The organism is Pedobacter rhizosphaerae, assembly GCF_900111155.1.
Classification (GTDB): domain Bacteria; phylum Bacteroidota; class Bacteroidia; order Sphingobacteriales; family Sphingobacteriaceae; genus Pedobacter; species Pedobacter rhizosphaerae.
In genome coordinates this window covers 1-57,671 of sequence record NZ_FOGG01000013.1, presented here as the reverse complement: position 1 = coordinate 57,671, position 57,671 = coordinate 1, and the positions used below count along the sequence as shown (strand labels likewise).

The window sequence follows — 57,671 nt, the reverse complement described above, 5'->3', positions numbered from 1 at the left end:
AACCGGCCCCAGTTTCATTTTACTTCCAGGAGAGGGTGGATAAATGATCCGAACGGATTGATCTTTTACGAAGGAGAGTATCACCTCTTTTATCAACATAACCCTTACGAACGGGAGTGGGAAAATATGTCATGGGGGCATGCAGTAAGCAAAGATATGATCCATTGGCAGGAGCTGCCTGTGGCACTTCTTCCGGATGAACTGGGAACCATGTTTTCCGGATCAGCGGTGATCGATTACACCAACACAGCGGGTTTTAATAAAGGAAGTACACCAGCCATGGTTGCCGCTTACACGGCTAATACAGCCGATAAACAAACACAATGTATCGCTTATAGTTTGGATAAGGGACGTACCTGGGCTAAATACAGCAAGAACCCGGTAATTGATTCGAAAGCAAAATGGAATAGTGTAGATACCAGAGATCCAAGGGTGTTTTGGTACAAGCCAGGAAATCATTGGGTTATGGTGCTCAATGAAAGGGATGGGCATTCTATTTATACTTCTAAAAATTTACTCGACTGGACTTACGAAAGCCATACTACAGGTTTTTGGGAGTGCCCGGATTTATTCGAATTACCCATTGATGGCGATAAAACTAAAACCAAGTGGGTAATGTACGGCGCATCCAATACCTATATGCTGGGTTCGTTTGATGGGAAGAAATTTATGCCCGAAACCGGCAAATATTACTATGTAACAGGGACCATTTATGCCGCACAAACTTTCAGTAATATTCCAGAATCGGATGGAAGAAGAATTCAATTGGGTTGGGGTAGAATTAGCCATGAAGGCATGCCTTTCAACGGGATGATGTTATTGCCAACAGAACTTAAGCTTAAAACGACAAAAGATGGTGTAAGACTGTTTAGCGAACCAATCAAAGAAGCTGAACAGTTATTTAGTACCGAAAACAAATGGGAGAATTTAACTGAAGCAGCTGCAAATGAAAAGCTGAAAACATACCAGGGAAGCGATAAACTGCGCATCAAAACCAGGATTAAATTATCTCATGCCACCAGTGCAGGGCTGAGTCTTAACGGCCAGCGGATATTGGATTATGATATGAACTTTAACCTGGTAAACGGTGTGTTTTATTCCCCTCAGGATATGGCGAGCATGGAAATTTCTGCTGATATTTATATAGACAGAACTTCTGTAGAAGTGTTTATTGATGGCGGCGCTTATTCTTATTCTATCCAGCGAAAATTAGATGCCAATAACAAGGAAGGACTTCGTTTTTGGGGAACCAACATAACAGTGAAGGATTTAGAGGTGTTTTCGGTGAAATCAATCTGGTAAATTATTTAAAGTATGTAAGATGTGTTGATGTAAGATGGACTTCGTGGCATCTTGGCAAATCCATCTTCCATTTTTCCCTCTTACATTAATTGAGATAGATGTGATGTGAGATGGACTTCATGGCATTTTGGCTAATCCATCTTCCATTTTTCCCTTTTACATTAATTGAGATAGATGTAGAGATGTAAGATGTACTTGGTGGCACTATCATTAGCCCCTCTTCCATTATCTTTTATTCTCATATGGGTTTGGTGGTATCTAAGTCTTTTTAATTAATTTTGAATTTCCCAATCATCCATCAAATTCAATATTTTGTATTCTCAGATTAACCATAGTGTTTTAAGTAAGATCTCGTTTAAAGAGGACGAGTTACTGGTTTTTAATCAACTGCTCAAGTTTAAAACTGTGCCAAAGAAAACCTATATGCTCAGGGCAGGGGAAATCTGTCATTTTGAAGCCTTTGTAAATAAGGGTTGCTTAAGGAAATATTACATTAATGAGCAGGGGCAGGAAGTAATTATTCAGTTTGCGATCGAAAATAACTGGATCAGTGACATACCCAGTTTCTCTACACAACAACCAGGAAATATTTTCATTGAAACGCTTGAGGATTGTGAGCTGCTTTACCTCAGTCCCCAAAGTAAAGAGGAGCTTCTAAATGCAGTGCCCAGATTTGAACGTTTTTATCGCATTTTGGTCGAACGTTATCTTAATGTATTGCAAAACAGGTTGTACTTCAGTATTTCGAAAACGGCACACGAAAAGTATCTCGATTTCTTAGCCCATTATCCTACTATCCCTCAGCGCGTACCTCAGCATTATATCGCATCCTATCTGGGCATGTCAGCCGAGTTTTTGAGCAAAGTACGTACACGAATGGCCAAAGAAAAATAACAGGACTCCGAATATGTTAGAGCCCTGTTGATCAAAACGAAAAATTATAAGGTAATGAAAATGCTGGATCTCAGACTGGACTGAATATTTTTTGTTCTATGACCCTTTCCCCAGGTATCTTCTACCAGCAGGATTTGTCCTCCGGTAAAGCTTCTTTTTTCTCCGGCAGAGGTTTCAATCTCGATTATTCCATCCAGTAAAACGATGTATTGTTTCTGCGGCGCATGATGGAAATCAAAATCATAATCAGGTTTTACCTTCCTGAAGATAATACTCTTGGTATTTTCTGCCTCAGAAAGGAATCCGATTTCCCCATTGGGCAATAAAGGGATGGTCAGGTCTTCAAAATGACTTTCGCCATTTTCATCCGCATAGATTCGGGTCAATTGAAAAGTTTCCATTATTTAAAATTTTGGTTGAACCACCCCACTGCAAGCTCTATATCTTCTTGTGTAAGGCCATGGCTGGTATTGATTTGGTGCAATGTGGCGTTAAAACCTCCATTATTCAATGCCTCCTGATAACCTTTTACTGATGCAATGGCTACTGTATGATCTGATTTTCCCGAGCTCATAAAAACCGGTATACCTTTCTCATTCTTAACTGCAGGCATTACCTGGTAGGGTTGCATCGGTCTGAACAGTATGGCTCCACTCCATAAATCAGGATGGGTAACCAATACAGAACCGGCAATATTTGCTCCGTTAGAATAGCCTAAGGCAATAATTTTGTTAGGGTCGAAACCTTCTTTGGTTGCCAGCACTCCCAGGAAGTGAATTAGCTCTTCTGTACGGAATTGCAAATCTTTTTCATCAAATACGCCCATGCCCAAGCGCTTGAAAAATCTGGGCATACCATGCTCGCTTACATTTCCCCTTACCGAAAGTACATTGAACCGATTGCCGAAATAATCGGCAATCGGTAAGAGGTCTTGTTCATTGCCACCCGTTCCATGCAAAAGGAGTAGGGTATTTGCACCTTCAATTCCTGAAGGTTTATAGATGTATTTTAAGGGTTGATATTCCATGGTATTAGTTGTCTAAATCAACAAGTGTTTCAACTATTTCTGCTCTTCTGCTTTCGTATTGAGCAGGTAGTTTAAGGTTTTTGCCTAATTCTGCTAATGGCTCATCTACAGTAAAGCCAGGATTTTCGGTAGCAATTTCAAATAATACACCTCCTGGTTCTCTGAAGTAAAGTGAATGGAAATAATTCCTGTCGATTTGTGGGGTAATGTTAAGTCCTAGTTTTACAATTTTATCTCTATACTCCATTAAAGCTTCGTCATCTTTTACCCTAAAAGCTACGTGATGCACTGTTCCATTGGCATTGAAGCCTCTTTTTTCGCTTTCGATCTCTACTAAGTCAACAATTGCAGCTTCATTAACCGCGTCAGTAATATAGCGTGATCTGTTGGCTTCTTTTGTTAGTAACCTGTATCCAAATACTTCAGTTAGTATAAAAGCTGTAGCTTCAATATTTTTTAAGGTCAGGGTAATATGGTGAAAACCCCTTGTAGCAACCGCTGTATTTACTTCTGCAGTTTCCCAGGGTTTACGGGTATCATTCTTAACTTCTGTTAATTCTAGTTTCAAACCATCTGGGTCAAGAAATGTTAAGTATTTTTCGCCAAATTTAACCGCAGGCTTATTATAAGTAACATTGTATTTCTCGAAACGTTCTATCCAAAAATCTAAACTGTTTTCCGGAACGCTGTAGCCGATTTCTGTAGCCATTCCAGAACCTTTACGTCCTTGTTGGATTTCATCTCCCCATGGGAAAAAAGTTAAAATGGTTCCGGCACTTCCTTGTTCATCACCAAAGTAAAAATGATAAGTGTGTGGATCATCAAAATTGACTGTTTTTTTGATGAATCTTAAACCTAAAACTTTGGTATAAAAGTCGAAGTTACGTTTTGCGTTTCCTGCTATGGCAGTGATGTGGTGGATACCTAAAATTTGATTTTTCATTTTCTTTTTCGTTTTTGATAATTCAAAGTTATGGCGAACAAAATCCCTGGACATTGAACTAGTTCAAGAAATGAAAAACATTGATAGAGGATGTTAAACTTAACTGCCCTTACACCATTTTAAAGTTAATTTGGTTTTTGTTGATGAATACCTTTACTTTATACCTATAAATCAACTCATTCCTGTAGTTATAGTATAAATACAGACTTTTTTTGCCCCATCCCATTTAACAGTTTAGTTTACGTTGTGCCATAAAGGCGATGGCTTTTCTTGCTGTGCATACAACGTTTTGACCATTTCGGATGGCCTGAACAGCGTGTGCTTTAATGCGTTTGTTTTTGTCCGTTCGGCAGAACGATGAAACATGACTAAAAACCAAACGCTCTTTTTCTCCCTTCCACTCAAGTTTTTCCTATTTCTTTTTTGTTTGTTCTCTGCAGCGCAGGCACAGATTTATCCCGTCCAGGTAACACCGGTACTGGTTCCGCCGTACCCTTTGCATATCAACGAATACTATGGGGGTGCAACCGAGCGGCTTGCGGTAATACTAACCAATACCGACCTGCAAAAGCCGGTGCTGAACGTGCGGCTGCGGATGTACATTGAGGGCCAGAGCCTAAAGCTTAAGAGCCGTGAGGGAGGTTACTATCCCAGCATCAGCCTTGATGCCGGGATTGCCCAAAGGATTTCACTGGCTGATCTTAGCCCTTATTTTCAGGCCGGTAACCTTGATTTTTCAGGTCTTTCGCGCACAGCTTATGAACGGGAGGGGCGGTTACCCGAAGGGATGTATACTTTCTGCTTCGAGGTTGTTGAGGCCAATACCGGGCAGCTGCTTAGCCGCAAGAGCTGTGCGATGGCTTACCTGGCCCTGAATGATCCGCCGCTGCTCAACCTGCCGGCTAAAGGCGAGCGGATAGCAGCGCGGGAAGTGCAGAATGTTGTTTTCCAGTGGACACCCCGGAACATGGGAAGCCCTGCCGCGGCATTCCATACCCGGTATGAGTTTACGCTCAAAGAGCTTTGGGACAGGGGGATGGCCCCTTAAGCGGGGTTTGAGAGCAGTAAGGCGTTATACCAGGGTACTGTAAACAGCACCACACTCTTGTTAGGCCCTGCAGAACCCCAGCTGATCCCCGGGAAGCGTTATGCCTGGCGGGTGCGGGCCATCTCAACTTCGTCAACAGGGGATCAAACCGATAACTATCGCAACCATGGGTGGAGCGAAATCTATTGGTTCGATTACCAGGACGACTGCCAACCACCTTCTGCTATCCAGGCGAGTATTACCGGTACACAGGCAACCGTGAAATGGGAATCTCCCCCGGGTACCAGACCTGCCGGTGGCTATACGCTGCAATACCGGGAGCAGGCTTTAAGCGGGGGCAACTGGTACAGTATCAACACGCTGGAAACGGGTACAACCCTGAATGGCCTAAAACCGGGGCTGGTTTACGAATACCGTATCGGATCGGTTTGTACAACAGGGGGCTTTAGCGCAGGGACCGACAATGGCACTTACTCGCCTGTTCTTACGCTGGAAACGGCTGCAAATGCTACAGATGCGGTAACCACAAACTGTGGGATGATTGCTGCAGAGATCAGCATCAGCAATAAAAACCCCATTTCCTCCCTCGCAGCCGGCGAACTGTTTACCGCGGGGAAATTCCCGGTGCGGATAACCAGGGTATCGGGTAGCAGGAGCTTTAGCGGAGAAGGCTATTTGACCATCCCGATGCTGGGGCAGGTTAATGTAAAGGTGCGGTTTAAGGGGATTGGGATCAACACCGACAGGCAGCTTTATGATGGGGTAGTTGAAACGAGCTATGAAGAGGGAGAGCTGCAGGTTGCAGATGTGGCGGGGGTTTATGAAGACCTGAAGGAACTGGTGGGGAGTATTGTTGACCTGGTTAAAAAACGTACAGATTACCTGGAACATTATTCGGGCAGTGCCAGCGATAAAAAAGCGGCATTGGAACGGGAGCAGGAAGAGAACAAAGCCTACGATGCACTGGCCGAAAGTCCATACCTCAGCGAGGAAGAAAAAAAGGAACTCAGAGCTGAACAGTCGGAGAAATCGGCAGGTTATAATGGCCTTGCGGGCGATAAGGATTGTAACGGGAATACGGTAACGCCGAAGAAGGGGCCGGATGGAGGCTTTGGGGATATGGACTGCTATACCCAAAAGGTAGCGGGGGCTACGAAGCTAAAAAGCTATGCCGAAAAGGCACAGGCACGGGAGCGGCAGGCGAATGAAAAAGAACAACGCGAGCTGGCCAGTTCCTGGGTCATTAATATTGACCGCAAGCCAACAGAAAAAGAAAATATTGCGGCCTTTGCCACGCCAAATGGTGTGGCCATCTACCTCGACCGGGAGCAGGTAAGCCGGTATACCGCCCACAGGGTAACGGGAGCACTGCTAGGCTTTCAACTTCGGAGCGGGGAGGCCTACGCTTATGACGGAGCTTCAAAAACTTACAAAAGCCTTAGCGGGGAAGCATTTAAAGCTGTTCGGGAGCCTGAAAAGGGCGAAGTTGAGGTGCTGTTGTTTGAGAAGCTGGGCTGTGAAGTAAAGTTATACGCGGTTAATATAGGCAACACCAATAGCCAGCTAGGCCTACCCGATCGTTCGGGGGGAAAGCTGAAAGAATATTTCAGTGTAGGCTGTCTGGAAGGTTTTTTTAAAGAACAGGGTGCCGCATATGTTTCCCGGCTGGAGAAGCTGCTTAAAGTAATCGAATTCTTTAAGAAATGTGCGGCGGAGGATTGGGCACCTTACGAAGAGGGGATTGTTCCTTACTGCTTCTGGAAGAACTCCAATACCGACCCAACCTTTTACTACAGTACAGTGGATGTGCCTTTTAGGGCAGGGATGATCGATGGTGCCTATGGCCAGGTAAAGGGGCTGATGGATCTGAGTGAAAAGCTATCTGAGATTACCTATGCCTATACCATCGGTTTACTAGACTGTGATGGCCTGCTGGATAATGTGAAGGAGTATGGCGAGCTAATGGCAGAGATCAGAGAGCTGAGCAAGGAAGCCGCGATTGAAAAGCAGGTGCAAAAAGCCTTTGCCGAATTCAAGGCTCGTCGTTTGGAAAGCCATACCCGCGATTGCCTCAAAAACAAGAAGATCATTCAAGAGACCGAGGAAACGGTAAAGGTACTCTGGGAGATCATCGAAAACGAAGGAAAACTGAAAAAGGCCATCGCTTCTATCGGAGAAAGATTAAAGGAATATTTCAGCAAACTGGCCGATACCAATGAGCTGGCCCGGTACAAACAGGGCAAACTGGTAATAGATGTGGCCGCAATGTTCATTGGGGCAGGGGAGGCCAACGGGGCAAGGAAAATTGTTACTTTTGAGGAGTATCTGGTAAAGGCTGGAAAGGCTGATGTAGAGGAAGTTGTAGCGGAGCTAGGGGAGAGGACGAAGAAGGTTGAGGGAAAAGGGGTGATAATCGAAGCTCTTAAGACTGAGATATTCAAAACACTTCCTAAATCTTATGCAGATGAATTAATAACAGAATTAGGTACAAATTTTAGACTAAAGGTTGCGCTAGAATCTAATGAAGTAACTATAGATGCATGGAAACGAATAGCTGAAAGTATTCCTGATTTCAAAAGCCAAAATAGCTATGTTGATGCATTGAAAAAACTGACTCAATATCAAGCAGGACTAGGAGGAAGTGGAACTGTAAAATATTATAGGGTGCAAGGAGGGCAAGGAGCAACAGCAGGACAAATTAGTAAGGAATTATTAACTCTTGAATCTAATGGTAATTTGACGTTCAATAACACCGCATCGGATTTAAATATTAGTACAAATAATAAATATCATGCTGATTATTTTGTAAGAAACAAAAGATCAGGCGGTGAAATTATTGAATTCGAGGTGCCGAAATGGTTAGATGATCAAATTAAAGTTTCAGCTGTTACTCAATACAAAGCACCAAGTAATTTAAAGAATTTGACTGGTGATGCGCCTAAAATAGTGGATTTTATGCAGCCTGGAAATCCATTTGAACTGCCATCAAAATGGCATAAGCTTATTGAACAGAATTACATTAAAGGCACTGCTAAAATTGTTAAATAATGATGTTAAGTTTAGAAAATAATAATTGGGTAACTAAAATTATTGCTTTTGGAAAAAGAGGAAATGATACAGGATATTATTTCAGCGATAAGGAATATTGGATAGTTGAGTGGTGGGATAGTTATGGCGAGATCAAAGACGTGTCACAAGTAAGTTTAGAGGAACAGTATTATAACTTTATTCAAAGGTTTAGAATAGACATTAACGAATTGAAAAGAGCGTATAAATTGCTTGAAGAAAAAGGTTTAATTTATGATATTAAATGCAATATTCCTTGTGTATATGTAGATTTTGATAATGAGTTATTCCTTTCTACTTATTATGAACAAGCGTTAGAAGATAAAATGATAGGAAACTGGCGAGGAAAATATGAACCGTTTTTACATTTGATTCCTGAAGAATCTCATTATTGGGTTATTGATGGTATCGACTATTCTAAAGAAAGCAATGAATAACTTTACTTACCTCTTCAAGTAGTGAGTATAAATTTTCAAGATAGAATTTTGATTACACGAATAATCAAAACAAGAGAGCATAATACTCTAAAAAAGAAAGCCAGCGGGATATTATCCTGCTAGCTTTCTTTAAGTATTAAAATGCCAGTAATTTCTATCAAATGCTGATATTATGCCGTTTGTTTCAGGGGAAGGCTCTCTTGGGCAACAATTACCTCAAAGCCGCCATACATGGCCATTTCTGCCGTATGGTTTACCGTTAACTGCAACTTCATTTTTTCAATTAATTCTTTAGCAAAATTAATGCTGCGGTACAGATCCCGGCTTCCTCTGATCTCTATTCCTTTGGCTAACAACTTAAACTTATTAGGTTCGAACTTCTCTATGAATTGCTGAAGATCTGTGCTGATTTTAGTCTCTGTTTTATGCATAATCTAAATTTTTAGTTCAAGCATAAAAACCTGAGACCTTTAAAATGTTTGAAATAAAATATTAACAAATACGTCCTTTTAAACATTGTTGTGGGTAAATGACTGTTTATGAGGTGAGAACGCTTTTGTTTTTTATTACTCCAATTTCATCCGTCAACCAGACTGAAGACTAAAGACTGTCGACTCAGGACTAACCAACGGTCTTCATTATAACTTCATAAAACTGTATTTATTTCGTGTCAGTATTGAATCAATGGGTAACCTTAATTTATTGAAACTAGGAGTTTAGATATTAATCAAACACCGAAATCGGTAATTGGTTGCCCACAACCAGGAAAATTAGTAAGAAAATAAATCAGATTAAACTATTCAAAAAAAGATGAAGAGAAATGTCATATGCTTAGGCTTGTGTGCTTTGCTTTACGTAACAGGTTGTACCGCTAAAAAAGAAGAAAAAGAAGAGGTTGTAACCTATGCCGTTACCAGTCCATTAAAAATCGATACCTCCTTTACCAAAGAGTATGTTTCGCAAATTCGGTCAGTAAGAAACATTGAAGTTCGCGCTCAGGAAAAGGGTTATCTCCAAAACATTTATGTAGATGAGGGCCAGCATGTGCATGCGGGTCAATTGTTATTTCGCATTATGCCTACCATGTTACAGGCAGAATTGTTAAAAGCACAGGCAGAAACCAAAGCCGCAGAAATAGAACTTCAGAATACGAAGTTGTTAACCGATAAAAATGTAGTTTCTAAAAATGAACTGGCAATGGCGAAGGCAAAATTGCAACAGGCCAATGCAGAAACATCCTTAGCAAAACTTCACTTATCATTTACTGAAATCAGGGCACCATTTGATGGTACAATTGATCGGATCCCGCTCAAGTTAGGAAGTTTAGTTGATGAGGGCGCTTTATTAACCAGTCTATCTGATAACAGTCAGGTGTTTGCTTACTTCAATGTGTCTGAACCTGAATACCTAAATTATCAAAGTTCTGCTAAAATTAAAGGACAGCAAGAAGTTGGCTTATTATTGGCGAATAATGAATTGCTGAAATCGAAAGGTAAAGTGGAAGTAATTGAAAGTGAGTTTGATAATGAAACCGGAAACATTGCATTCCGGGCAAGATTTACCAATCCAAATAACCTGCTAAGAAATGGTGAAACGGGAAAAATACAGATGGTTGTTCCACTTAAGCAAGCTTTAGTTATTCCACAAAAAGCCACTTATGATATCCAGGATAAAACCTATGTTTTTGTGGTAGATAAAAACAATGTTGTCCATTCTAAAGCCATTAACATTGCCGGTGAGTTGCCTGATCTTTATGTGCTGGGTGATGGCTTGGATACCAGAGATAAAATCTTGCTGGAAGGTGTTCAGAAAGTTAAAGATGATGATAAGATCACTTTTAAATTCCAACAGCCTCAGGAAGTAATCAAACAATTAGGACTAAAAACCGAATAACCTAACCCCCATACTTATTTTATGTTTGGCAAGTTCATACAAAGGCCCGTCCTTTCTATAGTCATATCACTTATTATTGTGTTTCTGGGTGCGCTGGCCATCACCTATCTGCCCGTAACACAATTCCCTTCCATTTCTCCGCCAAAGGTTAATATCACGGCAGAGTATCCGGGAGCAAATAACGAATTATTAATTAAATCAGTAGTAATCCCATTAGAACGGGCACTTAACGGTGTTCCGGGGATGAAATACATTGCTTCAGACGCAGGTAATGATGGTGAAGCCACTATTCAGGTGGTATTTAATTTGGGTACCGACCCCAACCAGGCTTCCCTGAACGTACAGAACCGCGTAGCTGCGGTGACCAACAAACTCCCGCCTTTAGTGGTGCGTGAAGGGGTGAAAATCAGTCGTGAGGAATCCAACATGCTGATGTACATTAACTTGTATAGCAAGGATCCGAAGATGAATGAAAATTTCCTGTACAATTATGCCGATATCAATTTACTTTCAGAATTGAAAAGGATTGATGGAGTAGGTTTTGCAGATATTTTGGGTAACCGGGAGTATGCCATGCGTATTTGGTTAAAGCCCGATCGTATGCAGGCCTATAAAATCTCTGCCGATGAAGTGATGAAAGCGCTTGACGAGCAAAGTTTAGAAGCCTCTCCAGGTAAAACAGGAGAAAGTTCTGGTAAACGTTCGCAAGCTTTTGAGTATGTGTTAAAATATCCCGGCAGGTACAGCACTAAGGAAGGGTATCAAAATATTGTATTGAGAGCCAGTAAAGATGGCGAGTTGTTGCGTTTGAAGGATGTTGCCGATATTGAATTTGGAAGTTCGATGTACGATTTGTACTCGAATTTGAACGGACGTTCTTCTGCGGCTATCGTGTTAAAGCAATCTTATGGTAGTAATGCCAGTCAGGTAATTAAGGATGTAAAGGCGAAAATGGCTGAGATTAAAGAAAATTCTTTCCCTAAAGGATTGGATTATGAAATCAGTTATGATGTTTCTAAATTCTTAGATGCTTCGATCGAAAAAGTGGTTCACACATTAGTGGAGGCCTTTATTTTAGTAGGTTTAGTGGTGTTTTTATTCCTGGGCGATTGGCGATCAACGCTAATTCCCGCCATTGCGGTACCCGTATCGCTTATCGGAACTTTTGTATTTATGCAGTTCTTCGGGATAACGCTCAACTTAATCACACTATTTGCATTGGTGCTGGCCATTGGGGTAGTAGTGGATGATGCGATTGTGGTAATTGAGGCGGTTCATGCCAAAATGGAGCATAACAGCAAGCTATCTCCATTAAAGGCCACACAAGAAGCGATGAAGGAAATTAGCGGGGCTATTATCGCCATTACTTTCTTAATGGCTTCGGTATTTATCCCGGTAACTTTTATGTCGGGGCCGGTAGGGATTTTCTACAGACAGTTTTCCATTACTATGGCCACAGCCATTATCCTTTCGGGTATTGTAGCGCTTACGCTTACGCCAGCCCTGTGTGCCATTATGCTTAAAAACCATCATGGTAAGCCTAAAAAGAAAACTATCATCGATAAATTCTTAGATGGCTTTAATAACTGGTTTGGCCGGCTTACTGGTCGTTACATGAAGGTGTTAGATAAAGTGGTGAGCCGCAGGTTACTTACTTTCGGGGTATTAGCTGGATTTTGTTTTGGTGTTTACCTATTAAATGGCAGTGTACCTTCGGGTTTTATCCCCAATGAGGATCAGGGAATGGTGTATGCCATTATTCAAACCCCTCCGGGATCTACCTTAGAGCGTACCAATCAGGTAGCAGAGAAACTTCAAAAAATATCAGAAGATATTGAAGGTGTAAAATCAGTTTCTTCTTTAGCAGGATACGAGATCCTGACGGAAGGAACGGGTGCCAACTCCGGAACTTGTTTAATCAACCTGAAGGAGTGGCATGAGCGTAAAAATTCAGCTCAGGATGTGATCAGAGAGCTGGAAGAGAAATCGAAATCCATACCAGGTGCAACTATTGAGTTTTTTGGTCCACCGGCAGTACCCGGATACGGTGCCGCAGGCGGTTTCGAATTGCGTTTGCTGGATAAAGCGGGTAGCGGCGATTATAAAAAGATGGAAACAGTAAGTAAGGATTTTGTTCGCGAGTTGAACAAAAGACCAGAGCTGGCTTCTGTTTTCACCTTCTATAGTGCCAGTTTCCCTCAGTATATGTTGCGTATAGATAACGACATTGCGCAACAAAAGGGCGTAACCATTGATAATGCGATGAATACGCTTTCCACCTTTGTAGGAAGTAATTATGAAACGAGTTTCATCAAGTACGATCGCCAGTATAAGGTTATGGTGCAGGCTTTGCCACAATACAGGGCATTACCACAAGATATATTGAAGCTTTCGGTAAAGAACGATCGCGATGAAATGGTGCCATTTTCGGCCTTTATGCGCATGGAAAAAGTATATGGTCTATCAGAGATTACCAGACATAATATGTACAATGCATCCGAAATTAGCGGACAATCTGCACCAGGTTACAGTTCTGGCGAAGCCATCAAGGCGATTAATGAAGTGGCTAAGAAAACCCTTCCAAGAGGATTTGGGATCGACTGGGCGGGTATTTCTAAGGATGAGGTATCGAGAGGAAATGAAGCCATTTATATCTTCTTAATTTGTTTGGGATTCGTTTATCTGGTACTTGCAGCACAATACGAGAGCTTTATTTTGCCTTTGGCAGTTATCCTTTCTTTACCCGCAGGTATTTTCGGGGCCTTTTTGTTCTTAAAATTACTGGGCTTAGAAAATAACATTTATGCACAGGTAGCGATGGTGATGTTGATTGGTTTGCTGGGTAAAAATGCGGTATTAATTGTAGAATTTGCCGTGCAGCGCCATAGTCAGGGAATTTCAGTGCTTAAATCGGCATTGGAAGGTGCTTCAGTGCGTTTTCGTCCAATTTTAATGACCTCTTTTGCCTTTATTGCAGGTTTAATTCCATTAATGATTGCAACAGGACCGGGTAAAATTGGTAACAGAACTATTGGTTCTGCCGCTGCGGGCGGGATGCTTTTTGGTACTTTATTCGGGGTGGTTATCATTCCTGGGTTATACTACATCTTCGGTAGAATTGCCGAAAAGCACAAACTGATTAAGATTGAAGAAGAGCATCCATTAACTGAAGAAATAGAACACAATGTTTAAAAATAGCATCTATAAAAGCGTTGGCCTGGTTTTAATATGCGCTGCATATACGGCTTGTAAACTGCCGGAGGTTGCACAACGGAATGAAAATAAAAATGTACCTGCGAGTTTTAGTCATTCACAGGACAGCTTGAACAGTGCCAGTATTCAATGGCGCAAGTTCTTTACCGATCCACATTTGATTGATCTGATTGATACTGCACTGAAAAATAACCAGGAGCTTAATATTACTTTACAGGATATAGAAATTGCAAAAAGTGAGATCAGGGCTAAAAAAGGCGAACTGTTGCCGAGCGTAAACTACCGTGTAGGAGCGGGGATAGAGAAAGTAGGGCGCTATACCAGTCAGGGTGCCGGTGATGCCTCTACCGATATTGAACCAGGCAGAGAAGTGCCAGATCCGCTACCGGATTATGCTTTTGGGTTACAGGCGAATTGGGAGGCCGATATCTGGCATAAACTCCGCAATGCAAAAAAAGCTGCAGTAAGCCATTATCTTTCTACTGTTGAAGGTAAAAACTTTGTAGTGACCAATTTGGTTGCCGAAGTGGCTAATTCTTATTATGAATTGCTGGCGCTGGATAACCAGCTGGATATTGTAAAAAAGAATATTGCCTTACAGAGCAATGCCCTTGAGTTAATGAAGATTCAGAAAGAGGCTACACGGGTTACTGAGTTAGCTGTTCGTAAATTTCAGGCAGAGGTTTTAAGTTCTAAGAGCCTGGAGTTCGATATTGAACAGAAAATAACTGAGTCGGAGAATAAGATTAACTTTTTATTAGGCCGGTATCCGCAGGCAATTGTAAGAGATAAAGGCAGTTTCACCGATCTTGTTCCTCCAACAATACAGGAAGGGATTCCTTCGCAACTATTGGCTAATCGCCCGGATATTAAACAAGCTGAATTTGAGCTGGCCGCTGCCAAGTTGGATGTGAAAGTGGCGAAGGCTCAATTTTATCCATCATTGGGCATCTCTGCAGGAATAGGTTATCAGGCATTTAATCCGAGCTATTTGCTTCGTACTCCAGAATCTTTATTGTACTCTTTAGCAGGGGATTTGGCTGGACCGCTGATTAATAAAAATGCCATTAAAGCAGAATACATCTCGGCCAATGCCAAACAATTACAGGCTGTTTACGAATATGAAAAGAGCATTTTGAATGGCTATATAGAAGTAGCCAATCAACTTTCCAGTATTGGTAACCTGCAGAAAAGTTATGATCTTAAAGCTAAACAGGTGAAAGCTTTAACCGAGTCAATTGATATTTCCAATGATTTGTTTAAATCTGCCAGGGCCGATTACTTTGAAGTGCTGATGACCCAGCGTGATGCTTTACAATCTAAATTAGAGTTGATAGAAACTAAAAAACAGCAGCTTAATGCAGTGGTTAATATCTACCATGCTTTGGGTGGTGGCTGGAACTAATTTTTTGGTTAGGTTGGTTCAGGGGATGTCGATTCAATTCGCCATCCCTTTTTTATGCTCCTATTTATGGAATGCGTTCTAATACTATTTTATAAAGTTTTTCAATTCATCACTGGTAATGTATAGCGGCCTGAATGAAAGTTCATGAATGTTCTCTTTTAAAATTGCCCTTCAATCTCATGGCTTTTTCGGCTTTTGAGTTCAGCTAATCTACCGTTTGGTTAAAGTTTAGAAAATATTTAGGGGTCTAAAATACCATTCTCCGGGAAGCGATTATCGAATGAAGTAGTCTAAACCGATAGCTATTTTGGCCCTAATCTAATTCTAATACATCCGTAACAATAAAAATAAGCAATTTTAATTCCTTATTTAGACTAAATCTTGTTAATTTTAGCGCAGATTTTTATAAAACCTCTTATCACAATAACCCATAAATGAAAAAACTATTATTGGCCCTTACTGTACTGTGGTCCGTTTCGGCCCAGGCCCAAAAAAATACGCTGTTAGATCAGTCATTTTGGCAAGGAAAGGCAGATGTAAATGCAGTGAAAGCTGAAATTGAAAAGGGAGCCAATCCGGCTCAGCTAAATGGTATGAGTTTCGACCCCGTGGTAATGGCCATTAATGCCGAAGCACCAAACGAAACCATTAAATTTTTATTGGCCCAACCGGGGAATGTGGTTACAAAACCTACTCACGATGGCAGGATTTATCTGCACTGGGCTGCAAGTAGAGGCAACGAAGAAATTGTTGGTTACTTAATCTCTAAAGGTTCAAATATCTCTTTAAAAGATAGCCATGGCACAAGCCCGCTAATTTTTGCAGCCTCTGCGGGACAACCCAACACTAAAATTTATGACTTGTTTTTGGCTAAAGGTGCCAATTTAAAAACAGATTTAAATGGAAATGGGGCAAATGCCTTACTACTTGCTATTGGAAATGATAAGGAGCTTAAGCTAACTGATTATTTTATTTCTAAAGGGCTTGACCTGAAAAGTACCGATGCAACAGGTACAAATGCTTTTGGCTATGCGGCAAGGGCAGGAAATATTGATGTGCTAAAAGCATTACTTCAAAAAGGGGTTTCCGTAGATAAAAATGCCTTGATTTCGGCTAGTGAAGGTGGTCGCAGAGGAAGTGCGCCAGTAGAGGTATTTACTTATTTAGAAGGCTTAAAGGTTGACCCTAAAGCTGTTAATAAAGAGGGTAGAAACGTACTGCATGCTTTAGTACGCAGACCCAATCAAAACGAAATTATCACTCATTTTCTTGCTTCGGGTGTAGATGTTAATCAAGCTGATAATGATGGGAATACGCCTTTCATGAATGCAGCTGCAACAAACAGAGACACCGCATTATTGGCTTTATTATTACCTAAAGTTAAAAATATCAATCAGGTAAATGGAAAAGGACTAACCCCCTTAGCTATGGCGGTAAATAGCAATTCTTCTGCGGTAGTGAATTACTTAATTGCTAAAGGAGCAGATGTGAATAGTGTAGATCGCGATGGAAATAACATAGGCTATTACTTAATCCAGTCGTTTGGTGGTGGAGAAGGTGGTCGTGGTGGTTTCAATCAAAATGCCCCTTCTAAAGCGGTAGAGTTTGGAAATAAATGGAATTTATTAAAGGCAAAAGGACTTAATTTATCGGCTCCTCAACCCAATGGAAATACATTGTACCACTTAGCTGTAACTAAGGGAGAGCTTAGTTTAATTAAAGACCTTCAGCCTTTGCAAATTGATGTAAATGCTAAAAATAAAGAAGGAATTACCGCTTTGCATAAGGCAGCCATGGTAGCTAAGGATGATGCCATTATGAAGTATCTGTTGTCAATCGGGGCAAAAAAGGACATTAAAACCGGTTTTGATGAAAGTGCTTTTGATTTAGCCAGTGAAAATGAAACGTTGAAAAAAGAAAATGTATCCCTTAGCTTCTTAAAATAATATGAACAATATCTTTAAAATAACATTAATGCTGATTGTATTGGCATTTTTTAAACCTGCTGATGCTCAAGCTCAGGAAACCGCTAAATACAAATGTATGATACAAATGACCAATTATATGGGCGAAGGTGCATACATTGTGATTTCGTTAATTGATGCTAAAGGACAATACAATAAAACACTTTATGTGTTAGGCGCTGATAAAAAATGGTACAATAGCTTAAAAGAATGGCATAAATACAATGCGAAGAAGCCCGCTAATATCAGTGCCATTACGGGTGCTTCACTAACCGGGGGTGATCGGGGCGTTTCGGTAATTGAGATTGAAAAATCTAAAATCAATGCCGGCTATAAATTACGCTTTGAAAGTGCCGTAGAGGATAAAGAATACCATGTAAAAGATCTGGAAGTACCTTTAACTACTGCAACACTTTCTGCAAAGAATGATGGCACAGGTTTTATCAGATATGTACGTTTTAGCCCTAACTAATATCAGGGCAATATGATTAAATCTATTTGGAGATACAGCCACCTCACTTTGGCTGTATCTTCTTTTCTTTTTTTATTATTAGCCGCAGTTACAGGCATTATTTTGTCGGCAGAGCCGATAAGTCAAAAAAACAAAAGCTACGGGCAGGGTAACCTTGATGAAATCACTGTTGCTCAGTTGATTCCTACGCTACAAGCTAAATATGATGAAGTAACCAGTATCTCTGTAAGCCACAAGCGATTTGTAGAGATTCAGGCTATTGATACGGCAGGCGGGGATGTTAAAGCGTATATTAGTCCTGAAACAGGTAAAGTATTAGGCCAGATCGAGCAGAAAAATGAATTCTTTCAATGGGTAACCACACTTCACCGATCTCTTTTTTTACATTCAGCCGGGCGGATTGTAATTGGTCTTACTGCTTTTTTACTGATCCTGATTGCCATTAGTGGTATTTTATTAACCATACAGCGGCAAAGAGGTTTAAGGCGTTTATTTGCCAAAATCCATAAAGATGATTTTTCTCAATATTACCATGTGGTTCTGGGTCGTATATTGCTTATTCCTATTCTTATTATAGCTATTTCGGGCACCTATTTATCATTAAATACCTTAGGGGTATTGAAAACGGCTAAGAAAGGTGTAGAGGTTAATATAGATGAAATTAAATCTGGCCCTCAGAAAAAAATAAAGGATTTCGAAGTTTTTCAGCAGATCAGTTTATCTGATGTGGAAAAGATCGAATTCCCGTTCTCTACCGATATTGAAGATTATTATATTTTAACGCTTAAAGATCGGGAAATAGCCGTTAATCAGGTTACCGGCGTATTGCTTGCAGAAAGTAAATATCCTTTTGCCTTGCTGGCTACCAATCTGAGTTTAGACCTCCATACCGGGAGGGCAAATTTGATCTGGGCTTTGGTTTTAGCCATTTCTTGTATCGGAATTTTATTCTTCATTTATTCGGGCTTTGCCATTACTTTAAAGCGATTATCTAAAAGAACCCGAAATAAGTTTTCTGCAGCTGAAAGTCAGTTTATTATTTTGGTAGGCTCTGAAAATGGGAGCAGCTATGGTTATGCCAGCCATGTTCATCAACTGCTCATTAAAGCCGGTAAAAAATCTTATATCACTACCTTAAATCAATATACAGTTTATCCGAACGCCAGCCAGCTGATCATCTTTACCTCAACTTATGGATTGGGTGATCCGCCCGCAAATGCAGGTAAGTTTTTGCAGTTAGTGTTAGAAAAGCCCCAGTTGCAGCCCGTACAATATAGTGTTTTAGGTTTCGGTTCTAAAGCCTATGCCGATTTCTGTAAATTTGCTTTTGATGTACACAATGAACTTGGGAGGCAAAACTGGTCTACGCCATTAATTGATATCCACACGGTAAATGATAAATCATTGCAGGAGATTTCACTTTGGGCAGAGGCCTGGTCGCAACAAAGTGGTATAGAGCTTCCTGGTTTTCCTAAACAAAAGAGGTTAAAAACAAAGTCTTTGCAGCAATTTGTTGTTCGTTCAAATACTGCAATTGGTACCGAAACAGCTACTTTTCAAATCAATCTGGATGCAAAAAGGAAGTTAAAGGTGAAATCTGGTGATTTACTGGCCATTTATCCTGCAAATGATCATAGAGAAAGACTTTATTCTATTGGTGTAGTAGCGGGAGCTATTCAATTGAGTGTTCGGCTTCATCCTGATGGATTGGGCTCTGGTTATCTCCATAAGTTAAAGGCAAAGGAAGATTTAAAGGCCAAGATTATTCGAAACCCACACTTTTATTTTCCAAAACAGGCCAGTAAAGTGATTATGATATCTAATGGAACAGGTATTGCTCCTTTCCTGGGGATGATTGACGAAAATGAAAAGCAGGTGCCTTGTTACTTGTTTTCTGGTTTTAGAGCATCAGCTTCTTTCGAACCATTTAAATCTTTCCTGGCCGCTAAAATAGAGGACCAAAAGTTAACCAGGCAGCATATTGCTTTCTCAAGGGAAGGAGAGAAGCAGTATGTAAGTGATCTGATTAAACTAGAAGCAGATTGGATAGCTGAAAGTTTGAAAAATGCAGCCGTACTGATGCTTTGTGGGTCATTGGCGATGCAAAAAGACATATTGGCCATATTGGAAACGATATGCCAGGAAAAAACCGGACAATCCATTTCTTTTTACCAGTCGAGAAATCAGGTGCTAACAGATTGTTATTGATAGGGTTATCGGTTTGTTGAATGAAGATTTAAATGTAGATCCTTCGATGAAATAACGGTGCCTTTATCGGTAATCATAATATAGCTGTAAGCCGGGTATTTCTGAATAAACAATTGCCCCGCTTGTTTACCTAAAACCATAATAGAAGTACTTAAACCATTGGCTACCTCGGCACTTGGGCCAAAGATGGTTACGCTAATTAATCCGGTTGCAGGATAGCCTGTAGCTGGATTAATAATATGAGCATATCTCTTGCCATTAAATTCTACAAACTTTCGGTAACTGCCAGAGGTAACTACAGCTCCATTTTTTAAAGGTACTATTGCCAATAATGTATCCTCTTTCATGGGGTTGGTAATTCCAATAGACCAATCAGTTCCATCAGGTTGTTTGCCCCAGGTACTCATGTCGCCCGAAGCATTTACGATTCCGGCATTTACGCCCCTGGCCAGCATCATTGCCCTGCATTTATCAGCAGCATAGCCCTCGCCCAATGCACCGAACCCAATTTTCATGCCTTTGAGTTTTAAAAAAATCGTAGAATTGCCCTTGTTAAGGATAATGTTCTGATACCCTACCTTTTGCACGGATCTTTTAATGGCTTCTGCTGAAGGCATTTTAGTCATGGAGCCATCAAACTTCCAGATTTTATCCATGGCGGCAAAGCTGATGTCAAATGCTCCTTTTGTAGCTTTTGATAAGGCAATAGCCCTTTCTGTTAAAGCAAATACCTCCGCATCTACCTTTACAGGCCTAATGCCTGCATTGCGGTTCACTTCCGAAACCTGCGAATCTGCTTTCCAATCAGAAATCAGGCGTTCTATTCTCGAAATTTCTGCAATCACGCTATCAATGTTCTGTTCTGCACGAAGTGAATCCTTCGCCACAAGGCTGATGTCAAATCTTCCGCCCATTAAAAGCGTAGTCCTTTTTCGTAGGGTTTGGGCAGTTGAACTGAGCGTAAACAGGATAAGGGAAAATAAAATAAAATTTTTCATTAAAAGGCTTTGCTGGCGTAAAAATAAGATTTAACATCGTGTTCCTGGAGGTTTTAGTTAGAATAAAATCTGGATCATAGGATAACTTATTTAAATCTGATTAAACATTTTTTTAATTTCTATGTTGAATAATTATCAAAAGCAGTTCAATATGGTAAACGAAAAGTTAGGGGAAAACCAAGTAGCAAATTTAGAAGGACAAGAAATGGGTAATGGCAGATTAAATCATGATATGATAGAAAAAATCAGCCTGCAACTCTGGAATCAGATTAGTGAGGAAAATAATGGTACGGACTTAAAGGATTGGCAAATGTGGCGGTAACGGCTCGCTTTTTGTTTTAATTAATGGGGCAATTTCTTTTGGAAAACACCGTATAAATAAGTGCCTAAAAGTGCACCCATAATTACAATAATAAGGGTAGGGTATCCATTACCTAAATTAACAAACATAGGACCTGGACATGCGCCTGTGAGTGCCCAGCCCAAACCGAAGATAATGCCTCCAACAATATACTTCTTGTAGGCTTTGTCTTTATCCTTAAACTGGATTGGGGCACCACTCATATCTTTTAGTTTTAATTTTTTGATGACTAACACAGATAAAACACCCAGAATCACTGCTGTACCTATTATGCCATACATGTGGAAGGACTGAAACCTGAACATTTCCTGAATTCTAAACCAGGAGACGGCTTCTGATTTAGTCATCACTATTCCGAATACAATTCCTGCCAGTATAAATTTGATCGATTTCATATCACTTAGAAAATTAAGGGGAAAAGGAGAAAAGTCATGATTAATCCGCCTATAAAGAAACCGATTACGGCAATTAAAGAGGGGAGTTGGAGGTTAGATAATCCGGATATGGCATGTCCTGAGGTACAGCCCCCGGCGTAGCGCGATCCAAAACCAACTAAAATTCCACCTAATAATAAAAGTAATATCGTTTTAGGATTTTCCAAAGCCGTTAAGGAAAAGAGCTCATCGGGATTTAGTTTTCCGTTAAATTGAATGCCTAATTTATGGAGGTCATTTTGTGTTTGAACGGACAGTGCCACAGGCTTCGGGTCACTCAGGTAATGGGTTGCCAAGTATCCGCCTATAATCGAGCCTAGCAGAAAGAGTAGATTCCAAATTTGTGCCTTCCAATCAAAATCAAAGAATTTGACCCTTTTCCCGGCACCTGCCATACTGCAAATGGTACGGAGATTGGACGAAAAGCCAAAAGACTTTCCAAAGAAAATCAATACGAGCATGATTATAACAATCATAATGCCCGAAAAGTACCAGGGCCAGGGCTGTTTAATAAATTCTACCATCTTGGTTTCATGCCGAATCTGTATTAGTCCTTAGCAGATTTATTCGGCTTCTATTTGAATCTTAAAGTTAATTATAGTTCAGTTACATTCAAATAGAAGCTTGGCTTAAATAATCATGGGGGAAGTAGCTGGTTCACACAACCATCATGGATTAGAGAATAATCATGCGGGGGGTAAAACTCCTGATTATGTAAAATGGTTTGATGTAAGATGGACATCTTTCTATGTCACTATCCATCTTCCATTTTCCCTCTTACATTTTATTGCAGGGTTGATTTATGGAGGGACGCTTTTTAAGGAACAGTCCATCTTCCATTTTCCCTCTTACATTTTATTGCAGAGTTCATGTAATCAGGGGCGCTTTGTAGGCAACAGTCCATCTTCCATTTTCCCTCTTCCATTTTATTGCAGGGTTGATGTAAGGTGTGCCGCTTTGTAAGGCAACAGTCCATCTTCCATTTTCCCTCTTACATCAAAAAGATACTAATAAAGGTCTAAACCAACACCCCTTTATGATATAATGCTTTAATGCTGGAATTTCTGGCTACTGCTTCGGCAGAACAACTGGCATCTATCAGGTTAAAATCGGCATTATCGCCTACTTTTGGCCATTGCTGTTCGCCTGCTTCATTAAGCGGAAGAACATCATTGGTAGCAATGCGTAAACATCTCGAAAGTTCAAACTCAGAAGAAGAACCATAAAGCTGCGCCATGAGGTTAGCTTTTTGTAACATGCTTCCAGAACCGAACGGACTCCAGTGATCCACCACACTATCCGTTCCTGTCATCACTTTAATACCATGTTTGTATAAAGTTGGAATTGGCATGATTAATCGCCCAAAAGGAATAGTAGAAATGACCCCAATTTGAGCTTCTGCCAAACCTGTACAGGTTTCTTCCAGTTTTTTAGATTCTAAATTTCCGAGTGCAAAGCAATGGCTCAGAAAGGTTTTGCCTTTTAGCGCAGGGTTTTCTTTTACTTTGGCCGTTAAATATTCAATGGTTTTTAATCCACTTTCTCCCGATTCGTGTAAATGGATATCAATGCCTTTGTTATGATCCAAGGCCAACTGAACGGTGAAATCTATCGTTTTTTCAATGCTTCCGTCAATACTGAAGGGGTCTAAACCACCAATAAAATCAATATTCATTTGAGCGGCTTCTTTCATCCATGATTCTGATTTGGAGTAAAAGACCCCATGCTGCGGAAAAGCCACGAGTTCCGTGCCGAAACTATTTTTTTTATTTTCTATCGCCTTGTTCAGGTTTTTCAAAGAATCTAATTTCGATGTCGGCTCTATATTCACATGACTTCGGGCAAAATTACTGCCTTTAGATTGTAGTAATTCAATAATTCTTTCTGCGTGTTGGGTAGAGGTTTTCAGCAATTCGGGTAATATTTGCTCCTCCAAAGTAATCATGTCTTTTACCGATTTCTGACGCTTAGATCTGGCTTTCCATTTGCCGCCATAGAATGTTTTATCCAAGTGGATATGCATATCACGCATGGCCGGTAAAAGAAGATATCCTTTAGCATCTATAGCTCCAGCCAGGTTGCTGTTTGCCTTGATAGATTTAAATTTACCGTTCTCAATGGTTACTGTAAACAATTCTGTTTTGGTACCGGTAATTTCAAAGTCATCTCGAATAAAGCCCGTTTCTAACCTTACATTCTTTAAAATCAACTCGCCTTTTCCCTGATTTTTTGCCGCAGTTTCCATGGCAAGTATCGAAGTAGGTAAAGATGAAGCCAGGATACTACCACCCACAGCGCCCATAGTTTGCTGGATAAATTTCTTACGGCTTAAGGCATTCATTGTCATACGCTAAAATATTTTTACAAGAATAGGTTTTTTAGCCCTGTATTTACTTGTAAAAAAAATGCTATAACTTGTAGAAATTATAACTTTTCTCTAAAGTCTCTTGGCGATATCCCGGTGTGGGTTTTGAAAAAATTGGAGAAATAGGCTAAATCTTCAAACCCAAGATCGTAGGCGATTTCTTTAATGCTTAACTTGGATATTTGTAATAAACGCTTTGATTCTAGAATAACTCTGTTTTGAATCAGGGTGTTAGCAGAATGATTTGCGTTTTTTCTGCATAAAATATTAAGGTAGTTAGCGGTGATGTTTAATTTCTTTGCATAGAATGATACCTTTTTACTTTGCTTGTAATATTCATCTATTAGTTTGAGGTATTGGCTAACGATAGGGTGGGGTTTGGATAGATTTTTATCGGTATGGCTACGCGCTGTTTCATGAGCGATTAAAGCGGAGATTATTCTCCACCGCAGTAAAATCATATCCCACAAGCGCTCTTCTTTTTTCAGCTCATGATCTAGTTGGTTATATTCATAGTTCAGTAGCTGAAAGGTTTCTTGATTTAAATCGATAACCGATGGAGATTTAAACGGGTAAGAAGCCGAAAGATTGATAGCATTTGGAAAGGAATCAAATAGGTTTTGCGTAAACATCAGCTGAAAACCTTTGGTATCATCGGCTAATTGCCAGTGATGTACCTGACCGGGCAGTAAGATATGGAGTTGATAGTTGCGTACGGGATAGTCTATGAAATCGATATTGTGTGTTCCATTACTTTGCTCGATTAAAAAGAACAGATAGAAATCATGTTTATGGGCTGTCGTGATATGGTTATTTCCCTGAGTCACATGATCCAGCAGGTAAATGTCTGCATGGTAGCTAGATTGAAAGTTATCCAAGCCTAAAGTCTGAAATTCTGGTATCGTAGCCATTGTTTTCGAAATTAGGGAATTTGGAAGAGAAACACAATTTAGTGATTGTGTTAGCGGTCTATTAAGAGAGCCTATTTTACAACTCGTCTTGCTGAGTTTAGCTCAGCATCTTTAAGATAAAGCCCTTAAGTAAATTCAGGGTGACGCGCGTGTTAGAGATTTACTAAGGGACCCCATTATAGATTCCGTCTTGCTGAACTTGTTTCAGCATTTTTAAGATAAGGCCCTGAAATAAATTCAGGGTGACGCGTGTGTTAGAGATTTACTAAGGAATCCCATTAGAGATTTCGTCTTGCTGAACTTGTTTCAGCATCTTTAAGATAAGACCCTGAAATAAATTCAGGGTGACGCGCGTGTTAGAGATTTACCAAGGGATCCCATTAGAGATTTCGTCTTGCTGAACTTGTTTCAGCATCGTTAAAATAAGACCCTGAAATAAATTCAGGGTGACGCGCGTGTTAGAGATTTACTAAGGGATCCCATTAGAGATTCCGTCTTGCTGAACTTGTTTCAGCATCTTTAAGATAAGACCCTGAAGTAAATTCAGGGTGACGCGTGTGTTAGAGATTTACTAAGGGATCCCATTAGAGATTTCGTCTTGCTGAATTTAGCTCAGTATCTTTAAGATAAGGCCCTGAAATAAATTCAGGGTGACGGATCTTGTTAGAGGTTTATGAAGATATACTAATCTGGCTGGTGAGGACTCCAGCCAGTAGGTGAATAGACCCCATTAGAGATTCCGTCTTGCTGAACTTGTTTCAGCATCTTTAAAATAAGACCCTGAAATAAATTCAGGGTGACGCGTGTGTTAGAGATTACTAAGGGATCCCATTAGAATTTTGTCTTACTGAACTTGTTTCAGCATCTTTAAGATAAAGCCCTGAAATAAATTCATGGTGACTGATTATGAAGATATACCAATCTGGCTGGTGAGGACACCAGCCAGTAGGTGAAATTCATGGTGACGATCGTGTACAAAAGATTTCTCGTAATCATCTTGCTGAACTTGTTTCAGCATCTTTAAAATAAGACCCTGAAATAAATTCAGGGTGACGGATCTTGTTAGAGGTTTATGAAGATATTCTATTGATCTGACTGGTGAGGACACCAGCCAGTAGATGAAGTTCAGGGTGACACGTGTATTTCTAACTCCGAACCTTTTTCTGATAAGACCAATAAAACACAATTGGATAAACAAATAGATTAAACAAGGTATTGGTAACCAAGCCTCCAATAACCACAATGGCTAAAGGTTTAGAGGCTTCAGAACCAATGCCTGTAGAAAGCGCAGCTGGCATCAAGCCGATAGCGGCCATCATGGCGGTCATTAATACCGGGCGGAACCTGCTGGCAACCCCATCCCTCATGGCATCGGTGAAAGTCCAGTTGGGATGATGTTTAAGTTCGGCGATATTCGTTTTAAAACGTGTAATCAGAATCACCCCATTTTGAACACAAATCCCGAACAATGCAATAAAGCCAATTCCTGCTGAGATGTTGAAATTTACACCCGAAATTAATAAGGCCAATACACCTCCAATAATGGCAAATGGAACATTGTTTAAGACTAATAGTGCATCTTTTATATTGCCAAAGAGAACGAAAAGAATAAAAAAGATGAGTAATAAACTGATGGGAACGGCCTGAGATAATCTACCTATTGCGCGTTGCTGATTCTCAAAATCTCCTGCCCATTCTAAAGTATAGCCTTTGGGCATTTTGATTTTGGCATTCACTTTTTGTTGAGCCTCTGCAATTACACTTCCCATATCTCTTCCTCTGATAGAAAATTTAATAGCACCATATCGTTTATGCTTATCCCGGTAAATCATACTGGGGCCGGTAATCTTCCGGATACTCGATATTTCTCCTAACTGCACATTTGACCCGGAAAGGGTAGGGATTCTGAGTTTTCCTATTGCTGTTTCGTCATTTCTGAAGTCTTCCGGGTAGCGGATAATGAGGTCGAACTTGCGTTCTCCTTCATAAATCTGGGTAGCTGCTTTTCCGCCTATGGCCATTTCAATTACTGCATTGGCATCGGCAATGCTTACGCCATAAAGGGCCATCTTTTTCTGATCCAGATTAATCTGTAATTCGGGTTGTCCTAAATTTCTTAAAATGCCTAAATCCTCAATTCCCTCTACTGTTTTTAAGATACTTTCTATCTTTTCTTCTTCCTTTTCAATATAATCGAAGTTTTCTCCAAACATTTTGACCACAATAGAACCCTTTACACCCGATACGGCTTCTTCAACATTATCAGAGATGGGTTGTGAAAAGTTTAAGCTGATACCGGGAAAGCTTTTGAGTTTCTCCTGCATTCTTTCAATCAATTGTTCTTTGCTCTGTTTGCGTTTCCATTCTTTACGGGGATAAATATCTACGTGGAACTCCATATTATAAAAGCCTGTGGCATCGGTTCCGTCATTTGGCCTCCCCGTTTGCGACATTACCTGTTTTACTTCGTCGAAGCTCAAAAAGATTTTCCTGATATCATTAGATAGTTTCTTGGTTTCATCAAGCGAGATGCTTAATGGACCAGTGGCCCGCACGTAAATAGAACCTTCATCTAAGCTGGGCAAAAATTCTGTTCCTAAAAATTTGAAGCTAAATGCACCCAGGGCCAAGATAATGATTGACAATCCAAATACCAGCTTCTTGTTCCTGAAGCAAGCATCATAGCATTTTAAGGTCACCCTTGTCATCCAGTCTAAAAAGATGTTGTGCTTTTCCCTCACGTCTTTTTTCAATAAAACACTGGCCATGGCAGGCACTAGCGTGAACGTTAAGATTAATGCTCCCAAAAGCGCAAAACTCAATGTCCAGGCTAGGGGAGAGAACATTTTACCCTCTACTTTTTCAAAAGTGAAGATAGGCAGGAGGCCTGTAATAATGATTAACTTGGCAAATAGAATCCCCTTTGCATTCTCCATACAAGCTTTTTTTATGAAACCCAGCTTGCTCATTTTATTAAAGCGCTCCATACCTACCTTTTTGGCATGATAATCCAGTGCAACGAAAATTCCCTCTACCATCACTACCGCTCCATCGATAATAATTCCGAAATCTATAGCCCCCATTGATAGCAGATTGGCGGGCATTCCTTTTAGTTTTAAGCAGATAAAGGCAAAAAGGAGCGCCAGGGGAATAATGATAGATACAATTAGCGTGGTTCGCCAATCGGCCATGAAGAGAAATACAATTAGCGTTACAAAAAGGATTCCCTCCAGCATATTGCCCATTACGGTATGAACCGAATAGTTAACCAGGTCTTCCCGGTCGTAAAAAGGTTTTATTTTGACATCTCCCGGCAAGATATTCTGATTAATATCTTTGATTTTTTCTTTTAACCTGGCAATTACTTCACTCGGATTTCCCCCTTTACGCATCACAATAATGCCTTCCACTACATCAGGATCTTGATCTCTACCCACCTGTCCTAATCGGGGTAGTGCAGATTCTGCTACATCAGCAATGGTTTTTACATAAACAGGCGTACCGTTAATGTTGTCTACTACAATGTTTCTGATCTCATCAATATTGTTCAATACCCCAATACCACGTACTACATAAGCTTGTCCGCTTTGCTTAATTACATCTCCACCTACGTTGATATTGCTTTTAGAAACTGCTTCAAAAAGTTCATTGGCACTTACCCCATATTGAATGGCTTTCTGCGGATCAACCGTAATCTGATAAGTTTTAACCTCGCCACCAAAGCTCACCACATCAGCTATGCCCGAAACGGAAAGTAATTCGCGTTGGATTACCCAATCCTGCAGGGTTTTAAGTTCTCTAACTGATTTTTCATCACTGCTTAGCGTATATCTGAAAATCTCTCCTGTTGGGCCATAAGGCGGTTGTACTTCTGGTTTAATACCTTCTGGCAAGTCAGCTTCATCTAAATGATTATTCACCTGCACTCGGGCCTCGGCGTAATCCACATCATCTTCAAAGCTTACTTTAACAATCGACAATCCAAATAGGGAGGAAGAACGGATACTGGTCCTTTTTTCAGTTGGATTCATGGCAATTTCCAATGGCCTGCTTACAAACTTTTCAACTTCCTCGGCACTGCGGCCAGGCCATTGGGTTATGATAGTGATGTTGGTATTGGTTACATCCGGAAAGGCATCAATGGTGGTTTGTTTAAAGCTTAAATACCCCGCCAAAATGAGAATGAACGTAGCAAAAAAGATGAAATATTTATTTTTCAGGGCAAAGCCGATGATACTCTTAATGAATTTATTCATGATGCAAGAAGCTAAAGAATTGAAGTTTTATTGAGATTTTAAGCTTTCAAAGAGAAATACTTGCTTGGAAGCAATTATATGATCTCCTGCATTTAAGCCTTTGCTGATGTAAACCTTGTCGGCAGTTTTACGACCAATTTCAATTTCCTGAATTCGCACTTTTCTATCGCTACCCAGCACCAGCACGTAGTTTTTATTGTCATCGAAAATAACGGCTCTCGAATTTAATACCGGAAGGCTTGTGCCAGAACTTGCAGAAACGCTAACCGTACCCAACATGCCTGGCTTTAATAAGAAATCCGGATTGTTAATCACCACACGGGCATTCATCACCTTGCTTTCCTGATCAATCAGGCTATAAAGTTTATCAATCTTTCCCTTAAACGTTTGTTCAGGATAGGAGAGGGTAGTTAAACTCACCTCATCACCCGTTTTGATTCTGGAGATATCTGATTCATAAATATTGATCATGGCCCAAACTTTAGATAAATCGGCAATCGTGAAAAGGCTTTTGTCGTTATCGCTGCGGAGTTGCATATGATCGGTTACATTTTTCTCAATCACAAAGCCATTGATAGGCGATTTTATAGCATATGAACCATTTTTACTTCCACCATTTAATTTTAGCACGGCGTTGGATCGCTTCACTTCCGCCTTTTTTATGCGGAAATCGTTTTGGGCTTCTTCCAGTTCTTTAGCCGAGGATAGGCCGCTTTGGTAGAGCTGCTCGGCTTGTTTTAGTGCCCGGGCCGCATTATTAAGTTCTGCATCTGCAGCAATTACTTCTTTGTCAAATCCAGCCATTTCTGCACTTTGTACAGTAGCCAGCGTTTGTCCACTACTTACCTGGTCGCCCAATCTCACACCAACACGGCTAATGGTACCGCTTACCATGGGGAAAAGCTCTGATCTTTTTTCTTCATTTGCGGTAATCTTTGCCGAAAATATCAGGTTAGTTTTTCCTTTCGCTTGTTCTACGGTATCAATTAAAAGCCTGTTCAATAAAGAATCTGTGATGGCAAATTTTTCAGGGGCCACAGGGGTAGAATGATTGCTACAGGAAATACCCAATCCAATTATTGAAATAGCGATGCCTTTTAGTATGTGTTTTTGTAGGGTTTGCATTTGTAGTTATTTAAAGATGTTAGCGCCAGTTACATAGTTAATCTCCGCTCTGGAGTTCATCCGTTCTAAGCCAATATTATTGAGTTGAAGGGTGTTTTCCTTGTATGAATCATAGAGGTCTAAGAATTCAATTAAGCTAATATTGCGGGCCTTGAAGTTGCTGATGAGACCGGTAATCAGCTTGTTGAAATCTGAATAGAAACCGGGGTCGATCTCCTGATACCGTTTTTCATTACGCAAGGCAGTTAAATAGCTGTTGTAAACCTCGTTTTCGAGTTGCAGCTCTTGCTTTTTGATATTCGTTTGTGCAGCAGCTATACCAACCTTAGCTTTTTTAATCTCGCCCTGATTTCGGTTAAATAAGGGGATAGGGATTTTAAGCCCCAAGCCAGTATATTTTTCTGGATAGTTACCCTTTAAATCGTAACTCAGAGATACTTCTACATCAGGAATGGCCATAGCTTTTTGTAACTGGAGTTGTTGCTCGTTATACTGTAATGTGCCTTGTGCAAGTTTCAAATCTGCCCGGTTGCTTCTTGCCGAATCGAGCAGATTGATATAGCTGATTTTTTCGATGGGTTGATTGGAAAGTTTAGGGTCATTTAATAGCGGTTTAATAACAACTGTAGGGACTATTCCGCAAAGTAGCTTCAGGTCTCTGTTATCATCTTCCAAATCATTTAACAATGAAGTAAGTTCTGATTTTAGACTAATCACTAATGACTTCATGCGGATAACCTCTTTTTGAGCCACGTTGCCAACCTGTAGCTGAAGGTTGTAAGCATTTAAAAGCTGTTGCGCTGCATCAATTTGTTCCTGATAAACCTGAACTGACTGGCCGTGGTAATAAGCTTTATAAAAAGTGCTTTGAAGTTCGAATTTAAGAGTTCTGATCAGATCAAAATATTCGAATTCAGCCAGCTTTATTCCTGTTTGGGCGAGCTTAATATTTTTATTTCTTTTACCGGCAAGTTTAACCAGTTGCGAAACTGAGGTTGCAAATTGGCCGTAGGCATAAGAGGTTTGAAGAAATTTTTTAGTCTCGTGGTTGTAAAATAGATTTTCGTATTCTAGCTCCGGATTGTCGAAAAGCTTAGCGGTAATTAAATCGGCTCTTGCCTGATCAATCTGGTAGTTGCTGGCCAGTAATTCGTAATTATTCCTTAAGAAAAGCTGTTCAACCTGATGGAGATCTAACTTTAAGGTATCGGTTTGCGCAAAGGCAGAAATGGAAATGGAGGTTAAAACAACGCATAACCACAAAGAAATTTTGCTCATGCAGCAAAGCTATTTCAGCCAAATTAAAGTCGAATTAAATCGAAATTAAAAGCGGATTAAAGCTTTGGAAGTATTACAGAAAATGTACAGCCAGGGCTTTTTGTATCAGAAACAGCTATTTGACCGCCAAAAAGGTCGATAATTTTATGGGTCATATACAGGCCCATACCTTCACCCTGGTAACCTGAATCTTGTGATCGGGTGTAAAAAGCTTTGAAGACTTCATTTCTTTCTGCTTCTGGAATCCCTGGGCCAAGATCATGAATGTGAATGATATAGTTGTTATCTAGATGGCTCAAAGTGCAAGTTACCTCCTGTTTATCGGAGAACTTAAAACCATTAGAAATAATATTATTCAAAGCAATTTGCAATAAAACGGTATTGGCAGTGATGAGCGGAAGCTTCTCATTTGGTGTATTAAAAATTAATTGAACAGGAAGATTTTCCTGCTTGCGCCAATAGGCCTGAATACTTAATAAGATAGATTGAAGGTTTACCGAATCCATTTGAGAGCGGATCAGTTCCAGGTCCATTTTAGCTAAAGTTAATAGCCCCGTGATGATGTGCTCCATTTTTGAAGTATCGTCCAGCATGGTATTTAACACTTTTTGATACTCTTCTGGTGTTCTGTCTTTCGTTAAGGCCAGCTCAGCTGTCATCATCATTCGGGTTAAGGGCGTTCTAAGCTCATGCGAAGCATTGGCAACAAAAGTTTTTTGAAGGATAAAGGCCTGTTCCAGTTCTTCCATCAGCTGATTGAAACTCTTGGCGATGAGGTTGATCTCATCTTTGTTATTTGTTTCTGCTACCCGTAGTTCCATGTTTTTCGATCCTACTTGCTTTACTTCGAGCACAAATTGATGGAGTGGCTTAAGCATTTTGTCTGCTATCCATCGGCTTAGCAGCAGCACAACGATAAAGATGAGCAGAAACACAAAAATCATGATCTTCAGAAGCTTATCTAAGCGGTTGTGGGAGCCACTATCATATGCAGAAGCCAGGATGACGAAGTCGCCTTGATTATCTTTATAATAAATGCCAACTACCTGTCTTTCCCCGTCGGTATATTGTAAACGCCCATTTTTACGCACCTTTTCAATGGTGGATTTAGTCCAGTACTGGGCAGAATCGCCTATAAATGTCGCCCTGTTTTTATAGTCGTAAATCCGGGTAACCTCGCCATTTAGTTTTTGCAGGTACTTGTGCCTAACATTGTTCAGCGCATCTCTACTAATTTCATCCGCTTCCAGGTAAAGTTTAGCGGTAACCATTGTCCGGTCGGTAAGCCGCTCAAAAAAGTCGGCCTGTAAAAACTTCATAAAGGTAAGATAGATTGTAAAAAGCACAGCAAACAGCATGGTGGTGCTGATTAAGGTAAAATATAGTGCTATGCGATCTTTTATCTTCATTACTTTAAAATGTATCCCATGTTTATTTTAGTATGGATCAGTTTTCGCTCAAAATCTTTGTCAATCTTCTTTCTCAGAAAATTAACATATACATCAATTACATTCGTTCCAGTGTCGAAATGAATGTCCCAGGCCTGTTCTGCAATGTATTGTCGGGTTAACAGCCTGTTGGGATTCCGAAGAAAGAGTTCGAGTAAAATAAACTCTTTCGCACTTAGCTCGATGGTTTTTCCTGCTCTTGATACCTCTTTGCTATACGTATCTAAACATAAATCTTCAAAACAGAGCTGGTGTGTGGTTGTAGGGGTGTTGGCGGGATGCCGGCGAAGTAATGCTGCCACTCTGGCCAGCAATTCTTTGAGGTGAAATGGTTTTACAAGGTAATCATCTGCCCCGGCATCTAATCCGGTTACCTTATCATCTACCGTTCCCATCGCAGTAAGCATTAACAGTGGTGTAGCAATTTGGTTATCGCGGATTTGCTTACACAGCTGGATGCCATTTAATCCGGGCATCATGATATCAACAATGAAAAGGTCGAATTTTTCATGGGTAAAAAGCTCCAGGGCAGCAATTCCGTCATGAACATCCACCACCTCATATCCATTTTCTGTTAAGGCCGATGTTAAAAGCGCGGCAATTTTATGATCGTCTTCAGCTATTCCAATTTTGGGCATAGTAGCAAAAGTAAGGAAAAGCTATTAAAGCGGTAAAATTAGTGAGAGTGATGCGGGAGATTCATGAAGAAATCCCATTAAAAACCTCATCTTGCTGAACTTGTTTCTGCATCTTCGCCGAGCGGTTCTATTTCTGCTACCTGGCTTGAAACTTATCGCGATACTGCGTAGGGGTCATGCCCACAGTCTTTCTAAAAACCTTCCTGAACGCTTTAGGGTCATTGTATCCTGAATTGTATATGATCTCTGTCATTTGCTGGCCCGTTTGTTCCAAAAGCTTTTTAGCAGCCTCAATTCTGGTTTGCTGCAAATATTCTATTGGCGTAATTCCGACAACCTGTTTAAAACGGCGTACTATATTTCTCCTGCTTGAGGGGATATCTTTAATCATTTCTTCAATAGTGGCTACCTCCTGATAACAGCTTTCGATTTTGTCTTGTGCAGAAGCGACCAGATCATCGTTGTGGTGCCGAAAGGGTTGAAAGGAACTGAAATAGGATTGATTGTTTCTGTCCATATCAATGGCAAATACTTTTGCCGCCTTAATGGCCGTGTCTTTTCCACAATGATTTTGCAACAGGTGTAACAACAAATGAAAAGACGAGGTTGCACCACCACTGGTATACAATCTGCCATCCTGGGTAACTGTTTTATCTGCTTTAAGTTTTACGGCTGGAAAGGCTGTTGAGAAGGCCTTACTCGCATCAACGTGTGTGGTGGCCACCTTCCCATCTAATAATCCGGTAGCCCCCAGTAGGAATGCGCCCGTACATACCGTGGCAATTTCTGCTCCATGCTGGTACTGTTTGGTTAACCAGGGAATGAAGGCGGCATTTTGTGAAACTGCGTTTCGGATATCGTCTGTTGTAAATGCTGGAATAATAATCAGCTGATATGAATGATCATCATTTAAAGACTGCGTAGCATAAGGCTTGAAAAAACCATCTTGATTTTCATCCAGTTTAATCAAATTGAGTTCATAAGGTTTATCAAAGCCCATTTCGAGTTGAAATCGATTGGCTGTATCAAAAACATCTAAAATTGCGGCAATGCTTAATAATTTATATTGCTTGGTAAGTAGAATGCCTACATTTTTCATATTTAATTCGGTTAGCTTATCAGTAAATATATAAAAAATGTCTTAAACACCCCCTAATATTGACTTTTACGGCAACTGCTTTGGGTAAAATTTCAACGTAACTTTAGATTATACTAATCAACCAGAAAAACAATGAAAAATGAACCCAAAAGCAGTAAGTTGTATGGAATATTGGTTTTATACGAAATGCATACCGATTTCTTATTACGGGCATTAGCTGGAATTGACCAAAAAGATGCTCAAAAAAGACTGGACACCAAAGCGAATCATATCGCATGGATTACAGGAAGCATAGTTCAGGGCAGATTTTTTCTTGCTAAATCTCTTGGAAAAGACCTAAAAGCCAAAACCGGAGAACTGTTTGTAGATAATAAAGGAATTATCGATGATGCCAGTTACCCTTCACTGGAGGCATTTAAAGAAGACTGGAATCTTATCTCCCCGGTTTTGCTAGAGGCCTTACAAAATATGGATGAAGAACAATTGAATCAACAGTTTGAGATGCCTGGTATGGAGATGACTATTTTCGACATGATTTCTTTTACCACCTATAGAGAAGCAAACTGCATTGGGCAGATAGCCCTTTGGCGCAGGTTGTTAGGCTATCCGGGAATGAATTATATGTAAAGCAATGGAAAATCTAATCAAAGAAATGCAGGAGAGTTTAAGCACTTTCGAATCTACTTTCCTTTCCTGTCCTGAAGAATCGATTAACAAAGTACCTTTTTCAGGAAGCTGGACGGTAGGACAGCTGGTACAACACATGACCATGTCTAACGACGGTTTTGCGGATTTATTTAGTGGCTCTACCACAGAAACGAACCGGCCGGCAGATTTAATGGCAGAGAAAATTAAAAACATTCTGGAGGATTTTAACTATAAAATGGATGCTCCGGAATTTCTTTACCCGGCTTTTAAAGACTATAGCCATGAGGAACTGAAAACGGCTTTGGGAAGTGTAGAAAGTAAACTTGTAAATATGGTGGGTAAATTAGACTGGACTAAAACCTGTACCGCCTTTGAGTTGCCTGTGCTGGGAAATTTAACACGTTTGGAGGCTGCCTATTTTATCATATACCACACCAAAAGACATACGAAACAATTAGCGAACATCGTACAGCAACTAAAGCAAACCAATATTGGAACTGCATGAGAAATAAAGCTTTAGATCTGCTCCATGCATACGCCGGGAGCTGGAAAACAGTGGGTACCTTATGCGATGGAACTAAAATTAGCGGGAAAGACGTTTACGAATGGGTTGATGGCCAGTTTTTTATGATTCACAGTGTTGATGTTAGGATAGGTCGGAAATTGGTAAAATCGGTGGAGATTATACATTATGATGAACTGGAAGAAGTATTTAGAGCCCAGTCTTTTGATAATCAAGGAAATATTTCTATTTCGTCAATGAAGATTGAGGCTGATAAAATTAGTATTGAGGCCGATGATCAACGATTTTATGGTAAATTTAACAGGGAAGAGATTGTGGGGATATGGGAGCAGTATCAGGATGGATGCTGGAAAAAATGGATGGATATTAAACTGATTAAAACTTAATTAAAGCCATGACGATTCGCAATAAGCTTTCGGGTAAGGAGCAGGTGGATGCATTTATGGAAGGATTAGAGCATCCTTTTAAAGCTGAGATAGAAAAGTTAAGGGGAATTATTCTACAGGCTAATAATAAGCTGGAGGAGCGGGTAAAATGGAATGCCCCTAGTTTTTATTACCAAAGGGACATGGCTGCCTTAAACCTGCGTGCAAAGGGGTATGTACAAATCATCTTCATTTTTTACGAAGGCAATATGATCGATTCACCTTTGTTACTGGGTACCTGGAAGGATAGGCGAGAGGCCAGGTTTTTTAGCCTTGATGATATAGATGTACAAACAGAGGCTCTTCAAACCGTAGTCAATCAATGGGTTAGTTTAGCGGGAAGCTAAAGAGTTAACATTTTTAATTGAAAAGATAAATAGTTAAGCTACTGATAAAAAGCAAATTTATTAGTGCTTTTTATTATTTTTAATCACACAAACCAAAATCAAAATATATGAAAATCGCTGTTATTATTGTTAGAGTGCTTTTAGCCGCTATGTACCTTTTTGCTTCAGTAAGTTATTTCATTAAATACATGCCAGAGCAACCCAAAATGACCAACGAACAAATGACTTTTATGTCTGGAGTGATGGCTGCTGTTTACCTGATGCCATTAATTAAAATTACCGAGTTAGTAGGTGGAATCTTATTGTTATTTGGAAGAACAGCACCTTTAGGCGCATTAATCATCTTTCCGGTAACCTTAAATATTTTTCTTTATCATGCCTACCTCGGGCCTAAAGATTTACCCATGGTTGGTGTCATGTTGATTTTTAACTTATTCCTTTTTTACGCTTACCGACAAAAATATTTACCGATTATTTCGAAGTAGTTCAGTTGGCAGTTGACAGTTTTCAGTTTTCAGTTGGCAATTTGCAGTTGTCAGTTAAACAGTTCAACGATTAAGCAATTGGACAGTTTTCAGTTTTTAATTGGCAATTTGCAGTCAGTTAAACAGTTCAACGGTTAAGCAATTGGACAGTTATCAGTTTTCAATTAGCAATTTGCAGTTTGTCAGTTAAACAGTTAGACGGTTAAGCAATTGGACAGTTTTCAGCTTTCAATTGGCAATTTGCAGTCAGTTAAACAGTTCAACGATTAAGCAATTGGACAGTTTTTAGTTGGCAATTTGCAGTCAGTTAAACAGTTAAGCAATTAAACAGTTTTCAGTTTTCAATTGGCAATTTGCAGTTGTCAGTTAAACGATTAAGCAATTGGACAGTTTTCAGTTGGCAATTTGCAGTTGTCAGTTAAACAGTTCAACGATTAAGCAATTGGACAGTTTTCAGTTTTCAATTGGCAATTTGCAGTTGTCAGTTAAACGATTAAGCAATTGGACAGTTTTCAGTTGGCAATTTGCAGTTGTCAGTTAAACAGTTCAACGATTAAGCAATTAAACAGTTTTCAATTGGCAGTTAACCAGCTCACCAACTTACCAGCTCAGCAGTTAACCAGTTTTTAGTCAATTAAGCAATTAAACACCTCACAATCCCCTCATTTCCTAAAAAACCTCGGCGTGCACTGCATCTGTCGCTTAAAGAAAATATTAAAGTTGGCAGGGTATTCAAATCCGAGGCAATAGGCAATTTGGGCAATATTCCATTCTGTATGTTTCAATAGGGCAACAGCTTCAGTTGCAATTCTTTTAGAGATATGTTCTGAAGTTGTTTTTCCTGTTACTTCTTTTACGGCATGATTAAGGTGATTTACGTGTACCGAAAGACGGCCGGCAAAATCATGTGCGGTTTTAAGCGTGAGTGTATGGTCGGTAGAGCCGATTGGAAACTGTCTCTCCAGTAATTCGATAAATAAAGAAGTTAAGCGAACGGCAGCTGTACTTGGTTTGGCAATGTTATCGGAAGGCATTATTTTTAAGGCTTCATGAACAATTAACTGTACATAATTTCTTAAAAGATCGTACTTATGTACATACTCCCCATCCATTTCTTCCATCATTTTAGCAAACAAGGCACTTAAACAATGCTCCTGATCCTCATTTATATCTATAATCGGGTAATCATTAATGCGATATAAAAGCGACTCCCTCAAACTTTCATTGCGGTTATGGATAAAATTTTCGGTAAAAAGGCAGAAATATCCCGCTTGTACTTCAGAAATACCTTCCCAAGCGTATGGAATATTGGGATTTGTAAATAATAAAGCACGTTCCTTCACCTCAATACTTTTATCGGGGTAATGCAGAATTCCGGAGCCAATAATGAGCGAGATCTTATAAAAATCTCTGCGGTTGTAAGGGGAAGGCGTTAGGGAGCAATAATTCGACCGCCTAAACACATTAAAATGCCCCATGTCGTTAACCATGCTCAAGCTCGGGATAACCATTTCAGGTCGGTTAATTTTTAACCGATTATAGAAATCCTCCAATGATTCGCTCTTATTGATCGTATAAAGTTCTTGCTGCTTGGTTAACATGATTAAAACCGAATTAGAAACAAATTTAAAACTTAATGCTCATTCCGTCGTGCATTTCTTCGCTAGGTTCTGCAACTAATTTGTCACCTTCACTTAAATTTCCAAAAATCTCTACCTGATCATCTGTAGCTCTGCCTTTTTTAACGGCAACTTTTTCTATTTTATCATTTACTATTTTAAGTACGAAAAGCCCCTCGCTGGTATCTAGCATAGCTTTTTTATTCACAATAAAAGTACTTGCATTTGCTGGTAATGGAATATTAATTTCTGTAACCATACCTGGTAACAATACTTTGCCAGCATTAGGAACATCCATTTCTACGCGTTCAGAACGTAAGCGTATGTCTAATGCGCCCGACATCCGTTTTACTTTAGCTTTGAAAATTTGGCTGGGCAGTGATTTAACCGTAAAACTAACTTCATCGCCAGCTTTTAAATAGCCAGTGTAAATTTCTGGAATGGAAACCGCCAAACGTAAGTTGCGTTGATCCTGAAGGGTAAATAAAGGTAATTCTGAACCTTTCCCCGATGGACCAACATAGGCGCCTAAGTTTACATTTCTAGCCGAAATAATGCCACTGAAAGGCGCGCGGATTTCCAGGTAATTTTGTATTGCACCTACTTCTTTTAATGCAGCTTTAGCCGCTTCATACTGCGCCAAATCTGAGTTTCTTCTCGCTATGGCCTGGTCTAAATCGTTGGTTGAAATGGTACCAGGTGTTTTACTGGTTTCATATAAGCGGTTATAATTAGCTTTACTTGCAGTATAAAGTGCCTCTTGCGACTTGAGTCTGGATTTTGCCGCGGCCAGTTGAGAACTTAATTCGGGTGCCTCCAGGGTCATCAACAACTGCCCCTTACTTACTTCAGAGCCAATATCGACTTTTAAGGTTTGAACAAAACTGCTCACTTTAGCGTAAAGATCAACCTGTTGAAGCGCAAACAATTCACCTGGTAAGTTTAAAGCAGTTGAAAGTTTATCTTTCTTCAAGTCAAATGTGGCAATTGTCGTCTTTTTTTCTTTAGCCGGTTCTGCTTTAGATTCTGCACTGCCACAGCCATATAAGGTGGCCATTGCCATTAAACCCGTGCTTAAAAATGCTGTTGTAAATATGTTTGTTTTCATTTGTGATGATCGTTTATTTATTTTCTTTTAAACCGTTAATATAATGCGTACTCTCTTCATCTTCCGGGTCTAAAGAAATAGAATCGGTAGACACTTTGCCCTGCACCCAGGCAAATACCAGTGGAAGAATAATCAATACCGCAAAGGTAGAAGCAACTAAGCCTCCAATTACGGCTCTTCCTAAAGGAGATACCTGATCGCCTCCTTCTCCATGTCCGATGGCCATAGGTAACATACCCATTACCATGGCCACACTGGTCATAATAATCGGACGTAACCTTAGTGCTGCGGCTTCTCTGGCAGAGGCCAGGGCATTGCCATTGTGCTTTCTCAACTGCTCTGCATTGGTAATTAACAATACCGCATTCGCGATGGAAACCCCTACCGACATGATAATCCCCATATAAGACTGAAGATTTAGGGTTGAACCTGTGAGGGTAAGCAACAACAATGAGCCCAACACAACCGCAGGTACAGTGGCCAGAATAACCAGGGGTACTTTAAACGATTGGAAGTTGGCCGATAGCATTAAAAATATTACCACAATGGCTACCAGTAAACCCGACTGTAAACTGTCGAGGGTTTCTGTAAGCACCTTGCTCAAACCAATGGGCGTAATTATTAATCCCCTTGGCAATTCTCCCACCTCCTTAATGGCCTTATTCACATCTTTAGTGGCGGCACCTAAATCGGTATGATATAAGTTAGCCGTTACTGACAGGTAAGGGGTAGAGCCCAGATTATCGTTTTCTCCGTATGTGGTATCAGCCTCAATGGTTGCTACATCGCTAAGCACCGGACGGGCAGTGTTTTTCAATAAAGGAATTTCACCAATATCATCCTTGCTGTGCATTTGATTTAATGGAACTTGCACCTGAACATTGTAAGTCAGGCCTATCTTTTCATCTAACCATACATTTTTATCGGTATATCTGGATGATGAAGTAGAGGCCACCAATGATTTAGAAATATCACTCATATCTACACCCAGTTGTGCCGCCCTGGTTCTATCAATATTGATATTTAAGGAAGGATATTTAATCGGTTGAGCAATTTGAACATCGCGCATGTAGGGTATTTCCTTCAATTCAGCGAGGATTTTATTGGCATACTGTTCATTTTGCTTTTTGTTCTTGCCGGCTATTCTTACTTCAACAGGAGTAGGAGAACCCTGACTTAAAACTTTCTCTGTTAACTCAATCGGTTCAAAGGAAAGCTTCACATCGGGCATAATTTCTTTAATTCTCGCCCTCAGCTTATCCTTAAAATCATCCATATCTACATGGTAATCTTTTAAGCTCACCTGGAAAACGGCTTCATGAGGGCCACCCATGAATAGATAAATGGGATTAACCGAGAATAATGCCGGGTGTTGCCCCACGTAAACGGATGAAATGGCAAGGTGTTCTGCGCCAACCATATTTTTAAGTTCGGCAAGAACCTTATTGGCCTTTTCTTCCGTACGCTCTAAGCGGGTTCCATCAGGTGCCCTTAAACGAAGTTGAAATTGACTGGAATTAACCTTTGGTAATACATCCCGGCCAATGTTGGCTAAAAGTAAGGCTGCGGAACCAATCACTAAAACGAGGTACACCAGCACTACAGATTTACGGTGAGGCAAAATGCGATCAATAAACCGCATAAAGCGATTTCTGAAACGTTCAAAGTAAGAGATTTTGCCATCATCGTTAAAATCTTCACGTTCGACCAGAATTTTCTTTTGGTTTAGTGTGTCCTGCTCCGTTTCAATCGGTAAACCTGTCGCTGCGAAATCCGCTTCATCTTGAGTTATACCCGGATGATGTGCTGCTCCCTTTTTCGGATGTGCTACCATCAGCCAGTTGGCCATAATCGGAACAAATGTTTGCGATAAGAAGAAGGAAACAATCATGCAGAAACCAATAGCCAGGGCTAAGGGCAAAAATAAAGCTCCTGGTATTCCCGACATGGTAAAGGCAGGTGCAAATACCGCCAGAATACAGAAAAGGATCAATAATTTAGGAAAGGCTATTTCCTTACAGGCATCCCAAATGGCAAGTGCCTTGGGTTTACCCATATCAAAATGTTGGTGAATATTTTCAATCGTTACTGTCGATTCATCTACCAGAATACCAATGGCTAAGGCTAATCCGCTCAACGACATGATATTAATGGTTTGGCCAAAAAGCTTGAGGAATAAAACCCCTGCGATAATCGATGTTGGGATGGTTAAAATAACAATCAGTGCAGCACGCTTATCACCCAAAAAAAGCAACACCATTAAACCAGTTAAAATGGCCCCGATGGCTCCCTCGCTGATTAAACTTTTTACCGCATTAATTACGTAAACCGATTGGTCGAATTCATAAGAAAGCTTAACATCTTCAGGGAGCGTATTCTGAATTGCTGGTAAATTTTCTTTTAACTTTTTAACCACATCCCAGGTGGAAGCATCTCCCGATTTAGCGATACTCAGATAAACTGAGCGTTTTCCATTAATTAAGGCATAACCTGCGGTTAAATCTGCTCCATCTTTAACTGTGGCTACATCACGTAACTGAAGATTTTGTACGCCACCCTTAAACAGCGGAATGGTTTCAAAATCTTTGATTTTTTTAATGGTGTAGTTAGTTGGGGTAATATAATTCTTATCACCAATCCTAACGTTTCCTGATGGTGCAGTTTGATTATTCAGGCGGATGGCTTCCACTACCTGGTCTACAGTAAGATTATGTGATCTCAGCAGGGTTGGGTCTACGTTAATTTCGATGGTACGGGGACTTCCTCCAAATGGTGCCGGTGCTAATAATCCTGGAATAGCCGTAAAAGAAGCGCGTACATAGATATTCGCCATATCCTGTAACTCATTATTGGTTCTTACGGGGCTACTTAATACCAATTGGCCAATGGGAAGTGATGAAGCATCAAAACGGATGATGAACGGAGGTTGTGAGCCCGGCGGGAAAATAGCCTGTGCCCTATTCGAAAGTGCACTCAGTTCTGAGGCCGCCTGTGCCATGTTAGTGCCTTCATAATAGGTTAACTTCATGAGCATTAAACCCTGTGTGTTTTTGGTTTCAATGCTTTTAATGCCATTGGCAAATAATAAAATATTGATGTATTGTTTCCCAAAGTAGGCCTCCATTTGCGTAGGCGTATAGCCACCAAAAGGATGGGCAATGTAAATTACAGGCAAATTCATTTGAGGCAGAATATCAACCTTGATTTGCTTAATGGCACCAATACCGAAGAAAAATAATCCTGCCACTAATACCAGGATGGAAATGGGTTTGCGAAGTGCGAAACGTATTAAGTTCATGTATAGATAGCCGGATTAAAATTCGTTGATAAATAAGTCGTAATTCCCTAAAGCAGCAGATTTAAGTAAAAGTGCCTGCCAAACGTTGGTGTAAGCAATATCACGGTCTGTTTCTGCCCGGTTAAGGGTGAAAAGTGCCTGGGTAAGGTCTACCAGTGTGGTTAACCCATTTTTGTATAATGTGCTTTTTTGCAGATAAGCATCTGAAGCCGCTTTAACTTGGATAGGGGCTTCCCTGTAGTTGTTTAAAGCATTTTTTAGTTTAGTATCTGCCAGCGCCAGCTGAGATTTAAGCTGTTGATCTGCAAGTTCGTATTCGTTTTTTAATCCCTCACTAATGTAATGCTGCGACCTTACCTGCGGTGCGTTTTTTAAAAGGCTGGAAAGATTCCAGGTCATTCCTATTCCAATCAAATAGTTTCCACGCACAGGATTGATGCCATCAAAGTAATTTCTGGTATATGCGTTTTGATTAGAAATGTAGTCTGAACTAAATCCGGAGCCCCTCCCTTGAAATACACCAAAAAGAGAAAAGCTAGGGTAGTATAATCGACGGTAATAACCCAGTTGCTCATTGCTGAGATCAATACGGTTTTGGTAAAACTTTAAAATAGGATGGTTGCTTTTTATCGTGGTATCATTGAGCATATCCATTGGGATCCTGGTAATCGAAGTGGTATCCAGGGCATATTGTGTTGCTGTTTCACCCATTAAAACGCCTAATCTATTGGCCTGTTCCTGCTCTAAATCCTGTGCTTTGGTTAACGCAATTTTGGCGCTCGATACTTCGGCTTTGGCCAAGGAAGAATCTACCCCGGCAATTAATCCATTTTTTGCCCTGATTACCGCTGTATTTTTAAAGGTTATGGCACGCTCTAAATTTCTTTGTTGCGATTTGGTTAAGCGTTGAGCCGCTAATAAATTTAAATAAGCCGCAGAAACCCTAACTTCTTGTTGAAATTTCTCCTGCTCCAGATCATTTTGATCTCTTTTATATGTGGCATCAGCAATTTTAATGCGTTGATTAATTCTGCCGAAAGTGAAGAAATCCCAATTCATATTGGCAAGGTAGAGCCCCCCAAAAGCAGCGTTCCAGTTCTGTCTATCTAAAGCAGGTCCAGAAGATGCTGTTCCCAATCCCCCTAACCCATATTGAGGTCCGTTTTGGCCATTAATGGTTCCGTAATCTTGTTGTGCACTGAGACTAAGATTGGGTAAATACTCTCTCTTAGCCTGGACGATACCTGATTTAGAGGCATTAGCGTAATTGTTTTTAGCCTTAATAGTGCCGTAGTTAGTAAGGGCAGTATTTACGGCCTGTTTTAAACTTAATGTTTGTGCGTTTGAGGTTAAAATGTTGAAAAAAAGTAATCCAAAAGCAAGATAAAGTATTGATGTTCGGGACATAGTGTGAAAATTACACGGCAAATTTATTATAAGGTGGAATAATCAAAGTATTTGGTTCAAATCAATAATTATGCAAATCAAATAACGCAGAATTGTTACTTTACAATGATTAATGTCACTGTTTTAAATTTTCTGAATCATTTTGGGATAATTTTTTGTTTTGAGATAGATTCAAATCATTATCTTTAAAAACTAACTAGAAATGAAAAATATGAGAAAGCTTCCATTGTTTATGTTGCTGTTTGTAGCGATGTCCTTTTCAGCACTGGCACAAAATAAAGATGCTATTGTAGGTAAATGGCTTAATCCATCAGGAGAGGGGCAGATTGAGATCTATAAAAAGGGAGATAAATATTTTGGTAAATTAGCCTGGATGAAGGAACCCAACCTCAATGGTAAGCCCAAGCTAGATACCAAAAATCCTGACGAAAAGTTGCAAAAAAGAGCTTTATTAAATCTGGAGATTTTAAAGGATTTTAGTTATGACGATAAGAAATGGACCGATGGAACCATTTACGATCCGAAGAGTGGAAAAACCTATAGCTGTAACATGACATTAAAGGGAAATGATGTGTTGAATATCAGGGGATACATTGGAATCTCACTTTTAGGACGTTCGGAAACATTTAGAAGAGTAAAATAATCACATGAAGAAAATATTATGGTGCCTGCTTTGGGCACCTTTTTTTTGCGCTGCGCAGTCTGTTACCTTTAAAGCACTTACAGAGAACAATAAAACCAGTTTGCGTGGTCTAAGTTTGGTGAACGAAAAAATAATTTGGCTAAGCGGAAGTAATGGCTCGGTGGGGAGATCTGTTGACGGTGGCGTTACTTTTGAGTGGCTGAAGCCCAAGAGATATGAAAAATTGGATTTTAGAGATATAGAAGCTTTTGATGACCAGCAGGCTATTATTGTTAATGCCGGATCACCTGCCTACATTTTGAAAACAACTGATGGAGGTAAAAACTGGACCGAGCATTACAAAAACTTAGATTCGGCTATATTTCTGGATGGCATGGGGTTTTGGGGCAAAGATAAGGGCATTATTTTCGGAGATCCGATTAATAATAAAATGCAATTGCTTAAAACAGTAAATGCTGGGCGGAGCTGGGAGGATATTACTTCAAACTTGACGGTTAATATGGCTGAAGGTGAGGCTGCTTTTGCTGCAAGTGGTTCCACTATTAAAACACTGGCGGGAGGCAAAGTATGGATCGCAACAGGAGGAAAAGTTTCTAATATTTATTTCAGCTCCGATTATGGTCAGCGCTGGAAAGTTTTTAAATGCCCGATTTTGCAGGGCGAAAATTCAACAGGGCCATTCTCTATCGATTTTTACGATGCAAAACATGGAATTGCCGTAGGAGGAAATTATCTCAAGGATAAGGAGAATGCGAACAACATATTGCTTACGGCAGACGGAGGTAAAACCTGGACAAAGCCCCGTATACCTGTATCAGGTTATCGCTCAGGCGTTACTTATTTAAATGCTAAGGTTCTGGTGGCAACGGGAACTTCAGGCACAGATATTTCCTACGATGGAGGCTATACCTGGAAGAAGATATCCGATAAGAGTTTCAATGTAATCCAATCTTTAAAGAAAGAGAATGCCTTTATTCTGGCAGGAGAGAAAGGGAGTGTTTACAAGTTAGTATTAAATTAGTTTAGACTTAAACAAACCTATTGTTCTGCTCCAGGCAAGTTTTGCTGCGGCTTCGTTATATCTGGTAGGAGAGGTGTTGTTGTTAAATGCATGGTTTACGCCATCGTAAATGAATATCTGATAATCGATATGGTTTTCCTTCAAAGCAGCCTCATAGGCCGGAATGCCAGCATTAATGCGTTCATCCAAACCACCATAATGAAGCATTAAGCTTGCTTTAATCTTCGGAACATCGGCAGCATTGGCTTGTGATCCATAATAAGCTACAGCAGCCTGTAATTTAGCATCGTTAACGGCAAGTTTATTGGCCATAGCTCCACCCCAGCAAAAGCCTACACAGCCTACTTTGCCATTTCCATCTTTTCTATTGCGCAGGTATTCCAAAGCCTTGAGGTAATTCTGCAGGTTTTTTTCAGGATCAAGCTTTCCTATCAGTTCTCGTCCTTTGTCTTCATCGCCAGGCGTACCCCCTAAAGGAGATAAGGCATCTACCCCCAAGGCAATAAAGCCCTCGGCTGCAACCCTTTTGGTTACATCAATGATATGTGGGTTCAATCCACGGTTTTCATGGATAACCAGTACGCAACCCAATTTCTTTTTGCCTTTTGGCTTAGCTAAAACAGCCTTCATTTCGCCTTCTACGCCAGGAAAGGTGATGTTTTCTACTTCTATGTCATCACTTTTGAAATCTGCGGCAGCCACATAATTGTTCTCCAGCATCGGTAAAATGGTCATCGCTAAAGCGGTACTTCCCGCTAGAATGGCCAGCTTTTTCATAAAGTCCTTTCTGTTTAACTGGCTATGTGTGTACTGGTCGTAAAGATTGATGATTTTCTGATCCATAGAGGCTGGTTTTGAATTGTAATACAATATAAACAAGTGTGGCCAGATTAAGAAGCGGTTTCTTAAAAGTTACAATACATTTCCACCCATTTTTGGATGAGGCTAATGCGGTGTTTGGTGTATTTGGGAGTTAAAAAGATATTAGACAAGTCGTCGTAATTATCGTAAAAAAACTTTAAAAAGAAAACGTGGAAACAAATGCCTAGATAGGGAATAGCTTCTAGCTCTTGCTTTGATAATGATTTTGTTTTTTGATAAGACATTAAAAAATACTCAAAATCTATTTTTGCCTGTTCAGGGCTGATTAGATTATTTAATGTATGGAAGAAATAGTGGTTTAAGAACGACATCAGATCATTAATTAAATAGCCTTGTCCTGCAAAATCAAAATCGAAAAAGGTGATATTTCCCTCATCATCAAAATGGAAGTTTTTAGGGAAAAGGTCGTAATGGCAATAACCATAACTGAATTTGCTGGTGTCAAATTCTTTAAATTTTTGAATTACCTTTTGAGCAATTTCTGCCAGATAAACCAGTTCATCAGCTAATTCAGGAACTTTAAGTTTTAAAGTTTCAATGGGTTGCAACAGTGTCGTTTCGAAATTGAAAATAGGTCTGTTGTGTTCAATTTTAATTTGTTCTGTAGTTTGGTGGATAGCTGCAAGGTCGCTACCCAGGCGCTTCAGGTGCTGCTGTTCCAGGTTATGCATAACTTTTCCTTCAGCATAGCTGAAAAGGACCCCGTTTCTTTGGCCTTCTATAGCCTCAAAATGTTGAATCTGATTTCCTTTTTTATCTTTTATCGGATAAGCAACCTGATGCCCCTTTGATCTAAGGATGTTGAGTAATTCCAATTCCCCCTCAATCTCGTTTAGTTTACGATGGGCATTCCGGTAAATTTTGAAAATATATCGTTCTTTGCCGTTCTCCAAAATATAAGTATCACTTACATTTCTAATCAATAAGCGACACTGTAAATCATCATTGAAGGCATAAGTTTCAATGATGTAGGTTTGTAATGCAGCAGATGAAAGTGTAGAATACTGGGCCGGGAAAAAGTTCATGGGAGAAGATTGCAAGCTAAACTGAAGTGTCAAAGTTAAAATAAATTGGTAATTGTGCTATTCTAAATAGATGAAGCTTTGTTTCCCAACTTGAAATTTCAAAATCGATTATCGGTTTGGAAAGACGCTCAACTCCCAGCCCCATGTCCCAACTAAAATCCCTCTACATACTTCTTAAAGTTATTCAAAATCGCTTGCCAGCCTTCTTTTTGCATCTCCACGGGATTGGTGTTTTCTGCATCAAAAGTTTCGATAATTTCAGTTGTATCGCCATTGCCTTTGAATTGTACAGATACTTTTCTGCCATCGGCCATTCCATACTCAATTAACTCATTCACTACAACATTACTATAGATGCCTTCAAAATCAAAGCTCATGCTACCATCTTTGGCGGCCATTGTTGTTTTAAATTTACCATCTTTACGTAAATCATTATCACCGTAAGGCGCATGCCAATCGTCGGAAGCATTTGTCCATTGGGTAATATGTTCTGGTTCCGACCAAAACTCCCAAACTTTACTTACTGCTGCGTTTACTGTTGCAGATACAGTGATGCTTATTGTTTTTGCTGTTTCCATAAATGTTTAAATTTTATGGTATAAAAGTAGCAGGTGAATTCTGTTTTCGGAAGAGGTAAATGCGACAAATGTAGGGTGTGAGATGGGTGGGTATATTATTTTTGATCAGCATTCGTTAATTCGGGAGGTGTTCAAACATGATATTGTCTATTCCGATGGGGCATGTCGAACACCTTCAATAAATCCAGTATTCGCGCATAACGTGTTGATATTCAAAGAGAAAGGGTTGCTCTTTTTGGAGCAACCCTCTTCAGAAATGGGGGGAATTCCCATTCGTACTCGGGGCGGGAATCGAACCCGCACGACTTTTAGGGTCACAGGATTTTAAGTCCTGCGTGTCTACCAGTTCCACCACCCGAGCAGGTGATTAACCTTTTAAATTTAAAAGCCTCCGTTTAAGAAGGCTTTTGGAGCGAAAGACGAGATTCGAACTCGCGACCCCGACCTTGGCAAGGTCGTGCTCTACCAACTGAGCTACTTTCGCCTGAACTAAAAACATGTGCTATGTTTCCGTTGGGGTTGCAAATATAGATATTTATAATTTAAATCAAAAAATAAATAAAAATATTCTTCCCTTTTTTAGTTCTGTTTTGACTTTAAAGATTGTATTTAATTAGTTATAAGTATTTTAATAGAAATGATTTTTGAAGAAATAAGCGTGAAATAATTAGATAATGTGGCGTGTTTTTCTAAAATGGCAAGAGAATAAGGAAATTGTAAACGTCAACTTGGTTTTAATTACATAAAAGTTTAATGGAAAAGGTACAATTCAATGATTAGATAGGCTGACAAAGCGATGCCCAGAAGCCATCAAATTGCTGTTTTCATGATTTTTTTATTGTTCTGTATTTGGCTTTGGCCTGACGGGGGATGCTATTTAATCTTCAAATAACGGTTAAATAAGCTGTTGCGATTTGATATCGTGTTCCATGCAGGCATAATTGACTTATTTGTATCAAAAGTATCCATATTCGTGCTCATTTGTATTAAATCCCTGGTCAACTCATTTGGATAGGTAGTCTTAGCAGCTAACGTTCATCTCAGGCCAGAAAATTTTTAAAACTTTCTTCACTAAAAGGGATTGTTTAATAGAGAAACAAAAACATCACCATGAGAACGATATTCACCATTTTCATCATCGCCGCATTTGTAGCAGCCATATTCGCGGCATGCCAAAATCCTACCGAAAAAGGGAAGGGCAATATTCATAAGGATTTGAAGGATACCATTAAAACCAAAGATTCTACACAGGCACCTAAACGGGTAAACCCTGAGGATACCATAAGGAAGTATTAATGGCTTAGTAGGGGGTAGGGTTAAAGCCTCTCGACTAACCTGACTTGCCATTCGCTCTTTCGCAAGTAAAAACTTTTAATCAAACCCACTGTTCATTAAGGGAATACAATATCATAATATTTAACTCAACAATCATGGAAAATCCCGATACAAATGAAGATATAGCCTATTTAAAAACCAAGTTCAATAAGGTTTTAATAGAAACTTTGTGGAGTGATAAGGGCGAGATTTCTTATGTAATTGAAGATGGTTTCGATTTGCAGGAGTATGCACAGATGGCCAAGCGTATTCTGGAGGCAGACCGGGATATTGCACATGATTTTGTTGGCACAGTGATGAATAAATCACAAACCGAAGTGGTGGAATTTCAATACCGCTCGGGCTGGTTTTTGGAGGGCATTGCTGATGGCGAGTTGGAATAGAACAACCCATACAAATTGGAAATACCTGTACTGAGCACGAATTTGATATAATGCAGATAGTTGCTAAACTTTATTGAATATATAGTGTTGTTGGGAGCATATATAAGTGCAAAACCTAAATAAAATAACAGATTTGAGCAATAATAAATACTTGAAAGTAGCCATTCTTGGCGGTGGACCTAGTGCACTTTTTATCTATAAGCGATTCATCGAGCTTTCCCGGCAGGAAATTGAGATCGATATTTATGAGAAAGGAGACCGTTTGGGTGCAGGCATGCCCTATAGCACAAGCGGATCGGGTGATGAACATATAACCAATGTATCCGGGAATGAAATACCAGACATTGTAAAGCCGATAGCGGAATGGATTCATACTGTACCTCAGGATACACTCGATAAATACGGAATCAACCCGGAAGAATTCAATGAGTTTAGAACGCTTCCCAGACTGCTCTTTGGAGATTACCTCCGCGATCAATTTGCCATGCTTCAGCGTAGCGCAAAAGAAAAAGGGATTTCAACACGGGTGTTTTACGGATCGATGGTTACCGATATTCGAGATGATGTGCCAGCTGAACAGGTTCATGTTGAAATTAATGAAAGAGAGGAATACAGCTACGACCGGGTAGTAATTTGCACGGGGCATTTATGGCCCAGGAAGTATGAAGGGCAAATTCCAGGCTACTTTGATTCGCCTTATCCTCCTGCCAAGCTTGCACTGCAATCAGCACACCCCATCGCTGTTCGGGGATCATCACTCACGGCCATAGATGCCATCAGAACATTAGCCAGAAGCAACGGATACTTTGAGAGGGATGAGCAGGGAAGGGCCAGTTTCGTTAATCAAACTCCGGGTTTTCGGATTGTGATGCATTCTAGAAACGGTTTACTGCCAGCTTTGCGGTTCCATCTTGAAGATCCTCATTTAGGCAAGCAAACTGTACTTTCTCCTGAAGAAATTGCCAGCGTACGGTCCGAAAATGAAGGTTTCCTGCCTTTAGATTATGTGTTTGAAAAGAATTTTAGGGCGGGGATACGCGAGAATGATCCGGAATTTTACGAAAAGATCAAAGACCTTAGTTTAGAACAATTTGTGGCGCTGGTGATGGATTTAAGGGAAAAGTTAGATCCCTTTGTGTTGCTCGATGCTGAATATACCGAGGCCGAACGATCAATCAAAAGGCGGGAATCCATTTATTGGAAGGAGATGCTGGGAGTACTCAGCTTCGCGATGAATTATCCAGCTAAATATTTTTCTGCCGAGGATATGATTCGGCTTCAGCAGGTGTTAATGCCATTAATCGCTGTAGTTATTGCGTATGTACCGCAGAATTCTGCTCAGGAATTGTTGGCCATGCATCGTGCAGGATGCCTGGAAATTGTAGCGGTGGGTGAGGATAGTGAAGTGTTACCTCAAACAGATGGCGGTATCATTTATCGCTATAGTGATGGCGATGGTGTAACCAAAGAGGAGTATTTTCACCTTTTTGTCGATTGCATTGGGCAGCCCCACTTATCTTTTGAAGAACTGCCATACCCAAGTTTGATTGAACACAAGACCGTAAGCCGGGCGAAGATTTATTTTCGTAAAGCAGCCGCCGCCAAAAAGGAACTGGAGAACGGAAATCCCAAAGTTTTTATGGATCATTCAAACAATTATTATCTATTGGTACCAGGAATATCCATTAACGATAGCTTTCAGGCAGTTGACGATTTTAACGCTCTCAATGAAAGAATCTATGTCATGGCTGTTCCTTTTATAGGCGGTTACAATCCGGATTACTCGGGTCTGGATTTTGGGGAAGCAGCCTCAGCAGTAATTGCAAAGGCACTTTTAAGCTAAATCCCATTAATGTATAAAGTCAGATATTATGGGAACTGAGCTCAAGTTATTTATGGTTTTACTCGGATCCAAAGCTCCTGGTAGAGTTGTTGAACAGCATGACTATTTCTTTGGTATTGCTACCAAGCTAAAAGACCTGGTGCCCGATATGCATAAATTCTGGCCAGAAGCTGGAAACAGCCTGCATATTGATGGCTGGCGGGAGGTTACCCGGGTGGAGGGCTACAATGTTAAAGTTGTTGCGGGCCGCGATCAGGCACATGCTGAAGCCAACCGACTGTTTTTTATTAATCTGGGCGGATACCAGAGCGGAAAGCTTGAGGAGCAACATTACATCTTGCTTACCGTTCAGCCCGATCGTAAAGGGGCTGTAAAAACATCAACATCAACAGCCTTCTTTAAACAGAAAAGTATCGCTGCCGTTAAAACCGCCAGTGCACATATTGATGAGAAATATGGTATAGATGTAGACGATGTTTATAGAATTGAAGATGTTTTGTCCGAAAATTTTAAACATCATTACCATATTGAATTAACAGAATCGCCGGAAGGAAGTGAAGACGAGATTAATCTGGGCTATTTCCGGCTGGATAGAATCTGAGTCATAGCCTCTCTTTTACTGTGCCTTGCTTAAAAAAAAGACTGCTAAATCAAACCTTTTCAAGGTTATACATGTTGTAAGGAAATAAGTTGCGTATTATATGGAATATTTAAGAGAAGATATCATTGAGGGGCAAACCTGCCTTTGCAATAGCGAAGGAGCTGAACTTACCTATGGCTACACCATGAGAGATGCAAAAGCATGGCTAAGGGAAGAAGTCTCTGTAGCTGATGAATTTGAGGATTAACAACTCAAATATCAGCGAAATTACGAGTTGTAGCAGGTGTGGTGGCTTTCAGTCCTGTCGTGTTCGTGAGCACCTGGGACTTATCTTTTATGATGCATTTGCTTAGGGCCGCCGATCCTAATTTCTTTTTAGGTTAAATCATCCACCTTACTTTTCCGGCCAGACTGTATCCATTAAATCGGATCTATACTTTAGGATAGACACCATCTGAAGCCTATTGTTATGCCTTGAAAATCATTCAATTTGTACAGATCTACCACATATCCAACTCCTTTCTTCATATTAGCGTTAATCACTTTTCAGAAATCAATCTGCATACTTGCTGATATGCTCAAACTCCATCCTAATTAAAAATTATTTCCGATTGCTTTCGGACGATTAATATCACTAGTTTAACATAATAACTCATCAATTTTATCGACAGGAAAAAGTTTTACAGGGAGCTTAGCATTTAGATTGTCTAATTCAGTCTTGGATTTGCCGGTTTCGGCTAAACATCCCTTTTTCTGCCACAGTTTTGAAAGTAGATTCGGACTATAATTATCGAAATCTAAATAATTAATTGTACAGAGATGAAAACTTATAACAACAAACTTTTTAAAGTAGCTACAGGAGCATTGGTGATGTTTAGCACACTAGTGTCTGCACAGACAGTACCAGCCAGTGAAGATATCCGTCCCTTCAAAGTGAGCATTCCCGAAAAAAAAACTTGCAGATCTTAAACGCAGATTGTTGGCTACAGAGTGGCCTGAGCAAGAAACCGTAAGTGACCAGAGCCAGGGCGTTCAGCTGGCTACTCTTCAGAAACTTGCAGATTATTGGGCGAAAGATTATGATTGGCGCAAAACAGAAAAAAAACTGAATGCCTTACCGCAGTTTATCACTAATATTGATGGGCTGGATATTCACTTTATCCATGTCCGCTCTAAACATAAGAATGCACTTCCTTTAATTATTACCCATGGCTGGCCGGGATCTGTAATAGAACAGTTAAAAATTATAGGCCCACTCACCGACCCGACTGCATTTGGCGGTAAGGCAGAGGATGCCTTTGATGTGGTTATCCCATCATTACCAGGTTATGGTTTCTCGGGTAAGCCAACAGCTACAGGATGGGATCCTCAGCGTATTGCCAGGGCATGGGCAGTTTTGATGAAGCGCTTAGGGTATCAGCGTTATGTTGCTCAAGGTGGAGATTGGGGTAATGCCGTAACCGAGCAAATGGCACTCCAGCAGCCGGAAGGCCTGATCGGTATACACACCAATATGCCTGCTACAGTGCCCCAGGAAGTAGCCAAAGCCCTTCAGTTTAATGAAGCTGAACCTGCCGGACTTTCTTCAGATGAGAAACAAGCCTATAACGAATTAGACTATTTCTATAAACATGGATTGGGATATGCCAACGAAATGGCTAACAGGCCTCAGACACTTTATGCCATTCAGGATTCACCTGTTGGGCTGGCCGCCTGGATGTTAGATCACGATGCAACAAGCCTTGCGTTGATTACCCGTGTTTTTGACGGACAGCCAGAAGGAATGAGTCGCGAGGATGTTGTAGAGAATATTGCACTGTACTGGTTAACTGGTACAGCAGTTTCTTCCGCCCGGCTTTACTGGGAGAGCAAACTCGCTTTTTTTGCTCCAAAAGGGATAAAATTGCCTGTTGCAGTGAGCGCTTTTCCCGATGAGCTTTATCAAGCGCCACAGAGCTGGACGGAAAAGGCGTATCCAAAACTGATTCATTATAATAGGTTATCAAAAGGAGGGCATTTTGCTGCCTGGGAACAACCTAAAGTATTTGCAGAAGAGCTCCGAAAATCTTTTAGCACACTGAGATAGTTTATAGTTTCTGGTGGGGGGATTTTTCACCAGACTAGAAGTTTTGGTGCTCTGGAAGCACCGCAATTATGATAGAGGTCAACACCTGTTTCATCATTATTGGCTATTGGTGAGTCAATAGCCAATAATTGAAAATTTAACAGGCAATGCATCAATCGGCAAAATAAAGTATTCATTTGCTTGCCTCTGCAGCAAAAAAAAATAAATCATGAAAAAAATATTTCCCAAAACCTTGTCGTTAATTTTTCTGAGCATTATTGTAGTTAATGTTCAAGCTCAGGGACTCCAGGCAAAAAAACTTGGACAGATCCGCCCAGACAGTATCACCTGGCAGTCTTTTGCTGCATTTCCTCCGGAGGTTAGGTTGGCGGTACTCATTGGTAACCCTATAACTGCGGGAGGTTATACCGTTCGGGTAAAGGTTCCTGCCGGAGTAGTGCTAAAACCTCACCGCCATCCGGAGGATCGGATTTATACAGTTATATCGGGTGTTTTTTATATCGGTATTGGAGAAAAGTACGATCCTGCAAAGCTTATAGCCTTTGCGCCCGGCAGTGTATTTGTGCTTCCAGCAAATACGCCTCATTTCCATTGGGCAAAGTCAGGGGAGTATGTAAGCCAGGTATCGGCAATTGGTCCCCTGGGGCTAGAGTATGTGGATCCCTCAGATGATCCCCGGAAAAAGAAATAGTTTTGAATCCGAAATTTCTCTACTGGTTGATGACCCCACCGACCAGATTATTGTGTTAATAGAAATATCAAAATTTTAACATCCAGACTTAAAACTTATTACTTGCAACCTCATTTTTTCCACTGGGGACGATGGTCTAAAATTTTTGTAAATATTGTTAGCTTATTCATCTTTGATCTAGTCTCTGACTTCATGAGTATTTACAATTTTCGCTTCACACCACCAGAAGCTTTCATGTATCTTGTTGTTAGCGAATATGTATTTAAACGCAAATTACTTTTCATCGAAGCGGATATAAATGCCCTGAATTTCGGTCGCTGTGTTCTATGAATGTGCACTACATGCGATTAGTTTAGATAATGAAATGAATCTTCCAATTTGTATTTGGGGCTTCTTTTCAAGAAGTCATTGAAAAACGCAGTATGCGTTCCACCCATCAGGATAAATATGCGGTCATTTTTGTCTAAAGGAATCTGGTTTAAGTTGGAGAACATGACCAGGTTCCTATGGTAGAATTTTCCGGCTTCGTCAGCACCTTCCGATTTTCCCTGGCTTGAGATGTAGGTCAGCATATCCGCATTGATATTGATCAGGCTCTGTAGGTATTGGGGGTGGTTGTTAAGCTTGAAAAGATCATAAAAGAGAATGCCCTCCTCTGGGTTGTTCTTTTCGTTCTCGTCAATAAGTTTCCAGTATCTGTTATTGGTGCTCTTGTCTACAGTATGCTTTACCTTGCCGCCGATCTGGTAGTCATATCCCTCTTTAAAGTCAATTCCATATATTTTTTCTGCTCCACTTAACCTTCCAACTTCATAGGCGAGCAGCTCTCTCTCATCTGGATTCTCAAATCTCTTTTTCGGATTTTGAAGGTAATCGAAGTAATCCGCCTTTCTTACCGGATCATTTTTTGGGCGGTCTTCGATGATGATAATGGTCGGCCTGAATGCTGCCAGTTTCTTTGCCAGGTCTCTGATGTCTTTCTGGTTTTTTGAGTCTTTTTCATCGAAAGCTGTGGAACTTGCATCGGAGGTTTCACCCATGTGGAAAGTTGCGATATTGAGCACAGGCACTGCATCGTCAAATTTATCCTTAAAGATTTTTTTCTTGCTGTAAGCGATTTTACAGGAACACGAAACCAGGCTCAAAAGTAAAATGAGGGCAGTAATCTGGAGATTGTTTTTCATTGATAGGAAAGGTATGTATTTCGCTGATCTCAGGTTCGCTGATTTCTTTTGACTTTATCTCAGCATTCAATGTTTTAACCCTTAAATAGACTGGAAGAAAACCTAGAATAATGGTAACCGTAGGAAGAAACAATGCTACGGTGCCTTTTTTGTAATAAAAGTAAATGGCGGCAGCGAGTATACATGGCCAAAGTATACAGACACCAATGAGCAGGCCTTTGAAAAAATCTCTTTTTTTGATCAGGGTTTTGAACTCTTTCGGAGTGCATGGGTTTTGTGTTATCATATAATTTCTCTGTTTTTCTGCCTGGATATCAAGAGCAGATATTTATTGCGCCACAATTGCCTGGCGGGCTAAAATTAACAAATATTATTTATATCACAACTATGTGATATAAATAATAAGATGTTTTTCCCGGCAATTCGCTGATTTCTGTTTCATTTTGATACTGGATTGTATATGCCCCACTCTGGCGCAAGCGTCCTGCTTGTGACTAACTGTGTTTTATAATATGCCAGCCTTTTTGTTTAAGAAATAATAGGCTAGACGTTTGCAATAGATGTGTATCGCTAAGATCCCAACCGAAAACTTAAGGATTTCGGAGGAACCACTGATGAAGATTGGTACAATATGTTTGAGGTTAAAGCTTTTAGAGCAACATCGAGAGGTGTAAGGGATATTAAATTCTTCTTATTCAGATTATCGAAAATATATGCTTAAAAGATGTTCCCCCAACTTTTCCGCTTGATCCTG

At 40.2% G+C, this 57,671-nt stretch carries 50 protein-coding genes and 2 tRNA genes (1 of these 52 running past the window's edge); 27 read left to right on the top strand and 25 right to left on the bottom strand.

Annotated elements, in window-relative coordinates; translation table 11 throughout:
• Together BMX11_RS12215 and BMX11_RS12210 are read left to right on the top strand one after the other, a co-directional pair.
• Window positions 1-1,302: the 3' portion of a glycoside hydrolase family 32 protein gene (locus tag BMX11_RS12215; RefSeq protein WP_090884628.1), read on the top strand. It extends 345 nt beyond the left edge of the window; 1,302 of the gene's 1,647 nt are visible here — the last part of the coding sequence; its start codon lies off the left edge, out of view; the stop codon is at window positions 1,300-1,302.
• A 405-nt stretch (window positions 1,303-1,707) separates the two neighbouring features.
• Window positions 1,708-2,196: a Crp/Fnr family transcriptional regulator gene (locus tag BMX11_RS12210; RefSeq protein WP_245738651.1), complete on the top strand. Its 489-nt coding sequence runs from the start codon at window positions 1,708-1,710 to the stop codon at window positions 2,194-2,196.
• Between the two features lie 44 nt (window positions 2,197-2,240).
• Here the strand turns inward: BMX11_RS12210 and BMX11_RS12205 are convergent, their stop codons facing one another.
• Genes BMX11_RS12205 through BMX11_RS12195 form a run of 3 tightly spaced genes read right to left on the bottom strand, consistent with a single transcriptional unit; the run spans window position 2,241 to window position 4,166 of the window.
• Entirely contained in the window at window positions 2,241-2,597 is a 357-nt protein-coding gene (locus tag BMX11_RS12205; protein WP_090884624.1) for a cupin domain-containing protein, read from the bottom strand.
• Window positions 2,597-3,223, bottom strand: a complete 627-nt coding sequence (locus BMX11_RS12200; RefSeq protein WP_090884622.1) for an alpha/beta hydrolase — start codon at window positions 3,221-3,223, stop codon at window positions 2,597-2,599. The genes BMX11_RS12205 and BMX11_RS12200 overlap by 1 nt, the downstream gene beginning before the upstream one ends.
• Window positions 3,224-3,227: 4 nt before the next feature.
• Window positions 3,228-4,166, bottom strand: coding sequence for a ring-cleaving dioxygenase (locus BMX11_RS12195; protein WP_090884753.1), 939 nt, complete (start codon window positions 4,164-4,166; stop codon window positions 3,228-3,230).
• 364 nt (window positions 4,167-4,530) lie between these two features.
• Here BMX11_RS12195 and BMX11_RS12190 point away from each other — a divergent pair, with 364 nt between their 5' ends.
• From BMX11_RS12190 to BMX11_RS12180, 3 genes are read left to right on the top strand one after another with little or no spacing between them, the layout of a single operon-like run.
• Complete coding sequence (locus BMX11_RS12190; protein WP_090884620.1) at window positions 4,531-5,214, top strand: hypothetical protein; 684 nt, start codon at window positions 4,531-4,533, stop codon at window positions 5,212-5,214.
• A 57-nt stretch (window positions 5,215-5,271) separates the two neighbouring features.
• Window positions 5,272-8,262: a fibronectin type III domain-containing protein gene (locus BMX11_RS12185; RefSeq protein ID WP_090884617.1), complete on the top strand. Its 2,991-nt coding sequence runs from the start codon at window positions 5,272-5,274 to the stop codon at window positions 8,260-8,262.
• Window positions 8,262-8,717: a hypothetical protein gene (locus tag BMX11_RS12180; protein ID WP_139180179.1), complete on the top strand. Its 456-nt coding sequence runs from the start codon at window positions 8,262-8,264 to the stop codon at window positions 8,715-8,717. The genes BMX11_RS12185 and BMX11_RS12180 overlap by 1 nt, the downstream gene beginning before the upstream one ends.
• A gap of 170 nt (window positions 8,718-8,887) precedes the next feature.
• On the opposite strand, the gene BMX11_RS12175 is transcribed toward BMX11_RS12180, so the two are convergent.
• Window positions 8,888-9,148 (bottom strand): hypothetical protein, encoded by a 261-nt coding sequence (locus tag BMX11_RS12175; protein ID WP_090884613.1) that lies wholly within the window; start codon window positions 9,146-9,148, stop codon window positions 8,888-8,890.
• A gap of 379 nt (window positions 9,149-9,527) precedes the next feature.
• Here BMX11_RS12175 and BMX11_RS12170 point away from each other — a divergent pair, with 379 nt between their 5' ends.
• The 6 genes from BMX11_RS12170 to BMX11_RS12145 all read left to right on the top strand — a co-directional run bounded on the left by BMX11_RS12170 (window position 9,528) and on the right by BMX11_RS12145 (window position 19,872).
• Window positions 9,528-10,610 carry an efflux RND transporter periplasmic adaptor subunit gene (locus BMX11_RS12170; RefSeq protein WP_090884612.1) on the top strand — a complete coding sequence of 361 codons (1,083 nt, stop codon included), beginning with the start codon at window positions 9,528-9,530 and terminating at the stop codon, window positions 10,608-10,610.
• A 21-nt stretch (window positions 10,611-10,631) separates the two neighbouring features.
• Window positions 10,632-13,802, top strand: coding sequence for an efflux RND transporter permease subunit (locus tag BMX11_RS12165; protein ID WP_090884610.1), 3,171 nt, complete (start codon window positions 10,632-10,634; stop codon window positions 13,800-13,802).
• Window positions 13,795-15,228: a TolC family protein gene (locus tag BMX11_RS12160; RefSeq protein WP_090884608.1), complete on the top strand. Its 1,434-nt coding sequence runs from the start codon at window positions 13,795-13,797 to the stop codon at window positions 15,226-15,228. Before BMX11_RS12165 ends, BMX11_RS12160 begins: the two co-directional genes overlap by 8 nt.
• A gap of 434 nt (window positions 15,229-15,662) precedes the next feature.
• Window positions 15,663-17,174: an ankyrin repeat domain-containing protein gene (locus BMX11_RS12155; protein WP_090884606.1), complete on the top strand. Its 1,512-nt coding sequence runs from the start codon at window positions 15,663-15,665 to the stop codon at window positions 17,172-17,174.
• Window position 17,175: 1 nt separating this feature from the next.
• Entirely contained in the window at window positions 17,176-17,664 is a 489-nt protein-coding gene (locus BMX11_RS12150; protein WP_090884604.1) for a DUF2271 domain-containing protein, read from the top strand.
• Window positions 17,665-17,676: 12 nt separating this feature from the next.
• Window positions 17,677-19,872 carry a PepSY domain-containing protein gene (locus BMX11_RS12145; protein ID WP_090884602.1) on the top strand — a complete coding sequence of 732 codons (2,196 nt, stop codon included), beginning with the start codon at window positions 17,677-17,679 and terminating at the stop codon, window positions 19,870-19,872.
• A 5-nt stretch (window positions 19,873-19,877) separates the two neighbouring features.
• On the opposite strand, the gene BMX11_RS12140 is transcribed toward BMX11_RS12145, so the two are convergent.
• On the bottom strand, window positions 19,878-20,870 hold the full coding sequence (locus BMX11_RS12140; RefSeq protein WP_090884600.1) for an FAD:protein FMN transferase: 993 nt from the start codon (window positions 20,868-20,870) through the stop codon (window positions 19,878-19,880).
• Between the two features lie 151 nt (window positions 20,871-21,021).
• On the opposite strand from BMX11_RS12140, the gene BMX11_RS24325 reads away from it, so the two are divergent.
• On the top strand, window positions 21,022-21,192 hold the full coding sequence (locus BMX11_RS24325; protein WP_217643832.1) for a hypothetical protein: 171 nt from the start codon (window positions 21,022-21,024) through the stop codon (window positions 21,190-21,192).
• A 20-nt stretch (window positions 21,193-21,212) separates the two neighbouring features.
• Here BMX11_RS24325 and BMX11_RS12130 read toward each other — a convergent pair whose 3' ends face one another.
• From BMX11_RS12130 to BMX11_RS12085, 10 genes are all read right to left on the bottom strand, one after another.
• Complete coding sequence (locus BMX11_RS12130; protein ID WP_090884595.1) at window positions 21,213-21,626, bottom strand: DUF6691 family protein; 414 nt, start codon at window positions 21,624-21,626, stop codon at window positions 21,213-21,215.
• A gap of 5 nt (window positions 21,627-21,631) precedes the next feature.
• On the bottom strand, window positions 21,632-22,189 hold the full coding sequence (locus BMX11_RS12125) for a YeeE/YedE family protein (protein ID WP_090884593.1): 558 nt from the start codon (window positions 22,187-22,189) through the stop codon (window positions 21,632-21,634).
• Window positions 22,190-22,683: 494 nt separating this feature from the next.
• Window positions 22,684-24,012: an amidohydrolase gene (locus tag BMX11_RS12120; protein ID WP_245738650.1), complete on the bottom strand. Its 1,329-nt coding sequence runs from the start codon at window positions 24,010-24,012 to the stop codon at window positions 22,684-22,686.
• Window positions 24,013-24,089: 77 nt separating this feature from the next.
• Window positions 24,090-24,941 (bottom strand): AraC family transcriptional regulator, encoded by an 852-nt coding sequence (locus BMX11_RS12115; protein ID WP_090884589.1) that lies wholly within the window; start codon window positions 24,939-24,941, stop codon window positions 24,090-24,092.
• 1,145 nt (window positions 24,942-26,086) lie between these two features.
• A complete protein-coding gene (locus BMX11_RS12110; protein ID WP_090884587.1) occupies window positions 26,087-29,197 on the bottom strand; it encodes an efflux RND transporter permease subunit in 3,111 nt (1,036 codons plus the stop codon).
• 27 nt (window positions 29,198-29,224) lie between these two features.
• Window positions 29,225-30,322, bottom strand: coding sequence for an efflux RND transporter periplasmic adaptor subunit (locus tag BMX11_RS12105; RefSeq protein ID WP_090884585.1), 1,098 nt, complete (start codon window positions 30,320-30,322; stop codon window positions 29,225-29,227).
• A 6-nt stretch (window positions 30,323-30,328) separates the two neighbouring features.
• Entirely contained in the window at window positions 30,329-31,600 is a 1,272-nt protein-coding gene (locus BMX11_RS12100; RefSeq protein ID WP_090884584.1) for a TolC family protein, read from the bottom strand.
• Window positions 31,601-31,656: 56 nt separating this feature from the next.
• On the bottom strand, window positions 31,657-33,009 hold the full coding sequence (locus BMX11_RS12095; RefSeq protein WP_090884582.1) for a HAMP domain-containing sensor histidine kinase: 1,353 nt from the start codon (window positions 33,007-33,009) through the stop codon (window positions 31,657-31,659).
• Window positions 33,009-33,686: a response regulator transcription factor gene (locus BMX11_RS12090; RefSeq protein WP_090884580.1), complete on the bottom strand. Its 678-nt coding sequence runs from the start codon at window positions 33,684-33,686 to the stop codon at window positions 33,009-33,011. The genes BMX11_RS12095 and BMX11_RS12090 overlap by 1 nt, the downstream gene beginning before the upstream one ends.
• Window positions 33,687-33,822: 136 nt before the next feature.
• Window positions 33,823-34,785 (bottom strand): GlxA family transcriptional regulator, encoded by a 963-nt coding sequence (locus BMX11_RS12085; protein ID WP_090884578.1) that lies wholly within the window; start codon window positions 34,783-34,785, stop codon window positions 33,823-33,825.
• A 132-nt stretch (window positions 34,786-34,917) separates the two neighbouring features.
• Between BMX11_RS12085 and BMX11_RS12080 the strand changes: the two genes are divergently transcribed.
• The 5 genes from BMX11_RS12080 (at window position 34,918) to BMX11_RS12060 (ending at window position 37,213) form a co-directional block, all read left to right on the top strand.
• The gene (locus tag BMX11_RS12080; RefSeq protein ID WP_090884576.1) at window positions 34,918-35,412 is read left to right on the top strand and encodes a DinB family protein; all 495 of its coding nucleotides are present in this window, start codon (window positions 34,918-34,920) and stop codon (window positions 35,410-35,412) included.
• 4 nt (window positions 35,413-35,416) lie between these two features.
• Entirely contained in the window at window positions 35,417-35,938 is a 522-nt protein-coding gene (locus tag BMX11_RS12075; protein WP_090884574.1) for a DinB family protein, read from the top strand.
• Window positions 35,935-36,342 carry a hypothetical protein gene (locus BMX11_RS12070; RefSeq protein ID WP_090884571.1) on the top strand — a complete coding sequence of 136 codons (408 nt, stop codon included), beginning with the start codon at window positions 35,935-35,937 and terminating at the stop codon, window positions 36,340-36,342. The genes BMX11_RS12075 and BMX11_RS12070 overlap by 4 nt, the downstream gene beginning before the upstream one ends.
• A gap of 8 nt (window positions 36,343-36,350) precedes the next feature.
• A complete protein-coding gene (locus BMX11_RS12065; RefSeq protein ID WP_090884569.1) occupies window positions 36,351-36,728 on the top strand; it encodes a DUF1801 domain-containing protein in 378 nt (125 codons plus the stop codon).
• 107 nt (window positions 36,729-36,835) lie between these two features.
• On the top strand, window positions 36,836-37,213 hold the full coding sequence (locus tag BMX11_RS12060) for a DoxX family membrane protein (RefSeq protein WP_090884567.1): 378 nt from the start codon (window positions 36,836-36,838) through the stop codon (window positions 37,211-37,213).
• 662 nt (window positions 37,214-37,875) lie between these two features.
• Here BMX11_RS12060 and BMX11_RS12055 read toward each other — a convergent pair.
• From BMX11_RS12055 to BMX11_RS12040, 4 genes are read right to left on the bottom strand one after another with little or no spacing between them, the layout of a single operon-like run.
• A complete protein-coding gene (locus tag BMX11_RS12055; RefSeq protein WP_090884565.1) occupies window positions 37,876-38,814 on the bottom strand; it encodes a helix-turn-helix domain-containing protein in 939 nt (312 codons plus the stop codon).
• A gap of 25 nt (window positions 38,815-38,839) precedes the next feature.
• On the bottom strand, window positions 38,840-39,940 hold the full coding sequence (locus BMX11_RS12050) for an efflux RND transporter periplasmic adaptor subunit (RefSeq protein WP_090884563.1): 1,101 nt from the start codon (window positions 39,938-39,940) through the stop codon (window positions 38,840-38,842).
• 13 nt (window positions 39,941-39,953) lie between these two features.
• The gene (locus tag BMX11_RS12045) at window positions 39,954-43,238 is read right to left on the bottom strand and encodes an efflux RND transporter permease subunit (protein ID WP_090884561.1); all 3,285 of its coding nucleotides are present in this window, start codon (window positions 43,236-43,238) and stop codon (window positions 39,954-39,956) included.
• Window positions 43,239-43,253: 15 nt separating this feature from the next.
• Complete coding sequence (locus BMX11_RS12040) at window positions 43,254-44,645, bottom strand: TolC family protein (RefSeq protein ID WP_090884559.1); 1,392 nt, start codon at window positions 44,643-44,645, stop codon at window positions 43,254-43,256.
• A gap of 211 nt (window positions 44,646-44,856) precedes the next feature.
• Between BMX11_RS12040 and BMX11_RS12035 the strand changes: the two genes are divergently transcribed.
• Complete coding sequence (locus BMX11_RS12035; protein WP_090884751.1) at window positions 44,857-45,288, top strand: DUF2147 domain-containing protein; 432 nt, start codon at window positions 44,857-44,859, stop codon at window positions 45,286-45,288.
• 4 nt (window positions 45,289-45,292) lie between these two features.
• Complete coding sequence (locus BMX11_RS12030; RefSeq protein ID WP_245738649.1) at window positions 45,293-46,309, top strand: WD40/YVTN/BNR-like repeat-containing protein; 1,017 nt, start codon at window positions 45,293-45,295, stop codon at window positions 46,307-46,309.
• Here the strand turns inward: BMX11_RS12030 and BMX11_RS12025 are convergent.
• The 5 genes from BMX11_RS12025 to BMX11_RS12005 all read right to left on the bottom strand — a co-directional run bounded on the left by BMX11_RS12025 (window position 46,301) and on the right by BMX11_RS12005 (window position 49,278).
• Window positions 46,301-47,152: a dienelactone hydrolase family protein gene (locus BMX11_RS12025; RefSeq protein WP_090884557.1), complete on the bottom strand. Its 852-nt coding sequence runs from the start codon at window positions 47,150-47,152 to the stop codon at window positions 46,301-46,303. The two genes, BMX11_RS12030 and BMX11_RS12025, sit on opposite strands and share 9 nt — an antisense overlap.
• Before the next feature lie 62 nt (window positions 47,153-47,214).
• On the bottom strand, window positions 47,215-48,216 hold the full coding sequence (locus tag BMX11_RS12020; protein WP_090884555.1) for a phosphotransferase enzyme family protein: 1,002 nt from the start codon (window positions 48,214-48,216) through the stop codon (window positions 47,215-47,217).
• Window positions 48,217-48,368: 152 nt separating this feature from the next.
• Window positions 48,369-48,794, bottom strand: coding sequence for an SRPBCC family protein (locus BMX11_RS12015; RefSeq protein ID WP_090884553.1), 426 nt, complete (start codon window positions 48,792-48,794; stop codon window positions 48,369-48,371).
• 276 nt (window positions 48,795-49,070) lie between these two features.
• Window positions 49,071-49,155, bottom strand: a tRNA-Leu gene (locus tag BMX11_RS12010).
• A 47-nt stretch (window positions 49,156-49,202) separates the two neighbouring features.
• Window positions 49,203-49,278, bottom strand: a tRNA-Gly gene (locus BMX11_RS12005).
• 626 nt (window positions 49,279-49,904) lie between these two features.
• Between BMX11_RS12005 and BMX11_RS12000 the strand changes: the two genes are divergently transcribed.
• From BMX11_RS12000 to BMX11_RS11975, 8 genes are all read left to right on the top strand, one after another.
• Window positions 49,905-50,090 carry a hypothetical protein gene (locus BMX11_RS12000; RefSeq protein ID WP_090884551.1) on the top strand — a complete coding sequence of 62 codons (186 nt, stop codon included), beginning with the start codon at window positions 49,905-49,907 and terminating at the stop codon, window positions 50,088-50,090.
• A gap of 134 nt (window positions 50,091-50,224) precedes the next feature.
• Entirely contained in the window at window positions 50,225-50,512 is a 288-nt protein-coding gene (locus BMX11_RS11995; RefSeq protein WP_090884549.1) for a hypothetical protein, read from the top strand.
• A 133-nt stretch (window positions 50,513-50,645) separates the two neighbouring features.
• Window positions 50,646-52,355 carry an FAD/NAD(P)-binding protein gene (locus BMX11_RS11990; RefSeq protein ID WP_090884747.1) on the top strand — a complete coding sequence of 570 codons (1,710 nt, stop codon included), beginning with the start codon at window positions 50,646-50,648 and terminating at the stop codon, window positions 52,353-52,355.
• A 28-nt stretch (window positions 52,356-52,383) separates the two neighbouring features.
• Window positions 52,384-52,956 (top strand): DUF1543 domain-containing protein, encoded by a 573-nt coding sequence (locus tag BMX11_RS11985; RefSeq protein ID WP_090884546.1) that lies wholly within the window; start codon window positions 52,384-52,386, stop codon window positions 52,954-52,956.
• A 100-nt stretch (window positions 52,957-53,056) separates the two neighbouring features.
• Entirely contained in the window at window positions 53,057-53,203 is a 147-nt protein-coding gene (locus tag BMX11_RS24320; RefSeq protein ID WP_175474545.1) for a hypothetical protein, read from the top strand.
• A 572-nt stretch (window positions 53,204-53,775) separates the two neighbouring features.
• Entirely contained in the window at window positions 53,776-53,925 is a 150-nt protein-coding gene (locus BMX11_RS24315; protein ID WP_175474544.1) for a hypothetical protein, read from the top strand.
• A 10-nt stretch (window positions 53,926-53,935) separates the two neighbouring features.
• The gene (locus BMX11_RS11980; protein ID WP_217643831.1) at window positions 53,936-55,042 is read left to right on the top strand and encodes an epoxide hydrolase family protein; all 1,107 of its coding nucleotides are present in this window, start codon (window positions 53,936-53,938) and stop codon (window positions 55,040-55,042) included.
• A gap of 208 nt (window positions 55,043-55,250) precedes the next feature.
• Window positions 55,251-55,733 carry a cupin domain-containing protein gene (locus BMX11_RS11975; RefSeq protein ID WP_139180177.1) on the top strand — a complete coding sequence of 161 codons (483 nt, stop codon included), beginning with the start codon at window positions 55,251-55,253 and terminating at the stop codon, window positions 55,731-55,733.
• Between the two features lie 347 nt (window positions 55,734-56,080).
• Here the strand turns inward: BMX11_RS11975 and BMX11_RS11970 are convergent, their stop codons facing one another.
• On the bottom strand, window positions 56,081-56,917 hold the full coding sequence (locus tag BMX11_RS11970; protein WP_217643830.1) for a DUF5694 domain-containing protein: 837 nt from the start codon (window positions 56,915-56,917) through the stop codon (window positions 56,081-56,083).
• Window positions 56,918-57,671 lie beyond the last annotated feature (754 nt).

Excerpts from the sequence above, each read along its gene's own strand:
- BMX11_RS24320 (WP_175474545.1), top strand. The coding sequence starts at position 53,057 with ATGGAATATTTAAGAGAAGATATCATTGAGGGGCAAACCTGCCTTTGC.
- BMX11_RS12075 (WP_090884574.1), top strand. The coding sequence starts at position 35,417 with ATGGAAAATCTAATCAAAGAAATGCAGGAGAGTTTAAGCACTTTCGAA.
- BMX11_RS12030 (WP_245738649.1), top strand. The coding sequence starts at position 45,293 with ATGAAGAAAATATTATGGTGCCTGCTTTGGGCACCTTTTTTTTGCGCT.
- BMX11_RS12125 (WP_090884593.1), bottom strand. The coding sequence starts at position 22,189 with ATGGTAGAATTTATTAAACAGCCCTGGCCCTGGTACTTTTCGGGCATT.
- BMX11_RS24315 (WP_175474544.1), top strand. The coding sequence starts at position 53,776 with ATGAAAACTTATAACAACAAACTTTTTAAAGTAGCTACAGGAGCATTG.
- BMX11_RS12160 (WP_090884608.1), top strand. The coding sequence starts at position 13,795 with ATGTTTAAAAATAGCATCTATAAAAGCGTTGGCCTGGTTTTAATATGC.
- BMX11_RS12045 (WP_090884561.1), bottom strand. The coding sequence starts at position 43,238 with ATGAACTTAATACGTTTCGCACTTCGCAAACCCATTTCCATCCTGGTA.
- BMX11_RS12100 (WP_090884584.1), bottom strand. The coding sequence starts at position 31,600 with ATGAGCAAAATTTCTTTGTGGTTATGCGTTGTTTTAACCTCCATTTCC.
- BMX11_RS12015 (WP_090884553.1), bottom strand. The coding sequence starts at position 48,794 with ATGGAAACAGCAAAAACAATAAGCATCACTGTATCTGCAACAGTAAAC.
- BMX11_RS12130 (WP_090884595.1), bottom strand. The coding sequence starts at position 21,626 with ATGAAATCGATCAAATTTATACTGGCAGGAATTGTATTCGGAATAGTG.
- BMX11_RS12205 (WP_090884624.1), bottom strand. The coding sequence starts at position 2,597 with ATGGAAACTTTTCAATTGACCCGAATCTATGCGGATGAAAATGGCGAA.
- BMX11_RS12120 (WP_245738650.1), bottom strand. The coding sequence starts at position 24,012 with ATGACAATGAATGCCTTAAGCCGTAAGAAATTTATCCAGCAAACTATG.
- BMX11_RS12050 (WP_090884563.1), bottom strand. The coding sequence starts at position 39,940 with ATGAAAACAAACATATTTACAACAGCATTTTTAAGCACGGGTTTAATG.
- BMX11_RS12150 (WP_090884604.1), top strand. The coding sequence starts at position 17,176 with ATGAACAATATCTTTAAAATAACATTAATGCTGATTGTATTGGCATTT.
- BMX11_RS12115 (WP_090884589.1), bottom strand. The coding sequence starts at position 24,941 with ATGGCTACGATACCAGAATTTCAGACTTTAGGCTTGGATAACTTTCAA.
- BMX11_RS12200 (WP_090884622.1), bottom strand. The coding sequence starts at position 3,223 with ATGGAATATCAACCCTTAAAATACATCTATAAACCTTCAGGAATTGAA.
- BMX11_RS12195 (WP_090884753.1), bottom strand. The coding sequence starts at position 4,166 with ATGAAAAATCAAATTTTAGGTATCCACCACATCACTGCCATAGCAGGA.
- BMX11_RS12040 (WP_090884559.1), bottom strand. The coding sequence starts at position 44,645 with ATGTCCCGAACATCAATACTTTATCTTGCTTTTGGATTACTTTTTTTC.
- BMX11_RS12105 (WP_090884585.1), bottom strand. The coding sequence starts at position 30,322 with ATGCAAACCCTACAAAAACACATACTAAAAGGCATCGCTATTTCAATA.
- BMX11_RS12110 (WP_090884587.1), bottom strand. The coding sequence starts at position 29,197 with ATGAATAAATTCATTAAGAGTATCATCGGCTTTGCCCTGAAAAATAAA.
- BMX11_RS12000 (WP_090884551.1), top strand. The coding sequence starts at position 49,905 with ATGAGAACGATATTCACCATTTTCATCATCGCCGCATTTGTAGCAGCC.
- BMX11_RS12065 (WP_090884569.1), top strand. The coding sequence starts at position 36,351 with ATGACGATTCGCAATAAGCTTTCGGGTAAGGAGCAGGTGGATGCATTT.
- BMX11_RS12180 (WP_139180179.1), top strand. The coding sequence starts at position 8,262 with ATGATGTTAAGTTTAGAAAATAATAATTGGGTAACTAAAATTATTGCT.
- BMX11_RS12190 (WP_090884620.1), top strand. The coding sequence starts at position 4,531 with ATGACTAAAAACCAAACGCTCTTTTTCTCCCTTCCACTCAAGTTTTTC.
- BMX11_RS12140 (WP_090884600.1), bottom strand. The coding sequence starts at position 20,870 with ATGAAAAATTTTATTTTATTTTCCCTTATCCTGTTTACGCTCAGTTCA.
- BMX11_RS12155 (WP_090884606.1), top strand. The coding sequence starts at position 15,663 with ATGAAAAAACTATTATTGGCCCTTACTGTACTGTGGTCCGTTTCGGCC.
- BMX11_RS12145 (WP_090884602.1), top strand. The coding sequence starts at position 17,677 with ATGATTAAATCTATTTGGAGATACAGCCACCTCACTTTGGCTGTATCT.
- BMX11_RS12035 (WP_090884751.1), top strand. The coding sequence starts at position 44,857 with ATGAGAAAGCTTCCATTGTTTATGTTGCTGTTTGTAGCGATGTCCTTT.
- BMX11_RS11975 (WP_139180177.1), top strand. The coding sequence starts at position 55,251 with ATGAAAAAAATATTTCCCAAAACCTTGTCGTTAATTTTTCTGAGCATT.
- BMX11_RS12080 (WP_090884576.1), top strand. The coding sequence starts at position 34,918 with ATGAAAAATGAACCCAAAAGCAGTAAGTTGTATGGAATATTGGTTTTA.
- BMX11_RS11970 (WP_217643830.1), bottom strand. The coding sequence starts at position 56,917 with ATGAAAAACAATCTCCAGATTACTGCCCTCATTTTACTTTTGAGCCTG.
- BMX11_RS12095 (WP_090884582.1), bottom strand. The coding sequence starts at position 33,009 with ATGAAGATAAAAGATCGCATAGCACTATATTTTACCTTAATCAGCACC.
- BMX11_RS12090 (WP_090884580.1), bottom strand. The coding sequence starts at position 33,686 with ATGCCCAAAATTGGAATAGCTGAAGACGATCATAAAATTGCCGCGCTT.
- BMX11_RS12165 (WP_090884610.1), top strand. The coding sequence starts at position 10,632 with ATGTTTGGCAAGTTCATACAAAGGCCCGTCCTTTCTATAGTCATATCA.
- BMX11_RS11985 (WP_090884546.1), top strand. The coding sequence starts at position 52,384 with ATGGGAACTGAGCTCAAGTTATTTATGGTTTTACTCGGATCCAAAGCT.
- BMX11_RS12085 (WP_090884578.1), bottom strand. The coding sequence starts at position 34,785 with ATGAAAAATGTAGGCATTCTACTTACCAAGCAATATAAATTATTAAGC.
- BMX11_RS12070 (WP_090884571.1), top strand. The coding sequence starts at position 35,935 with ATGAGAAATAAAGCTTTAGATCTGCTCCATGCATACGCCGGGAGCTGG.
- BMX11_RS12170 (WP_090884612.1), top strand. The coding sequence starts at position 9,528 with ATGAAGAGAAATGTCATATGCTTAGGCTTGTGTGCTTTGCTTTACGTA.
- BMX11_RS12025 (WP_090884557.1), bottom strand. The coding sequence starts at position 47,152 with ATGGATCAGAAAATCATCAATCTTTACGACCAGTACACACATAGCCAG.
- BMX11_RS12020 (WP_090884555.1), bottom strand. The coding sequence starts at position 48,216 with ATGAACTTTTTCCCGGCCCAGTATTCTACACTTTCATCTGCTGCATTA.
- BMX11_RS11995 (WP_090884549.1), top strand. The coding sequence starts at position 50,225 with ATGGAAAATCCCGATACAAATGAAGATATAGCCTATTTAAAAACCAAG.
- BMX11_RS24325 (WP_217643832.1), top strand. The coding sequence starts at position 21,022 with ATGGTAAACGAAAAGTTAGGGGAAAACCAAGTAGCAAATTTAGAAGGA.
- BMX11_RS12175 (WP_090884613.1), bottom strand. The coding sequence starts at position 9,148 with ATGCATAAAACAGAGACTAAAATCAGCACAGATCTTCAGCAATTCATA.
- BMX11_RS12055 (WP_090884565.1), bottom strand. The coding sequence starts at position 38,814 with ATGTTAACCAAGCAGCAAGAACTTTATACGATCAATAAGAGCGAATCA.
- BMX11_RS12060 (WP_090884567.1), top strand. The coding sequence starts at position 36,836 with ATGAAAATCGCTGTTATTATTGTTAGAGTGCTTTTAGCCGCTATGTAC.